Origin of the sequence: Halorubrum halophilum (genome assembly GCF_000739595.1) — an archaeon.
Classification (GTDB): Archaea; Halobacteriota; Halobacteria; order Halobacteriales; family Haloferacaceae; genus Halorubrum; species Halorubrum halophilum.
This window is the reverse complement of the sequence record NZ_BBJP01000092.1, coordinates 1-54,306: the sequence shown is the minus strand read 5'-3', so window position 1 is coordinate 54,306 and position 54,306 is coordinate 1. Positions and strand designations below refer to the sequence as shown.

The 54,306-nt window shown below is 70.1% G+C and carries 56 protein-coding genes and 2 tRNA genes (1 of these 58 only partly in view); 29 read left to right on the top strand and 29 right to left on the bottom strand.

All coding sequences use genetic code 11. From position 1 onward, the window contains the following. The 3 genes from ACP96_RS17340 to ACP96_RS17330 form a co-directional block, all read right to left on the bottom strand. Window positions 1–84: the beginning of a DUF7547 family protein gene (locus ACP96_RS17340; protein WP_050034243.1), read on the bottom strand. 807 nt of this gene lie to the left of the window's left edge; only the first 84 of its 891 coding nucleotides appear in the window; its start codon is at window positions 82–84; the stop codon falls past the left edge of the window. A gap of 67 nt (window positions 85–151) precedes the next feature. Beyond that, window positions 152–1,423, bottom strand: coding sequence for a GNAT family N-acetyltransferase (locus ACP96_RS17335; RefSeq protein ID WP_050034242.1), 1,272 nt, complete (start codon window positions 1,421–1,423; stop codon window positions 152–154). A gap of 85 nt (window positions 1,424–1,508) precedes the next feature. After that, on the bottom strand, window positions 1,509–2,609 hold the full coding sequence (locus ACP96_RS17330) for an NADH:flavin oxidoreductase/NADH oxidase (RefSeq protein WP_050034244.1): 1,101 nt from the start codon (window positions 2,607–2,609) through the stop codon (window positions 1,509–1,511). A gap of 140 nt (window positions 2,610–2,749) precedes the next feature. On the opposite strand from ACP96_RS17330, the gene ACP96_RS19425 reads away from it, so the two are divergent. Further along, entirely contained in the window at window positions 2,750–2,911 is a 162-nt protein-coding gene (locus ACP96_RS19425; RefSeq protein WP_200895704.1) for a hypothetical protein, read from the top strand. 50 nt (window positions 2,912–2,961) lie between these two features. On the opposite strand, the gene ACP96_RS17325 is transcribed toward ACP96_RS19425, so the two are convergent. Then, window positions 2,962–3,423: a DUF7124 domain-containing protein gene (locus ACP96_RS17325; protein ID WP_050025583.1), complete on the bottom strand. Its 462-nt coding sequence runs from the start codon at window positions 3,421–3,423 to the stop codon at window positions 2,962–2,964. Between the two features lie 118 nt (window positions 3,424–3,541). Between ACP96_RS17325 and ACP96_RS17320 the strand changes: the two genes are divergently transcribed. Then, window positions 3,542–4,369: a BtpA/SgcQ family protein gene (locus ACP96_RS17320; RefSeq protein ID WP_050034241.1), complete on the top strand. Its 828-nt coding sequence runs from the start codon at window positions 3,542–3,544 to the stop codon at window positions 4,367–4,369. A 27-nt stretch (window positions 4,370–4,396) separates the two neighbouring features. Here the strand turns inward: ACP96_RS17320 and ACP96_RS17315 are convergent, their stop codons facing one another. Both ACP96_RS17315 and ACP96_RS17310 read right to left on the bottom strand, forming a co-directional pair. Next, window positions 4,397–5,434 carry a carbohydrate kinase family protein gene (locus ACP96_RS17315; protein WP_050034240.1) on the bottom strand — a complete coding sequence of 346 codons (1,038 nt, stop codon included), beginning with the start codon at window positions 5,432–5,434 and terminating at the stop codon, window positions 4,397–4,399. A gap of 30 nt (window positions 5,435–5,464) precedes the next feature. Continuing rightward, window positions 5,465–5,983: a nucleoside deaminase gene (locus ACP96_RS17310; protein WP_050034239.1), complete on the bottom strand. Its 519-nt coding sequence runs from the start codon at window positions 5,981–5,983 to the stop codon at window positions 5,465–5,467. Between the two features lie 82 nt (window positions 5,984–6,065). Between ACP96_RS17310 and ACP96_RS17305 the strand changes: the two genes are divergently transcribed. The 3 genes from ACP96_RS17305 (at window position 6,066) to ACP96_RS17295 (ending at window position 10,331) form a co-directional block, all read left to right on the top strand. Beyond that, window positions 6,066–6,968 carry a CehA/McbA family metallohydrolase gene (locus ACP96_RS17305; protein ID WP_050034238.1) on the top strand — a complete coding sequence of 301 codons (903 nt, stop codon included), beginning with the start codon at window positions 6,066–6,068 and terminating at the stop codon, window positions 6,966–6,968. Between the two features lie 73 nt (window positions 6,969–7,041). Next, window positions 7,042–8,373: a molybdopterin molybdotransferase MoeA gene (locus ACP96_RS17300; RefSeq protein WP_050034237.1), complete on the top strand. Its 1,332-nt coding sequence runs from the start codon at window positions 7,042–7,044 to the stop codon at window positions 8,371–8,373. Next, window positions 8,370–10,331 (top strand): molybdopterin biosynthesis protein, encoded by a 1,962-nt coding sequence (locus ACP96_RS17295; protein WP_050034236.1) that lies wholly within the window; start codon window positions 8,370–8,372, stop codon window positions 10,329–10,331. The genes ACP96_RS17300 and ACP96_RS17295 overlap by 4 nt, the downstream gene beginning before the upstream one ends. On the opposite strand, the gene ACP96_RS17290 is transcribed toward ACP96_RS17295, so the two are convergent. The 3 genes from ACP96_RS17290 to ACP96_RS17280 all read right to left on the bottom strand — a co-directional run bounded on the left by ACP96_RS17290 (window position 10,301) and on the right by ACP96_RS17280 (window position 13,681). After that, window positions 10,301–10,762, bottom strand: coding sequence for a PaaI family thioesterase (locus ACP96_RS17290; protein WP_050034235.1), 462 nt, complete (start codon window positions 10,760–10,762; stop codon window positions 10,301–10,303). The genes ACP96_RS17295 and ACP96_RS17290 overlap by 31 nt on opposite strands. Window positions 10,763–11,026: 264 nt before the next feature. After that, window positions 11,027–11,914 (bottom strand): hypothetical protein, encoded by an 888-nt coding sequence (locus ACP96_RS17285; RefSeq protein ID WP_050026371.1) that lies wholly within the window; start codon window positions 11,912–11,914, stop codon window positions 11,027–11,029. A gap of 87 nt (window positions 11,915–12,001) precedes the next feature. Beyond that, window positions 12,002–13,681, bottom strand: coding sequence for a sensor histidine kinase (locus ACP96_RS17280; RefSeq protein ID WP_050034234.1), 1,680 nt, complete (start codon window positions 13,679–13,681; stop codon window positions 12,002–12,004). 128 nt (window positions 13,682–13,809) lie between these two features. Between ACP96_RS17280 and ACP96_RS17275 the strand changes: the two genes are divergently transcribed. The 6 genes from ACP96_RS17275 (at window position 13,810) to hemA (ending at window position 18,688) form a co-directional block, all read left to right on the top strand. Continuing rightward, window positions 13,810–14,523, top strand: a complete 714-nt coding sequence (locus ACP96_RS17275; RefSeq protein ID WP_050034233.1) for a lipoate--protein ligase family protein — start codon at window positions 13,810–13,812, stop codon at window positions 14,521–14,523. 94 nt (window positions 14,524–14,617) lie between these two features. Further along, window positions 14,618–15,022 carry a 30S ribosomal protein S6e gene (locus ACP96_RS17270; RefSeq protein WP_050026374.1) on the top strand — a complete coding sequence of 135 codons (405 nt, stop codon included), beginning with the start codon at window positions 14,618–14,620 and terminating at the stop codon, window positions 15,020–15,022. Window positions 15,023–15,033: 11 nt separating this feature from the next. Further along, on the top strand, window positions 15,034–15,501 hold the full coding sequence (locus ACP96_RS17265) for a DUF7112 family protein (protein ID WP_050034232.1): 468 nt from the start codon (window positions 15,034–15,036) through the stop codon (window positions 15,499–15,501). 87 nt (window positions 15,502–15,588) lie between these two features. Further along, complete coding sequence (gene ahbB, locus ACP96_RS17260; protein ID WP_050034231.1) at window positions 15,589–16,674, top strand: siroheme decarboxylase subunit beta; 1,086 nt, start codon at window positions 15,589–15,591, stop codon at window positions 16,672–16,674. After that, window positions 16,671–17,348, top strand: coding sequence for a precorrin-2 dehydrogenase/sirohydrochlorin ferrochelatase family protein (locus ACP96_RS17255; RefSeq protein ID WP_050034230.1), 678 nt, complete (start codon window positions 16,671–16,673; stop codon window positions 17,346–17,348). Before ahbB ends, ACP96_RS17255 begins: the two co-directional genes overlap by 4 nt. Next, the gene (gene hemA / locus ACP96_RS17250; protein ID WP_050034229.1) at window positions 17,345–18,688 is read left to right on the top strand and encodes a glutamyl-tRNA reductase; all 1,344 of its coding nucleotides are present in this window, start codon (window positions 17,345–17,347) and stop codon (window positions 18,686–18,688) included. The genes ACP96_RS17255 and hemA overlap by 4 nt, the downstream gene beginning before the upstream one ends. A gap of 54 nt (window positions 18,689–18,742) precedes the next feature. Here the strand turns inward: hemA and ACP96_RS17245 are convergent, their stop codons facing one another. Both ACP96_RS17245 and ACP96_RS17240 read right to left on the bottom strand, forming a co-directional pair. Beyond that, window positions 18,743–20,227, bottom strand: coding sequence for a sodium:solute symporter family protein (locus ACP96_RS17245; protein ID WP_050034228.1), 1,485 nt, complete (start codon window positions 20,225–20,227; stop codon window positions 18,743–18,745). Then, window positions 20,224–20,478 (bottom strand): DUF3311 domain-containing protein, encoded by a 255-nt coding sequence (locus ACP96_RS17240; protein ID WP_050026380.1) that lies wholly within the window; start codon window positions 20,476–20,478, stop codon window positions 20,224–20,226. Before ACP96_RS17240 ends, ACP96_RS17245 begins: the two co-directional genes overlap by 4 nt. Before the next feature lie 176 nt (window positions 20,479–20,654). Between ACP96_RS17240 and dnaG the strand changes: the two genes are divergently transcribed. Both dnaG and ACP96_RS17230 read left to right on the top strand, forming a co-directional pair. Next, window positions 20,655–22,199, top strand: a complete 1,545-nt coding sequence (gene dnaG / locus ACP96_RS17235) for a DNA primase DnaG (protein ID WP_050034227.1) — start codon at window positions 20,655–20,657, stop codon at window positions 22,197–22,199. An 802-nt stretch (window positions 22,200–23,001) separates the two neighbouring features. Next, the gene (locus tag ACP96_RS17230) at window positions 23,002–23,292 is read left to right on the top strand and encodes an amphi-Trp domain-containing protein (RefSeq protein WP_050027142.1); all 291 of its coding nucleotides are present in this window, start codon (window positions 23,002–23,004) and stop codon (window positions 23,290–23,292) included. Between the two features lie 17 nt (window positions 23,293–23,309). On the opposite strand, the gene ACP96_RS17225 is transcribed toward ACP96_RS17230, so the two are convergent. After that, window positions 23,310–23,870: a response regulator gene (locus tag ACP96_RS17225; protein ID WP_050027141.1), complete on the bottom strand. Its 561-nt coding sequence runs from the start codon at window positions 23,868–23,870 to the stop codon at window positions 23,310–23,312. A gap of 250 nt (window positions 23,871–24,120) precedes the next feature. Here ACP96_RS17225 and pan2 point away from each other — a divergent pair, with 250 nt between their 5' ends. The 4 genes from pan2 (at window position 24,121) to ACP96_RS17205 (ending at window position 28,086) form a co-directional block, all read left to right on the top strand. Beyond that, on the top strand, window positions 24,121–25,344 hold the full coding sequence (pan2, locus tag ACP96_RS17220; protein WP_050027139.1) for a proteasome-activating nucleotidase Pan2: 1,224 nt from the start codon (window positions 24,121–24,123) through the stop codon (window positions 25,342–25,344). A gap of 456 nt (window positions 25,345–25,800) precedes the next feature. Beyond that, window positions 25,801–26,358, top strand: a complete 558-nt coding sequence (locus tag ACP96_RS17215) for a pyruvoyl-dependent arginine decarboxylase (RefSeq protein WP_050034226.1) — start codon at window positions 25,801–25,803, stop codon at window positions 26,356–26,358. Between the two features lie 97 nt (window positions 26,359–26,455). Continuing rightward, complete coding sequence (locus ACP96_RS17210; RefSeq protein ID WP_050026648.1) at window positions 26,456–27,613, top strand: cobalamin-independent methionine synthase II family protein; 1,158 nt, start codon at window positions 26,456–26,458, stop codon at window positions 27,611–27,613. A 95-nt stretch (window positions 27,614–27,708) separates the two neighbouring features. Continuing rightward, complete coding sequence (locus ACP96_RS17205; protein WP_004046874.1) at window positions 27,709–28,086, top strand: DUF5811 family protein; 378 nt, start codon at window positions 27,709–27,711, stop codon at window positions 28,084–28,086. A 9-nt stretch (window positions 28,087–28,095) separates the two neighbouring features. On the opposite strand, the gene ACP96_RS17200 is transcribed toward ACP96_RS17205, so the two are convergent. The 3 genes from ACP96_RS17200 to ACP96_RS17190 form a co-directional block, all read right to left on the bottom strand. Further along, window positions 28,096–29,007, bottom strand: a complete 912-nt coding sequence (locus tag ACP96_RS17200; RefSeq protein ID WP_050034225.1) for a succinylglutamate desuccinylase/aspartoacylase domain-containing protein — start codon at window positions 29,005–29,007, stop codon at window positions 28,096–28,098. Between the two features lie 55 nt (window positions 29,008–29,062). Next, complete coding sequence (locus ACP96_RS17195) at window positions 29,063–30,676, bottom strand: lipopolysaccharide biosynthesis protein (protein ID WP_050034224.1); 1,614 nt, start codon at window positions 30,674–30,676, stop codon at window positions 29,063–29,065. 63 nt (window positions 30,677–30,739) lie between these two features. Next, window positions 30,740–31,759, bottom strand: a complete 1,020-nt coding sequence (locus ACP96_RS17190) for an aldo/keto reductase (protein ID WP_050026653.1) — start codon at window positions 31,757–31,759, stop codon at window positions 30,740–30,742. 145 nt (window positions 31,760–31,904) lie between these two features. Here ACP96_RS17190 and ACP96_RS17185 point away from each other — a divergent pair, with 145 nt between their 5' ends. After that, complete coding sequence (locus ACP96_RS17185; protein WP_004046870.1) at window positions 31,905–32,234, top strand: transcription factor S; 330 nt, start codon at window positions 31,905–31,907, stop codon at window positions 32,232–32,234. Window positions 32,235–32,834: 600 nt separating this feature from the next. Here the strand turns inward: ACP96_RS17185 and ACP96_RS17180 are convergent. Both ACP96_RS17180 and ACP96_RS17175 read right to left on the bottom strand, forming a co-directional pair. After that, window positions 32,835–33,485, bottom strand: coding sequence for an alpha/beta hydrolase (locus tag ACP96_RS17180; protein ID WP_050034223.1), 651 nt, complete (start codon window positions 33,483–33,485; stop codon window positions 32,835–32,837). Window positions 33,486–33,509: 24 nt separating this feature from the next. Then, complete coding sequence (locus ACP96_RS17175; protein ID WP_050034222.1) at window positions 33,510–33,908, bottom strand: DUF5778 family protein; 399 nt, start codon at window positions 33,906–33,908, stop codon at window positions 33,510–33,512. A gap of 153 nt (window positions 33,909–34,061) precedes the next feature. Between ACP96_RS17175 and ACP96_RS17170 the strand changes: the two genes are divergently transcribed. Both ACP96_RS17170 and ACP96_RS17165 read left to right on the top strand, forming a co-directional pair. After that, complete coding sequence (locus tag ACP96_RS17170) at window positions 34,062–34,490, top strand: universal stress protein (RefSeq protein ID WP_050034221.1); 429 nt, start codon at window positions 34,062–34,064, stop codon at window positions 34,488–34,490. A gap of 129 nt (window positions 34,491–34,619) precedes the next feature. Continuing rightward, window positions 34,620–36,800: a heavy metal translocating P-type ATPase gene (locus ACP96_RS17165; protein WP_050034220.1), complete on the top strand. Its 2,181-nt coding sequence runs from the start codon at window positions 34,620–34,622 to the stop codon at window positions 36,798–36,800. Between the two features lies 1 nt (window position 36,801). On the opposite strand, the gene ACP96_RS17160 is transcribed toward ACP96_RS17165, so the two are convergent. The 4 genes from ACP96_RS17160 to ACP96_RS17145 form a co-directional block, all read right to left on the bottom strand. Then, window positions 36,802–37,755 carry an A/G-specific adenine glycosylase gene (locus ACP96_RS17160; RefSeq protein WP_050034219.1) on the bottom strand — a complete coding sequence of 318 codons (954 nt, stop codon included), beginning with the start codon at window positions 37,753–37,755 and terminating at the stop codon, window positions 36,802–36,804. A 52-nt stretch (window positions 37,756–37,807) separates the two neighbouring features. After that, window positions 37,808–38,464: a DUF7384 family protein gene (locus ACP96_RS17155; RefSeq protein ID WP_050034218.1), complete on the bottom strand. Its 657-nt coding sequence runs from the start codon at window positions 38,462–38,464 to the stop codon at window positions 37,808–37,810. 94 nt (window positions 38,465–38,558) lie between these two features. Next, window positions 38,559–38,630: transfer RNA gene (locus ACP96_RS17150), tRNA-Thr, on the bottom strand. Window positions 38,631–38,724: 94 nt separating this feature from the next. Continuing rightward, a complete protein-coding gene (locus tag ACP96_RS17145; protein WP_050034217.1) occupies window positions 38,725–39,390 on the bottom strand; it encodes a DUF7114 family protein in 666 nt (221 codons plus the stop codon). Between the two features lie 59 nt (window positions 39,391–39,449). On the opposite strand from ACP96_RS17145, the gene ACP96_RS17140 reads away from it, so the two are divergent. The 5 genes from ACP96_RS17140 to ACP96_RS19420 all read left to right on the top strand — a co-directional run bounded on the left by ACP96_RS17140 (window position 39,450) and on the right by ACP96_RS19420 (window position 42,887). After that, the gene (locus ACP96_RS17140; RefSeq protein WP_050034216.1) at window positions 39,450–40,148 is read left to right on the top strand and encodes an enoyl-CoA hydratase/isomerase family protein; all 699 of its coding nucleotides are present in this window, start codon (window positions 39,450–39,452) and stop codon (window positions 40,146–40,148) included. Window positions 40,149–40,259: 111 nt separating this feature from the next. After that, window positions 40,260–40,330, top strand: a tRNA-Gly gene (locus tag ACP96_RS17135). A 601-nt stretch (window positions 40,331–40,931) separates the two neighbouring features. Further along, window positions 40,932–41,960 (top strand): thymidylate synthase, encoded by a 1,029-nt coding sequence (thyA, locus tag ACP96_RS17130; protein ID WP_050034215.1) that lies wholly within the window; start codon window positions 40,932–40,934, stop codon window positions 41,958–41,960. Between the two features lie 8 nt (window positions 41,961–41,968). After that, window positions 41,969–42,529, top strand: coding sequence for a dihydrofolate reductase (locus tag ACP96_RS17125; protein WP_050034214.1), 561 nt, complete (start codon window positions 41,969–41,971; stop codon window positions 42,527–42,529). A gap of 181 nt (window positions 42,530–42,710) precedes the next feature. Then, window positions 42,711–42,887, top strand: coding sequence for a DUF7501 family protein (locus ACP96_RS19420; protein ID WP_200895743.1), 177 nt, complete (start codon window positions 42,711–42,713; stop codon window positions 42,885–42,887). A 67-nt stretch (window positions 42,888–42,954) separates the two neighbouring features. Here the strand turns inward: ACP96_RS19420 and ACP96_RS17120 are convergent, their stop codons facing one another. From ACP96_RS17120 to ACP96_RS17110, 3 genes are read right to left on the bottom strand one after another with little or no spacing between them, the layout of a single operon-like run. After that, on the bottom strand, window positions 42,955–44,154 hold the full coding sequence (locus ACP96_RS17120) for an ABC transporter permease (RefSeq protein WP_050034213.1): 1,200 nt from the start codon (window positions 44,152–44,154) through the stop codon (window positions 42,955–42,957). Then, complete coding sequence (locus ACP96_RS17115) at window positions 44,151–44,894, bottom strand: ABC transporter ATP-binding protein (RefSeq protein WP_050034212.1); 744 nt, start codon at window positions 44,892–44,894, stop codon at window positions 44,151–44,153. The genes ACP96_RS17120 and ACP96_RS17115 overlap by 4 nt, the downstream gene beginning before the upstream one ends. Then, window positions 44,887–46,323 (bottom strand): hypothetical protein, encoded by a 1,437-nt coding sequence (locus tag ACP96_RS17110; RefSeq protein WP_050034211.1) that lies wholly within the window; start codon window positions 46,321–46,323, stop codon window positions 44,887–44,889. Before ACP96_RS17110 ends, ACP96_RS17115 begins: the two co-directional genes overlap by 8 nt. 178 nt (window positions 46,324–46,501) lie before the next feature. On the opposite strand from ACP96_RS17110, the gene ACP96_RS17105 reads away from it, so the two are divergent. Together ACP96_RS17105 and ACP96_RS17100 are read left to right on the top strand one after the other, a co-directional pair. Then, the gene (locus ACP96_RS17105) at window positions 46,502–47,302 is read left to right on the top strand and encodes an archaeal proteasome endopeptidase complex subunit alpha (RefSeq protein ID WP_050034210.1); all 801 of its coding nucleotides are present in this window, start codon (window positions 46,502–46,504) and stop codon (window positions 47,300–47,302) included. Between the two features lie 76 nt (window positions 47,303–47,378). Continuing rightward, window positions 47,379–48,260: an MOSC domain-containing protein gene (locus ACP96_RS17100; RefSeq protein ID WP_050034209.1), complete on the top strand. Its 882-nt coding sequence runs from the start codon at window positions 47,379–47,381 to the stop codon at window positions 48,258–48,260. A gap of 27 nt (window positions 48,261–48,287) precedes the next feature. On the opposite strand, the gene ACP96_RS17095 is transcribed toward ACP96_RS17100, so the two are convergent. After that, on the bottom strand, window positions 48,288–49,166 hold the full coding sequence (locus tag ACP96_RS17095; RefSeq protein ID WP_050034208.1) for a hypothetical protein: 879 nt from the start codon (window positions 49,164–49,166) through the stop codon (window positions 48,288–48,290). Window positions 49,167–49,252: 86 nt separating this feature from the next. Then, window positions 49,253–50,122 carry a CheF family chemotaxis protein gene (locus tag ACP96_RS17090; RefSeq protein ID WP_050034207.1) on the bottom strand — a complete coding sequence of 290 codons (870 nt, stop codon included), beginning with the start codon at window positions 50,120–50,122 and terminating at the stop codon, window positions 49,253–49,255. Between the two features lie 170 nt (window positions 50,123–50,292). Here ACP96_RS17090 and fer point away from each other — a divergent pair, with 170 nt between their 5' ends. Continuing rightward, window positions 50,293–50,682 carry a ferredoxin Fer gene (gene fer, locus ACP96_RS17085; protein WP_050026923.1) on the top strand — a complete coding sequence of 130 codons (390 nt, stop codon included), beginning with the start codon at window positions 50,293–50,295 and terminating at the stop codon, window positions 50,680–50,682. 127 nt (window positions 50,683–50,809) lie between these two features. Here the strand turns inward: fer and ACP96_RS17080 are convergent, their stop codons facing one another. Then, window positions 50,810–51,460 (bottom strand): HVO_0476 family zinc finger protein, encoded by a 651-nt coding sequence (locus ACP96_RS17080; RefSeq protein WP_050026921.1) that lies wholly within the window; start codon window positions 51,458–51,460, stop codon window positions 50,810–50,812. A gap of 144 nt (window positions 51,461–51,604) precedes the next feature. Here ACP96_RS17080 and prs point away from each other — a divergent pair, with 144 nt between their 5' ends. Further along, window positions 51,605–52,459 (top strand): ribose-phosphate diphosphokinase, encoded by an 855-nt coding sequence (gene prs / locus ACP96_RS17075; protein WP_050034206.1) that lies wholly within the window; start codon window positions 51,605–51,607, stop codon window positions 52,457–52,459. A 576-nt stretch (window positions 52,460–53,035) separates the two neighbouring features. On the opposite strand, the gene ACP96_RS17070 is transcribed toward prs, so the two are convergent. Continuing rightward, window positions 53,036–53,593 carry a sugar O-acetyltransferase gene (locus ACP96_RS17070; protein WP_050026917.1) on the bottom strand — a complete coding sequence of 186 codons (558 nt, stop codon included), beginning with the start codon at window positions 53,591–53,593 and terminating at the stop codon, window positions 53,036–53,038. A gap of 15 nt (window positions 53,594–53,608) precedes the next feature. Further along, window positions 53,609–54,007 (bottom strand): hypothetical protein, encoded by a 399-nt coding sequence (locus ACP96_RS17065; protein ID WP_050034205.1) that lies wholly within the window; start codon window positions 54,005–54,007, stop codon window positions 53,609–53,611. Between the last annotated feature and the right edge of the window lie 299 nt (window positions 54,008–54,306).

The window sequence follows — 54,306 nt, the reverse complement described above, 5'->3', positions numbered from 1 at the left end:
GCGGCGGAGCTCGCTCAGCACGGCTTCGAGCTCGTCGAGCCGCTCCTCGAGGTCGTCGTCGCGTCTGTCGTCGCGGGAACTCATACCGCGACGTAGGCGGTCCGCGGATAAAAAGCCCGGCCGGCGCGGGGCGTTTCACGGAGCGAGCGCCTCAGAACCCCTCGCGCAGGTGCGTCGTCCGCGGCGGGAACAGCGCGCGGAGGTCGTCGGCGGTCGCGGAATCGACCACGAGCCCGTCGCCCCGGGCCACCTCGTCGACCGATCTGTACCCGACGTACAGCTGCGAGAGGGCGCCGACGTCGACCGCGGCGTCCGCGGCGTCCGCGGCGTCGGGGGCCTGATCGTCTCCCTCGCGGCCGTTCGCCGGTTCGACCGCCACCGATCCGTCCGCGACGACGACGCGGAACGTCCCGTCGTTCCAGTCGACGAGGGGGTCGGCGACCGACAGCGAGAACGCGGCCTCGACCGCGGGGTCGGGATCGAGCGCTTCGAGGGCGGCAGCGACGTCGACGAGCCGGACCATCGGCCCGGTGCGGACCTCGCAGTCGACGGCGCGGGGGTCGTCGACGAGGTTGAGCAGGGGCGCGTCCGGCGGGGCGCGGATCCGGACCTCGGCGACCTGCGAGTCGTGGTTGCGGAAGAAGCGAAGGAGCTGGAACCACGCCTCGTCGTCCGCGACGGCGACGTCGGAGACGCGCAGAACCGGATCGTCCGCGTCGGCTACGTCGTCCGTGTCGTCGTCGAAGCTGTACGCACAGACCGCCCGGAGCTCGCCGTCGCGCTCCCAGCCGTAGACGAACGGATCGGTCTTCCAGCCCTGCAGGGCGCGCTCGCGCCACCACTCCTCGGTCCAGTCCATCGTCAGGTCGTAGCGCTCCGCCATCGCCGCGATCACCGGTTTCACGGCCGTGTAGTCGTCCTCGTCGAGCCGGCGGAAGGTCCCGGCCTCGTCGCCCGCGGTCGCGATCAGGTCGTCGACGAACCCGAGCCGGTCCGGCGGCGCGGTGAGACGGCGGTAACGGCTCGCGGTCGCCCAGCCGTAGGCGGCGTAGAATGGGTACTCGAAGGGCCACAGCGTGGAGACGAAGACGCCGCGGTCCCGGTACTCCGCCAGCGACTCCCGGAGCATGCGCCCGACGTTCCCCTGTCGGCGGTGCTCCGGGGGGGACGCGACCGCGGAGAGCCCGGCGACCTCGCGGTCGTCGCCGCGGATCCGCAGCGAGAAGTAGTGGTGCGCGCAGACAGCGACCGGATCGCCATCGTCGCCGTCGTCGCCGTCGTCGAACAGCCCTCGCGTCTCGGCGATGGTGTCGTGATCGTCCGCCTCCTCGGGGTCGTACGGGCCCTCGGCGGGGGCGAACGCGTATCGCATGAACGCGTCGAACTCGTCGCCGCGCTCGTCGGGAAACGATCGGTACTCCATATCCCGTCGGCTCGCGGGAGCGGAATAAGTCTTCCCGGAGCGTGCGGGAGATTCACGTCTCCAGCGGGGACGCGGGCGACCCGTCTCAGTCGAACCGACCACGCCGGTACTGCACCGGCCACTCGGCGTCCGCGCCGAGTTCGTGGGCGGCCTCGAGCGGCCAGTACGGATGCCGAAGCATCTCGCGGCCGAGCGCGACGAGGTCGGCCCGCCCGTTCCGGACGAGGGCGTCGGCGTGGGTCGGCTCCGTAATTCCACCGACCGCGGCGACCGGAACGTCGGTCCCCTCGCGGATCGCCTCGGCGTATGGCACCTGATAGCCCGGCCCGGTGCCGGGAAGCTGCTGGTCCGGGTGGATCCCGCCGCCGGAGACGTCGATCAGGTCGGCGCCGGCCTCGGCGAGGAGGGGAGCCAGCCGCACCGAGTCGTCAACGTCCCACGAGTCGCGGTCGGGGAGCCAGTCGGTCGCGGAGATGCGAACAAAGACGGGCTTGTCGTCGGGCCAGACCTCGCGAACGGCCTCGACGACCTCGCGGACGAGGCGGGTGCGGTTCTCGAAGCTCCCGCCGTACTCGTCGTCGCGGTCGTTGGTGACCGGCGAGAGGAACTGGTGGAGCAGGTAGCCGTGGGCCGCGTGAACCTCCGCGACCTCGAACCCAATATCGCGCGAGCGCTCCGCGGCGGCCGCGAACGCGTCGACCACCTCGTCGATACCCTCGCCGTCCAGCCGGCGAGTCGACGCCAACTCGTCCTCGTCGGCGCCCGGGTCCGGGTACGGCGCGTCGGTCGCGGAGACCGTTTCCCAGCCCTGCTCGCGGTCCTCTGGGATCGGGTCTCCGCCCTCGGCCGGAGGAGCGTGCGAGCCCTTCCGGCCGGCGTGAGCGAGCTGGATCCCGGGCGTCGCGCCCTGCGATCTGACGAAGTCGACGATCGGTTCGATCGCCTCAGCGTGCTCGTCGGACCAGATACCCAAGCAGTCCGGCGTGATGCGGCCGCGCGGCTCGACGCCGGTCGCCTCGGTCATCACGACTCCGGCCCCGCCGGCGGCGCGGGAACCGAGGTGGACCCGGTGCCAGTCGTTCGCGAACCCGTCGTCCGCGGAGTACTGACACATCGGCGACAACATCACACGGTTGCGGAACTCGGTGTCGCGCAGCGTAAACGGAGTGAAAAGCGAATCCGGCATCATCTCGATCTACGACTGCCACGGGCTAATGGGATCCGATCCCCCGCCCGTCTCGCCGCAGCCGAAACGCCCCCGGTCGGTTTTCCGACGGTTTAGGCCGACCGAAAACTATAACCCCCCGCACCCCCGACGCATCGGTAATGACCGCTGGAGACCGGATCGAACGCGAGGTCGAAGAGTCGTCGGACGCACGCCCGACGGTCGCGGCGAGCCGCTGCTCGCCCGACCGCACCGTTTTCACCGAAGAGGGGAACACGGACGCGTGGATCGCGACCGATCTGACGGTCGAACTGGAGCAATAGCGGGCCGCCCTTCTCCCTCGTTCTCTGCCGCCATCTCCATACAGCCCCGCTTAGCCCAACCGCTCTCGCACCGTCCGCCACAGCCGATCGACGAGCCCCGACCCGCCGCCCGACTCTCTCGACGCGCGCTCCGGCTCCGAGAGCTCCCATCCCGCCTTCTCCGCCGCCTCGTCGATCGGCACGTACTCGAAGCCGACGTGGATCGCGACGCGCCGGTTCGCGGCCGACGTGCCGACGAACGCCGCCCGCGGGGCGTCGCTCTGTTCGTGGATGTCGCCGAGCGTCCCCCACTTGTCCCAGTTCCGGAGGGCGTAGTCGTTCTCGACGCCCGCCTCGCGGACGAACCGCTCGACCGCCTCCGCGTCGTTGGCGACGACGCCGACGTAGCGGCTCCACTCTCGCGCGTCCGCGACCGCCGCCTGCGGGTCCGCGAGCCGCCGGGCGGCGCCCAGCGAGAGGACGAGCGTCACCTCGCCGGTTCGATCGCCGGAATCGTCGACGTCGATACCCATCTCTCGTCGGTACTTCGGCCCCGATCCGGTAAACCGTGGGGGTATGAAAGGTTGGAGGTGGAGACGGCGGGACTCCGTGTGGTGAGACTTATCCGCGGAGGCGTCGTCCGGCCGGTAGATGGAGTTCGAGGCCACCTTCGGCACCGACGCGCCCGTGATCGGCATGGTACACCTCCCGCCCCTCCCCGGGGCGCCGAAGGCGCCGGACGACGGCGCGGCCGCGATGCGGAACGCGCTCGACCGCGCCGCCGCCGACGCCCGCGCGCTCGACCGGGGCGGCGTCGACGGGATCATGGTTGAAAACTTCGGGGACGCGCCCTTCTACCCGGACGACGCGCCCAAACACGTCGTCGCGAGCGTCACCCGAGCGGCGACCGAAATCGGGTCTGCGACCGATCTCCCGCTCGGGATCAACGTCCTCCGCAACGACGCGGAAGCAGCCCTGTCGGTCGCCGCCGCGGTCGGCGCCGACTACGTCCGGGTGAACGTCCACACCGGCGCGCGAGTCACCGATCAGGGCGTCGTGCAGGGGAAGGCCCACGAGACGCTCCGACTGCGCGACCGCCTCGGCGTCGACGCGGGCGTGTTCGCCGACACCGACGTGAAACACTCCGCGCCGCTCTCCGCGGAGGGGTACACCGCGGAGTCGTTCGCCGACACCGCCGAGCGAGGGCTCGCCGACGCCGTGATCGCCTCGGGACGCGGCACGGGCGAGGCGATGGACTCGGAGGCGCTCGACGAGGTCGTCGCCGACCGCGACGCCCACGGCCTCGACACGCCAGTCCTCGTCGGCAGCGGCGTCCGGGCCGACACGGTCGGCGACGTGCTCTCGGTCGCCGACGGCGCGATCGTCGGCACCGCGCTCAAGGAGGGCGGCGAGACGACCGCGCCGGTCGACCCGGAGCGTGTCGCCGAACTCGTCGCGCGGGCCGACGAGGTGCGGTAAAGAGTCGGTGACTGCGGCTCGGCGGACTCAGTTCCCCCGCTCCGCGAGAAACGCCTCCGCCTCGTCTCGGGTCGGAAGCCCGGTCTGTGCAAATCGGGACGTGCAGTTGATCGCGGCGACCGCGGCCGCGAACCGGACCCCGTCGGCGACGCCGACGCGCTCGCGGCGTGAGCCGTCGCCGCCGTCTCTCCCGGCGAGCAACCGGTCGATCAGCCCCGCGACGAACGAGTCCCCGGCGCCGGTCGCGTCGACCACGTCGACCTCGAACGCGTCGAACCCGGTGACCGCGCCGTCGGCGACAACGGTCATCCCGTCGGCGCCGTGGGTGAGGACCGCCCTGGGCCAGTCGTCGCCGGTCAGTGGGGATCGACCCCCGCCGCCGTCTTCCCGCGCGCGCTGTGCGGCTGCGACCCGATTAATCGCCGCGTCCGGCCCGCCGAAGTAGGCCGCGGCCGCCACGTCGTCGGCGACGAACAGGTCCGCGGCGTGGAGCAGTCGGTGGACCGTCTCCGGCTCGGTCCCCCGACCGACGAGCTCCTCGACCGAGCCGGAGAGGTCGAACGCGAGCGCGGGCGGGTCAGCGGCCGACGCGATCACGTCGAGCACCGCCCGCGAGACCGCGTCGGGCGCGTACCCGGTGAGGAAGACGGTGTCCGTCGCGGCGAGCGCCTCGCAGTCCGCCTCGTCCAGCCGGAGGCGGCGGAAGCTCTCGCCCGCGGTGACGATGGCGCGCTCGCCCGCGGGGTCGCTGAGGATCACCGACCGGGTCGAGGGGTCGTCGCCGACCGAGACGCGCGAGGCGTCGACGCCGGTGTCCGCGAGATACCCGCGCGCCCGCTCGCCGTACTCGTCGTCGCCGACGCGGCTCACGAGCCCCACGTCGCGCCCGAGCCGGTCGAGCGCGACGCAGACGTTGGCGCCGACGCCGCCGAACGCGGTCGTCACCTCGCTCGCGAACGCGCCGCCGTCCGGCTCCGGGAGGTTGCTGACGGCGTACCACTCGTCTATCGCCGCGGCGCCGACCGCGAGGATCGGGGGCGGGTCGGTCGTGGGCGCCCCGGTCATGGGCGCCGCGACCCCCCTCGCCGGCTCACGCTACGAGTCACCGTACACCGACTCGTGGAGCTCCATCGCGGCCGCCTCGGCGATCGGTCCCTCGACCGCCGTGTCGCCGTCGGCCCGCCGGATCACCTCGGCGCAGGGGATCGTCACCACGTCGCCGGTGAGTTCGTCGAGCGTCTCGCCCGCGACGCCGAAGACGACCCGCCCGATCCCGGCGTAGTGGATTCCGGTCGCGCACATCGGGCACGGCTCAGTGCTGGCGTACATCGTGCACCGCGCGCGCTCGTCGGCGTCGAGCTCGCGGCCGGCCCACCGCGCGAGCGTCAGCTCCGGGTGGGCCGCCAAGTCGTCCTCGGTCAACGTCTCGTTGTGGCCCTCGCCGACGATTTCGCCGTCGAGGACGAGTAGCGCCCCGTACGGGGTGTTCCCCATCTCGACGGCCTCCTCCGCGAGCTCGATCGCGCGGTCGACGTACTCGCGGTCGGTCGAGTCGAATCCGTCGCTGTCGATCTCGTCGCCGTCGATCTCGTCGCCGTCTGCCGGATCGCTCATACTCCCGTGTTCGCCCGCGGATACCTAACCCTTCGTCTGACGCGGCGCGCGCGTTTATATACCTCCCGGCGTTAGCTCGGCCGTGTCCCGCGTCACCGTCAGTATCGATCCCCACGTCCACTCGGACGACAGCTACGACGGCCACGAGCCGGTGGAGCTCATCTTGGAACACGCCGCGGAGATCGGGCTCGACGCGGTGGTGATCACCGACCACGACGTGATCGGCGAGTCGAAGCGCGCGGCGGAGATCGCCGACGAGTACGGGCTGATCGGGATCCCCGGCGTGGAGGTGTCGACCGCGCACGGCCACCTGCTCGCGGTCGGCGTCGAACGCATGCCGCCGCGCCGGCGCCCCTACGACGAGACCGTCGCGTGGATCCACGAACACGGAGGCGTCGCGATCGTCCCCCACCCCTTCCAGCGGTCGCGCCACGGCGTCCGCGAGCGGAACATCCCCGTGCCGAACCGAGAGGATGGGGCGGGAGAAAGCGACGCGAGCGCCGAGCGCGTCGGCGTTGAGGCGAACGGCGGAGTCGCCGATGTCCCCGAGGTCGACGCAGTCGAGGTGTTCAACGCGTGGCTGTTCACCGGCTACCGGAACCGACGCGCGCGGCGGTTCGCGGCCGAGCACGGCTATCCGGGGATCGCCGCGAGCGACGCGCACCACTTGGAGTACGTCGGACGCGCGTTCACCGAGGTCGAGATCGAGGGGCGCGAGTCCGTCGACGCGGTCACGGCCGACGACGTGCTCGACGCGATCCGGAACGGGACGACGCGGGTGGATGGCCGCCGCGCGCCGATCCGGATGGCGGCGAAACACTACGTCGGCGCGGCCGGGCGCAAGTCAGGGTACTACGCGCGGACCGGCGCGGTGCGGAGCGTAACCGCCGCGCGTCGCGGGATCGCGGAAGTGGTCTCGACCGCCCGAGTTGCAGTCTCGCAGGGCGCACATCGCGCCGCGCGCGTCCTCTCGTGGGTGACCTGACGATCCCGGCGGGCGACGTTCCGATCCGCTCGCCGGAGACGGATTTTTGGCCGCGGGCGCGAAACGACAGGCTATGAGCCACGACAGACGCGAGGCCGGGTTTAAACGACGGACCCGCGTCGCGGACGCGCTGGCGACGCTGCTCGACGCGGCCGACCCCCACGGCCGGACCGAGTCGGCGCCGCTCGCCGACGCGGACGGGCGGGTCGTCGCCGAGCCGATCGACGCGCCGGCGCCGGTCCCGAGCTACGACCGCGCGGCGATGGACGGGTACGCGGTCCGCGCCGAGGACACCTTCGGCGCGTCCGACCGGTCGCCGGCCGTGCTCCGAGCGGTCGGGGCCGAGGCCGGCTCGATCGCGCCGGGCGAGGCCGCGCGCGTCCACACGGGGAGCGCGGTCCCCGAGGGCGCCGACGCGGTCGTGATGATCGAGCGGGTGGAAACGGTCGGCGGCGGGGACGGGGGCGCCGACGAGATCGAGGCGTTCGACGCGGTCGCCGAGAGCGAGAACGTCGGCGAGGCGGGCGAGGACGTGGCGGACGGCCAGCGACTCTTCGAGGCCGGGCACGTCCTCCGCCCCTCCGACCTCGGCCTCCTGAAGTCGGTCGGACTCGACGCGGTCGCCGTCTACGAGCGCCCGACCGTCGCCGTGATCCCGACCGGCGAGGAGCTGGTCCAGTCCGACCCCGGCCCCGGCGAGGTGATCGAAACGAACGGGCTGACGATCTCGCGGCTGGTCGAGCGGTGGGGCGGAGAGGCCCGCTATCGCGACGTGGTCACCGACGACGAGGACGCGCTCGCGGCCGCGATCGAGAGCGACCTCGACGCCGACGTAGTCGTCACCACCGGCGGATCTTCGGTGGGCGAGCGCGACCTGCTCCCGGAGGTCGTCGACTCGCTCGGCGAGGTGCTCGTCCACGGCGTCGCCCTGAAACCCGGTCACCCGGTCTGTCTTGGCGAGGCAGAGGGGACCCCGATCGTCTCGCTGCCCGGCTACCCGGTCGCCTGCATCGTCAACGCCGCGCAGTTCCTCCGGCCGGTCCAGAAGCGCGCGGGGGGAACGACCGCGGACCCGTTCCCGACGCGGCGCGCGAGGCTCTCCCGGAAGGTGCCGAGCGAGCCCGGAACGCGGACGTTCGCGCGAGTCTCGCTCTCGGAGAGCGAGAGCGAGAGCGGGGACGGGGATGCTGAGGACGGCGGGAACGACGATGGCGGCAGGAACGCCGAGGGCGACGGGAACGGAGCTGACTCGACCCTCCCCGCCGCCACGCCGACCCGCGCCAGCGGCTCCGGAATCCTGTCGAGCGTCGCGCTTGCGGACGGCTGGGTCGTCGTCCCCGAGCCGCGGGAGGGGATCGACGCGGGCGAGGTCGTCGACGTGGAGCTGTGGGAGGCGAGCCCATGAGCGAGCGCAAGGAGTTCCGCGACCTCGCGACGCCCGAGGCCGCACGCGAGGCGATCGACTCGCTCGACCTCTCGCCGGCGCCGGAGACGGTTCCGCTGGAAGACGCCCGCGGCCGGGTCCTCGCGGAGCGGATTGACGCCGCGATCGACGTGCCGGGGTTCGACCGCGCCTCGATGGACGGGTACGCGGTCCGCGCCCGCGACACGTTCGGGGCCGACGAGGCAGACCCGGCCGAACTCGACCTCGTGGGGGCGGTCCACGCCGGCGCAGCGCCCGAGGTTACCGTCGAGCCCGGGACCTGCGCCGAGATCTCCACCGGGGCCGTGATGCCGGACGGCGCCGACGCCGTGGTGATGGTCGAGCGGACGGACGAGGTCGGCGGGGATCCGGATAAGGATGGATCCGAACCCGACCAAATCGCGGTCCGGACCGCGATCGCGCCCGGCGATCACGTGATGAGCGCGGGCGCAGACATCGCCGCGGGCGCCCGCGCGCTCGGTCCCGGAACGCGGCTGACGCCCCGCGAGATCGGGCTGCTCTCCGCGCTCGGCGTCGACGAGGTCCCGGTCGCGGGGAAACCGCGGGTCGGGATCGTCTCGACCGGCGACGAGCTTGTTCGCCCGGGGGAGGATCTCGACCCCTCGCGCGGCGAGATCTACGACGTGAACTCGACGACGATCGCGGCCGGCGTCGAGGAGGCGGGGGGAGAGCCCGTCCTCTACCCGCACGCAGGCGACGACTACGAGGAGATGGAGCGACTGCTCCGGCGCGCGGCCGACGAGTGCGACCTCGTGCTCTCGTCGGGGTCGACCTCGGCGAGCGCCGTCGACGTGATCTACCGCGTGATCGAGGAACGTGGCGACCTCCTGCTCCACGGCGTGGCGGTCAAGCCCGGCAAGCCGATGCTGGTCGGACGGCTCGACCGGCGCGAAGACGTGGACGCGCCGGGGCCCTCGGCGTATATCGGCCTGCCCGGCTACCCCGTCTCCGCGCTCACGATCTTCCGGACGTTCGTCGCGCCCGCGATCCGCGAGGCGGCCGGCCAGCCGGAGCCCGCGACGGCGACCGTTGAGGGCCGGATGGCCGTCGGCGAGCGCTACGGCGAGGGCCGCATGCGGCTGATGCCGGTCGGCCTCCTCGACCTGATCGACGGCAATCTCCCTCTCGTCTACCCAGTCGACAAGGGGTCGGGTGCGACGACGAGCCTCGTTGAGGCCGACGGCGTCGTCGCGGTCGACCCGGACACGGAGTACCTCGATCAGGACGAACGCGTGTCGGTCCGGCTGTTCTCGCCCGACGTGCGCCCGCCGACCCTGCTCGGCGTCGGCGAGGACGACCCGGCGCTCAACCGGCTGCTCGACCGCCTCGAAAATCCGCGGTACCTCCCGGTCGGCTCCCGCGAGGGGCTCCGCCGGCTCCGCGACGGCGTGCCCGACGTGGCAGTCGTCGCGGGCCCGACCGACCGCGATGTCGACGCCGTCGACCTCGGCGGGTGGACCCGCGAGTGGGGACTGGTCGTCCCCGAGGGCAACCCCGACGGCGTGACGGGGATCGCCGACCTCGTCGACGGCGACGTTCGGTTCGTCAACCGGCCGACCGACTCGGGGATCCGCCGGAGCTTCGACGGCGCGCTCGACGAGCTCGCGGCCGACCGCGACGCGTCGCGCGCCAATCTCGCTGACCGGATCGACGGCTACGAGCTGACGGTCCGGGCGTTCGAGAGCCCAGTTAGGAAGGTGCTCGCGGGCGACGCCGACGCCGGCCTCGGACTCCGCGAGACGGCTGAGCGGCTCAGTTGCGAGTTCGTCTCGCTGGGAGAGCAGGCGGTCGCCGTCCGCGCCGCGCCCGATCGGGTCGAGCGGGACGCGGTCGCGGAACTGGCGGACGCGCTCGACGATCCCACCGACCTCCTCGCCGGCCTGGCGGGTTACTCGCGAAAGAGTCGGAACGATCCCTGACCGACGACGACCTCGGCGGCGTTCCCGTTCGTCGAACTGGTGACGCTCATATCGCTGACGCCGATCGAGCCGCCGGACCTGACGATCGTCGCCTCCGCTCGGAGGTCGCCCGTCGCCGGCCGGAGGTAGTTCGCGTTGAGGTTCACCGTCGCGACTCCGCCCGAGAGCGGCTCTTCGAAGGCGGTGCGCTGGGCGATCCCGCCCGCGGTGTCGACGAGCGTCGCGGCCACGCCCCCGTGGATGGTGCCGCCGTCGCTGTTCGTCAGCTTGTCGTCGAACGGGATCGAGAGGACGACCCGACCGCGCTCGACGACGTCGACCGACGTGTTCAGCCACGAGAGGTAGCCGTGCTCCTCCTCGATCCGCCGCTCGACGAGCTCGACGGCCTCCGCCGGCAGCGGCTCCATCGCCTCGACCTCGCTCCGGTCCATATCCCACCCGTCGGCGTCCCTCCGCTTGTAGTCCCCGGAACTCGCGACAACGGCGGCGAGGTTGGGGCGGTGCGGTCGGAGAGAGGACCTCAGTCGAACCCCCACCAGACGCCTTATCCGCGATCCCGCGTCATCCGCCCCGTGACCTGACGCGTCACCCCGCGGCGGCCGAGGCTGGAGCCCGGCGCACCGCCGCGGCCGATCGTTCGCGCCGGCTGTTCGCCACCCTGCCGTCGTTCTCGCCAGCCACGGATGTCTCCGAACTCACCCGACACCGAGCCGGATCGGATCGTCGCTCAGGGCGAGGGCGAGCGACACGGTCTCTCCGAGTTCGAACCGTCTGTCCGGACAGACGAGCTTCGTCCCGAACCCGCCGTCTCTGGCCGCGAACAGCGACAGCCCCACCGCGCGCTGGCCGTTCGCAAGCACGTCGACCGGCTCCCACGCGACGCCGCGTCCGCGCGCGACTCCGACGCGGGTCCCCCACAGCGACACCGCCGTCCCGTCCGCGAGCGCGTCGAACGCGCCGCCGCCCGCGTAGTGCGCCAGCCCGCCGTCCAGAGGGATCCCCTCGTCGCTCGCGAGCGCCGCGAACCGCCGGCCGGGGTCCGGACGGGTCGGCGCGTCGAGGACGACGTGTGTCGGACCGCGCTCAACGACCGCGCCGGTTCCGTCCCACCGGACTGGTTCGACGGGCACATCGACGTCGACCGGGAGCGACCCGCTCGCTCGGAGCGCGTTCGCGTCCGGCGGTCTGAACCCGAGGTGGACGTGGTCGTCGACCCACCGCCCGAAGAAGCCGGACCGCGTCAGCGGACCGAGTGAGTCCCCGACCGCGACGCGGTCGCCCGGAGACACCTCCGGGATCACGTGGAGAATTCGCGCGAGCGTTCCGGGCGCCGCGCCCGCGCGCTGACACCACTCGTTGTCGAGTTCGACGACGATCAGGTGGTCCTCGTCGGCGGCGTACGACCGGTCCGGACAGCCGACGGTCCGCGTCTCTCGGACGACGCCGGCGACCGGCGAGATCCCCGTCTCGCCGTCTGGGTAGAGGTCTATCGCGCAGCCGTCGTCGTGCGCGGGGTACGGAGAGTTGAACCGCGAGAACTTCCGGAAGCGGTCGAGCACCGACGCCGGGGGTGTGACGGCCATCGACCCGTCACGACGGACTCGACGGGGAAGTGTGCGTCGGAGCCGGCCACCCCGGGAGGTCCGCGAAACGACGGTCCACGCACCGGATCAGTCGTCCGCGGGCTCGATCCCCGAGATCACGAAGCGCGCGCCGCCGGACGCCGACTCCTCGACGGAGAGCGCCCACCCGTGCGCCTCGGCGATGTCGCCGACGATGGCGAGCCCGAGTCCGGTCCCGCCATCGAGGGAAACGCCGCGTTCGGTCACCTCCGAGCGCTGGTCCGGGGGTACGCCGGGACCGTCGTCGTCGACCGTGAGGGTGATACCGTCCTCTCGGTGCTCGATCTCGACTCGTACTGCCACGTCGTCGCCGACGTGTTCGATCGCGTTGCGGAACAGGTTCGAGAGGAGCTGTTCGAGCCGGTCGCCGTCGGCGAGTGCTGGCACGTCTGGCCCGTCGACCGACAGCGTCGCGTCCGCGGTCTCGAGCCGCGACCAGACCCGCCTCGCGGTCCCGTCGAGCGAGACGCGGTCGACCTCGTCGACCGACTTCCCGGCGGTCGCCAGCGACAGCAGCCCCTCGATCAGGTCGTCCATCCGCTCGTGGGCGTTCGCGGCGCGGTCGAGGGCATCGTCGTTGTCACCGGTACCGCTACGAGCGAGCTCTACCGCTGCGGTCGCGGCCGCGAGCGGGTTCCGGAGGTCGTGAGAGACGACGCCGGCGAAGTCCTCGAGCCGTTCGTTCTGTCGCTCCAGCTCGGCCTCGCGGCGCTCCAGTTCGGTCTGTCGATGCTCGCGTTCGGTCACGTCCCGGAGCAGGAACACGTGTCCGCGGTCGGTCCCGCGGGGGTCAGTGATCGGATCCTCTTGGATGTCGAACTGGCGACCCCCGATCGATATCGGGTGTTCCACGCCGACCTCCAAGAGCGGGAACACCTCCGACAGCGACGATTCGACCGCGTCCGGTGGAAGGAGCTCTTCCGCCGCCGGATTGAGGTCCCGTATCTCTCCGTCGGATCCGGCGACGATCACGGGGTCCTGCATCACCTCGACGGCCGTGTCGCGCGCGACGACCGCGGCGTCGAGCGTCCCGAGCCAGAAGACGGTCCCGTACAGGAAGGCCCCGTGGACCACGAGCCCCGTCGGGAACCACGCGAGGTGCGCGTAGCTCCCCACGTCGATGACCGTGACGATCCCGCCCAGAAACGGGAACAGCGTGCCGAGTAGTATCACGAACGTCTGGAGCCGGTAGCGATTCCCCGTCCGGCGGTACAGGTCGACGACGACGAGGGCGCCGGCGATACACAGCCCGTAGGCGTACAGCACGAACGCGGCGTCCGCGATCCCGAGTCCGAACGAGAGCAGCGTGAACGGGCCCTCGACGACGGCCGCCAGCGAGCGGCGTGAGAGCCCGTGCGTTCCGCTCGACCAAGCGGCCAGCACCCAGACGAACGCCGGGGCCGCGAGCGCGACGGTCCGGTTCTCCGTGCGCCACCGGTCGTGGCCCGAGAACGCCAACACGAACGCCATCCAGATTCCGGGGACCGCGGCGACGAGGGGCGTCGAGAGGTTGAGCGCGACGACCATCGCCAGCTCGCTGGCGATGGCGACTCTGACGGCGTACAGCAGCGAGATACCGCCGCCACAGAGCAGATAGAGCGCGACCTCGGTGCCGCCGGGCTCTTCCCGGTCGGTCCACGCGACGTACCCGAGCCCGAGCCCGATGACCCCGGCGAGCAGGCATGCTGCCAGGTACGCCTGCACCGGCAGCGCGCCGAGATCGGTCATCGTTACCTGACACAGTCAGAGGGCCGGCAAAACATTTGTGTCACGCGGTCACGGCTCCTCGCAAAAGCGGACGACACGCGTCTGCCGTGCGTCGCAAACGGCTTGTCTGACCGACCCCTCTCGCCGGTATGCGCGTGCTCAGAGGTCGCGGCCACAGCCCCGAAGCGGACCGAGAGCACACGGCGGCGCTGCTCGCGAGCGCCGGCGACGGGACGCCTGGACTCCGAGTGTGGACGCCGCACCGACAGGTCGCCTTCGGCCGCCGTGACGCCCGCGAGCCGGGCTTCGAGCGAGCGAAGCGGGTTGCCACCGATCGGGGATTCACTCCGATCGAGCGCGACGTGGGGGGTCGGGCTGTCGCGTACCCGGGCGACACGGTCGCGTTCGCGCACGCGATTCCGCTCGGTGACGACCGAGACCGCGGGTTGATCGCGGAGCGGTACGAGCGTGCGACCGAGACGGTTATCGAGGCGTTGCGGCGCCTCGGTGCCGACGTGTCGCGTGGCGAACCGCCGGAGTCGTTCTGTCCCGGCGACCACTCGGTCCGCGTCGCGGGCGGCGGCAAGGTCGCGGGAATCGCCCAGCGGGTCCGAGGTGACGCCGCGCTCGTGGCCGGCTGTCTGGTCGTCACGCGGGGGGACGCGCGCGATATCGCGGATGTAACGGCGGGGGTGTACGGCGCGATCGACGTTCCGTTCGACCCGGAGACGGTCGGGAGCGTCGCGGATGCGGGCGGCCCGGATCGGCCGAAACCCGTCGCTCGGACACTCGAAGAGGCGTTCGTCGACGATCCGTGGGGGGACGGCGACCCGCAGATCGACCGGATCGACCGCGACGACTGAGCGGCGAGCGTCGTCTGCGACGCAGTCCGCCTGCGGATCTCGGTCGGATCGCGCTTTCGACGTGCTTTTTATTCGCGGGAGTCTCAGTTCGCTCATGGCCGAATTCAAAGTCGTCATCGCCGACCCCGACACCGGCGAGACGTTCCAGCGAGAGGTCGACGGACAGGACGCCAACCGGTTCCTCGGTCGCGAGATCGGTGACGAACTCGGCGGCGACGCCGTCGGACTCTCCGAGCACACGGTCGATATCACCGGCGGCTCCGACGAGACCGGCCGCCCGATGCGCGAGGACGTCTCGGGCACCCGCCTGAAGGAGCTCCTCCTTGAGGACGGCGTCGGCTTCAAGCCATCCCGCGAGGGCGAGCGCAAGCGCATCACCGTTCGCGGCCGCGAGATCGACAACGACGTGGCCCAGATCAACGTCTCGGTCGTCGACGGCGACGACGTCGCCGCCGCGCTCGGCGAGGGCGACGCCGACGCTGACGCCGACGAGGAGTAACCGCCTTCTCGATGCCCCGCGTCCCCTCCGACGACGAGGGCGTCGCATCGATCCGGGTCTCGCTCGCCCGTAGCGGCGGCACTCGCCGGCCCTGCGTCCGGATCCCGAACGGCGACGAGCTCGACGGGCGCGTCGAGTCCGGGAGCTGCGAGTCGCTTGCGCTCGCCGCGGGCGATATCGTCCGCGTCGCCGTCGACCGAGAGGAGTACCACGCGCCGGTGCGGAGCGACGGCGAGGGGCGGCTCGTCCGCGGCGCGTTCGACAACCGACGGCTCGCGCGCGAGCCTGGCGAAGGGGCGAACCGCCTCGCCGAGTGGCTCGACGAGAACGACCGCGAACCGGGTGACGTCATCGTCCTCGACGTCGTCGTTCCCGGCGAGCAGTACGGCCTCCGGATCCCCGGCGAGCGGACGGTGTACGACGCGACGCGCGGTCCTCGGTCGTCGCTGTCGAATATCGCCAGCGACCTCGACGGCTGAGTCGGGACGGACCGTCCCGACGCCCACCGTCCTCACGGTGACGCGCAGGCCGGATCGCTTATTCTCGCGCGGATCCGATCCAAACGTATGCAAGAGGTCGACGCGGATCTGACGGCGCTCGACCGCGGGATCATCAACGCCTTCCAAGGCGGATTCCCGGTGACAGAGCGCCCCTTCGAACCGGCCGCGGCCGCGCTCCGCGAGCACGGGATCGAGGTGACCGGCCCGGAGTTGTGCGAACGCGTCCGCGATCTCGACGAAGAGGGAATCCTCTCCCGGTTCGGGGCGCTCGTCAACGCCGAGGAGATCGGCGGGGCGGCGTCGCTCGTCGCGATGCACGCGCCCGAGGACCGGTACGACGAGATCGCGGAGACCGTCAACGAGTTCACCGCGGTCGCGCACAACTACGAGCGCGAGCACCCGCACCTCAACATGTGGTTCGTGGTGAGCGTCGCGGACCACCCGGACCCGGACAAGGACGGCGGCGACCGGGTCGACGAGGTGCTCGCGGAGATCGAGGCCGCGACCGGGCAGGAGACGTACAACCTCCCGAAGGTCCGGGAGTTCCACGTCGGCGCGAAGTTCCTCGTCGACGGCCCGGTCCCGGACGGCGACGTTGATTTGTCGGATCTCGGGCCGGCCGTCTCGCCGAGCGACCGATCGACGCTCACCCCCGACGAGCGCGACCTCGTCGTCGAGATTCAGGGCGGACTCCCAGTCAGCGAGACGCCGTACGCCGACGTGGCGGCCGCGATCGGCGCCGACACCGAGTGGGTGATCGAGACGGTAAAGCGGTTCGAGGCGGAGGGGAAGGTGCGCCGCGTGGGCGTCATCCCGAACCACTACGCGCTCGGGTACACCGAGAACGGGATGACCGTCTGGGACGTGCCCGAGGACGCGCTCGACGAAGTCGGGCCGGCTGTCGCGGGGCTCGACTTCGTCACCCACTGCTACCAGCGCCCGCGCCACGCGGGCGTCTGGGAGTACAACTTCTTCGCGATGACGCACGGGCGGACGGAGGCCGAAAGCGAGCGCCGGATCGCGGAGGTGAAGGAGCTGATGGACGAGTACTGGGAGGTCGGCGAGAGCGACTGGGACACGCTGTTCTCGACCCGAATCCTGAAGAAGACGGGGATCCGCATCGCCGACCGCGCCGACAGCAACACCGCGTGATCCCGCTGTACCACGACTTCACCGGCGAGACGGTGCTGGTGTTCGGCGGCGGCGCCGTCGGATCGCGGAAGGCGTCCCGGTTCGCGAACGAGGCGCGGGTCGTCGTCGTGAGCCCCGCGTTCGACGATCGGTTGGTCAATCTCGCCGAGGCGGATTCCGAGTCGGTTGAACTGGTCCGCGCCGCGCCGGACGCCGAGGCCGTCCGCGGCTGGATCGACCGCGTCGACCCCGCGCTCGTCGTCGCCGCCACGGACGACGCGGCGGTCAACGCGGCGGCCGAGGCGGCGGCGCTCGACGCCGACGCGCTCGTCAACCGGACCGACGTGTCGGCGGCGGACCGGTCGGGAGGCCGGGGAGCGCGGAGCGTCGTCGTCCCGGCGACGGTCGAGGACGACCCGATCAGGGTAGCGCTCTCGACCGGGGGGACGAGCCCGGCGCTCGCGAAGGCGCTCCGCGAGCGGATCGAGGCGGAGATCGACGGCGCCGGCGCGATGGCGGAACTGTCCGGAGAGCTTCGGGCAGAGCTCAAAGGCCGGGAGATCGCTCCCGAGAAACGCCGGGAAGCGATCCGTCGAGTCGTGCGATCCGAGGGGGTTTGGAAGGGTTTACAAAAGGGGGATTCCTACGGTCGGCAAGAGGCGGATTCCGTGATCGAGGAGGTACTCACCAGATGAAGGAGACGGGCGCTATCACTGGCGTGAGCGTCGCCCACTCCCGCGCGACGGTCGACGAGATCGAGGCCGCGGGCGGCGACGGCGTCCGCGCCACCGTCTCGGACCTGCTCGCGCGCGACGGGGTCGAGGAGGCGTTCGCGCTCCAGACGTGCAACCGCTCGGAGGCGTACGTCGTCACCGACCGGACCGTCGACGGCGCGGTCGCGCTGGAGTCGTTCGCGCCCGAGGTCCGCGGCGGCGCAGTCCGCCGGCTCGACCACGAGGAGAGCTTGGAACACCTGATGCGGGTCGCCTCCGGGCTCGAGTCGCTCGTCCTCGGTGAGGACCAGATCATCGGCCAGCTCCGCGAGGCGTACGAGGAGTCGAAGTCCGCGGGCGGCATCGGCCCGGTGCTGAAAGACGGAGTGACGAAGGCGCTCCACGTCGGCGAGCGCGCGCGCAACGAGACGTCGATCAACGAGGGAGTCGTCTCGCTCGGCTCGGCCGCCGTGCGGCTGGCCGCCGGCGAGATCGATCTCACCGACGGCTCCGCTGTCGTGGTCGGCGCCGGGGAGATGGGGACGCTCGCGGCCCGGACGCTCGACGACACCCCGGTCTCGGAGATCGTCGTGGCGAACCGGACGGTGCCGAACGCGGCGTTCGTCGCCGAGGAGGTCGACACCCCCGCCGAGGCGGTGTCGCTCGCCGACCTCTCGACCGTGGTCGCAGACGCCGACCTCGTGATCGCGGCGACCGGCAGCCCGGACCCGGTGATTCGGCCGAAACACGCGGCGGGCGCCGACCGACTCGTCTGCATCGACATCGCGCAGCCGCGCGACGTGGACCCCGCGCTCGCCGACCGCGACGGGGTCACGCTGTACGACATCGACGCGCTGGAGGACGTGACCCGCAAGACCCGCGAGAGCCGCGAGACGGAGGCGCGGGAGGTCGAGGCGATCATCGACGACGAGCTCGACCGCATCCTGGAGGCGTACAAGCGCAAGCGCGCCGACGACGCCATCTCGGCGATGTACGCGGGCGCCGACCGCGTGAAGGCCCGCGAGGTCGACCGCGCGGTCTCGAAGCTCGAGGCGCAGGGTGACCTGACCGACGAACAGCGCGAGACCGTCGAGGACCTGGCGGACGCGTTGGTCGGCCAGCTGCTCGCCGCCCCGACCCGGTCGCTGCGCGACGCGGCCGGCGAGGACGACTGGGAGACGATCCGGACCGCGCTCCAACTGTTCGATCCCGAGTTCGACACGCTCCCGGACGGGCCGGGCGGGAGCAACGCCGGACGCGACGCGGCCCCGGGTAACGCCGAGTCTACCCCCGACTCGGTCACGGAAGAGCTCGACGACTGAGCCCCTCTGAGGAGGTTTTTAAACGCGCCGCGAGCGACCGCGACAGCGGTCGGCTCAGTCCCCGGCGACCGCGAACCGCGAGGCGTCGCCCTCGGCGGTCGGCGCGGTGACGAGCGAGACGCCGACCGTGAGGACCGCGGAGAGGACCATCAGCCCGAGCGCCACGTCCCAGCCGCCGGCGACGGTGCGGGGCAGCGTCGGCACGGTGCCGACGACCGCGGACAGCACCACCGCGAGGTACGCGACCTGCGGGACGAGCACCCCGGCGATCATCCCGGTCCGCGTCGTCCGGTCCCAGTAGAGCGCGCAGATCACCGGGAGCGCCAGCAGCGCGAACCCGGAGAAGGCGGTGTCCCCGACCTCGATCAGCGTCCCGGGCCGGAAGAGGCTCGCGACGAACGCGAGGAGGGCGAAGACGGCGACGCCGATCCGGGCGATCCACGCCTCGCGGCGCTCCGAGGCGTCGGCGTTGATCACGGGCCGGTACACGTCGCGGGTGAAGTACGACGATCCGGACAGAAGCATCGAGTCCGAGGAAGACATCATCGCGGCCATCGCGCCCGCGATCACGAGCGCCGCGAACCACGCCGGCGTGTACTCGTTCAAGACGACGGGGAGCACGTTGGCGCCCTCCGGCACCTCGACCGGCATCCCGACCGCCCACGCGCCGAGCATGAACGCGGGGAGGAAGAGAAGGAGGACGAGGACGGGCCACAGCACGAACGACCGTTTGAGCGTCTCGCCAGACTTCGCGACGAAGAAGCGCTGGTTGATCTGCGGGAACATCGTCACGCCGAACGCGATGGTGATCGCGGTGGAGACGATGAACCCGACCGAGTAGGTCCCGCCGCCGAAGTTCCCGAAGTCGGGTCGGGCGTCGAGCATGGCGCCGGTGGCGGCGCCGACGCCGCCGACCGCCGAGACCACCCACACGGCGGCGATCCAGACGATGGAGAGCATGAACAGCCCCTGTACCGTGTCGGTCCACGCGACGCCGCGCATCCCGGCGAGGACGACGTAGAGGATCATGAAGGCGGTGACCAGCGCCGCGCCGCCCCAGTAGGGGACGGCGCCGCCGGTGAGCCCCACCAGCGCCTCGCCCGCGCCCATCTGCTGGAGCATGACGTACGGGAACAGCCAGAGGAGGCTCACACCCGCGACGAGCGCGCGGAGCCCGGTAGAGCCGAAGCGGTCGCCGAGCATCTCTCCCAGCGTAACGTACCCGTGCCGGTCCCCGATCAGCCACTGCTTGTAGCCGATGGCGTACCACAGCACCGCGAACAGCACGCCGTCGAGCGTCCCCATCACGATCAGCCACTCCGGCCCGGCGGCGAACGCGAGGTTCGGGCCGCCGAAGAAGGTGAACGCCGAGAGCAGGGTGGCGAACGTGGTGAACAGTAGCACGACCGTTCCGATCGAGCGGTTCGCGAGGTAGTAGTCCTCGGCGGTCGCCTCGGAGACGTGGTAGGCGACGAGGCCGACCGCGAGCGCGAACAGGAGGTAGCCGACGACGACCCCGAGCGACAGGCCGAGCGTCACTGTCGGTCACCTCCGAGCGGCGATTCGGATTTCGACCCCGGTTGGCGACCCATCCCGCGCTCCCACGCGCCGCTCCGGACGAACAGCGAGAACAGGACGGTACACAGCCCGAGCCACGCCACGTGCCACCAGATCCACACCGGCAGCCCGGCGACGACTCGATCGACTCCCCACAGCGGCCACGGCACCGCGAAGGCGACGAGGACCGCGAACGTCGGTATCCACACGAGATCTCTCCGAGATCGACTCATGTGGAACAGCGTTAGGATTCACCGGATAAATATTGTTGGTCTAATTCAGTATTTAGTATCGAAGAGATTTTTTCTTCACCAGACGTCGACGCAGGCACGTGCGATAACTATTTTCGCCGACGGACACAACGACCCACGGGCGGCCGGCTCCGCCCGATCATCACCATTCACCCATCATGAAAGACACCGAAAAATACCTCATCCACGCCACCATCGCGGCCGACGGCGTCGTCGAGCGGAGCGACGTCGTCGGCGCGGTGTTCGGCCAGACGGAGGGGCTCCTCGGCGACGAGCTGGACCTGCGGGACCTCCAAGAGTCCTCGCGGGTCGGGCGGATCGACGTCGCCGTCGAGTCCGAGAACGGCCAGTCGTTCGGCGAGGTCACGGTCGCGTCGAGCCTCGACAAGGTCGAGACCGCGATCCTCGCCGCCGCGCTGGAGACGATCGACCGTATCGGCCCCTGCCACGCCTCGGTGGAGGTGACGAGCATCGAGGACGTGCGGGCGGCGAAGCGCCGCGAGGTCGTCGAGCGCGCCAAGGAACTCGTCGCCGGCGGCTTCGAGGAGACGAGCCTCAGGAGCGACGACATCCTCGATGAGGTCCGCGAGGCCGCCCGCGTCGAGGGGATCGTCGACTACGAGGGGCTCCCCGCCGGCCCCCGCGTCGGCGACTCCGACGCCGTCATCGTCGTCGAGGGGCGCGCGGACGTGCTGACCCTGCTCGAGTGCGGCATCAAGAACGCAGTCGCCGTCGAGGGGACGAACGTCCCCGACGCGGTCGCCGACCTCACCGCCGACCGCACCGTCACCGCGTTCCTCGACGGCGACCGCGGCGGCGAGCTCATCCTCCGCGAGCTCGCGCAGGTGGGCGACGTGGACTACGTCGCCTTCGCCCCGCCCGGCCAGTCGGTCGAAGACCTCGACCGCAACGCCGTCTTCGAGGCGCTCCGCGGGAAGGTGCCGTACAGCAGCCTCGCCGACGAGCCGAACCTCCGCGAGGCCGCCGCGGACGATTCGGGGGACGCTCCGCTCGAAGGAGAGGGAACCGGCCTCCCCGGCGGTGCGTCCGAGCCCGCTGACGAGAACGACGCCGAAAACGGTACCGAGGTCAGCCGGTCGAGTGACGGCGACTCCGGCGTCGTCGCCGACGGGGCTCGCGGTGCGATGGAGGGCGGGCTCGTGGAGGCGGTCGAGGACCCACCGAGACCCGCGGCGACCGGCGAGGAGGAGACCGACGAGGGGCGCGAGGGGAACGACGGCGACGCGCCCGACGCCGACGAGATCAGCGACGGCGACGACACCACGGACGACGCGTCGGATTCGGGATCCGACGATTCCGACACGGTCGATCCCGATCCCGAGGCCGACGACGCGGAGACGGCGGATTCGGTGACCGACGACACTCCCCTCGACGACGAGCCGCGATCGATCGAGGAACACGTGCAGGAGATCGTCGACGCCGGCAGCGACCGCGCCCGGCTCCTCGGCGACGACCGCGGCGTCCTCGCGGAGGTCGATGCGGTCGACGCCTTCGACGCGGTCGAGAGCGCAGAGACGGCCCCGCACACGGTCGTCGTCGACGGGCTGATCGACCAGCGCCTGCTCGACGTCGCCGCGCAGCGCGGGGTCAGCGAGCTCCTCGGCCGGGAGGTCGGCGAGTTCGTCAAACGGCCCGTGGGAACGCGCGTGCTCACAGTCGGCGACCTCCGCGCCGGGAGCTAACGACGGCGCGAGGCGTCTCGGACTCGAACGCGCTTCTCCGCGGACCGCTTCGTCGAAATCCCACTCAACAGACAGGAGGCGGCATGAAACAGCTGTTCGTTGGTGGCCGTGTCTCGATAGATAGCGGGAGTAAGTGTTGCAGATCGGTGATGACGATTCAGTATTTATATAGCCATAAGCGACCGCAACGATCGCTTATAAATCAATGAGGCGGTCGGCGCGCGCCTGTGAGCGCCCGAAGGGCGCGAACAGCGCCGCGCGAGGGAGTCGCTGGCGGCGACAGCCGCCAGCGACGAGGCTGGGGAGGCGTGAGGTGCGGTGCGATTGTGGGCGGGTGGGACTCAAAGGGGCAGCCGACGAGGCGGGCGCAGGCGTTCACGAGAGCGGAACTCTCGTGAGCCAATCAGAACGCAAAGCGTTCTGATGACGACGTAAGCACCGCAACGAGGGAGCGCTAGCGAGCGAGTGAGGAGCGCAGCGAGCGTGCGCCCGCCTCGTCGGCTGGGGCTTTAGAGGTGTTCACCGCCGATTTACCATCAATCACTTATAAACAGCCGACAGCAACACCACTCGATCACTTATAAACAACCACTCTACCGTATCGATATACCCACTCCCGTAGTCGATCGAGAGACGGCCCCCTCCGTCTAACTGTTCGGGACCGAAGTCCGCTTAAAAAACGAGCGGTCAACAGAGCCAGCCAGTTCGAACGACCTCCGCGCCGACGCGCATTTCGCCGTCGGAGACGGTCTCGTTCCGTTTCGCAGGTCGTTTTATATGTTTACTGCGCGTACACCCACCCATGCCTGAAGAAGTCCTCTTCGAGTCGGAGAGCCGTCGAACCCGCGCTGAGATCGCCGCGTACCTCAGGACCGTCGCCGACTCGCTGGAGTCCGGCAGCGCGCTCACCCTGAAGCAGGGCGAGCGGTCGGTAACGATGGACCCGCCGGCGCGGCCGGCGTTCGAGGTGAAAGCCGAACGCGAGGGGCCCGCCGACGGCCCGGGCGAGCTCAGCGTCGAGTTCGAGTTGGAGTGGGACGAGGAGAGCGAGGGCGTCGACGACGGCGAGAACGCGGAGTTAGAGATCGAGTAAGGAGTTACCAGAGCCCGCTACGGAACGTTCCCGGGGACCTCGACGAACGCGTCGCGGGCGGAGAGGTGATCGAGGGTGTCGTCGACCCGATCCCGCACCGCTTCCATCTGGTCGATGAGCTCCTCGTACTCCCCGGTGTTCGTCGTGTCGGCGGCCTCCAGCGCGGCCTTCTTCGACGCCAGCGCGAAGAACTCCTGGCTGTGTTCGTCGAACTTCGCGCGGTGGAGCAGCACCTCCACGAGCGAGAGCAGGTCCTCCTTCGTGACGGGCTTCGTCTTGTAGTCGTCGAACGGCATCTCGACGATATCGACGTCGGGCTCGACCGCGGTCAGCATCGCGATCCGCGCGTCGTACCCCGCTCCGCGGATCGCCTCTAGCACCTCGTGGCCCGACATGTCGGGCATCCGGCGGTCGAGAAGGACTACGTCGACGGAATCGTCCATCAGCGAGAGGGCCTCCTCGCCGCCGGTGGCGATCCGCACCTCGTAGGCCGCGTCGAGGTACACCCGGTACAGCTCGGCGAGGTCGGTCTCGTCGTCGACCGCGAGGACCGTGGGCTGCGACTCGGCGCCGCTCATGATCGGAGGACTGCGGCCCGCTGATCGCCCGCTGAGACCCACAGACCGGCGCGGCTGACCGCTGTTCGTGCGCTCATAACTCGGGCTACGCACGCGACCGGTTAAAACGTTGACCTGTGAATATCAGAGTCGATATCTGGGTGCGTCCGAGGTATCACGCGGTCGACACGGGCCGAACGTTACGATCGGACCGGGAGACCGCCGTGACCCAAAGGCACATTTACGCGCGCTTCCTAACCGGGAACAACGAATGTCTCATAGCCCCTCACTGCCCGACCGTCCCCGTCTGGAGCTCGATCCGGAGATGAGCGAGACGGAGCGGCTCGAGGCGATCCGCCAGCACTACCGGCGGATACGACAAGTGAACGATGAGCTCGAAGACCGGCTCGACGACGCGCAGGACCGACGCGGCGAGCTGAAGACCGACGTCGACGAGCTGAAACGCGAGAACGAGGTCCTGAAGACCTCCTCGCTGTACATCGCCTCCGTCGAGGAGATCACCGAGGACGGCGTCGTCATCAAGCAGCACGGCAACAACCAGGAGGTGCTGACGCAGACGTCCACGACGCTCGAGTCCGACCTCCGGCCGGGCGACCGCGTCGCGATCAACGACTCCTTCGCGGTCCAGCAGGTGCTCGACGACGAGACCGACTCCCGGGCGCAGGCGATGGAGGTCACCGAGTCGCCCGACGTGGAGTACGCCGACATCGGCGGTATCGACGACCAGATCCGCGAGGTCCGCGAAGCGGTCGAGGACCCCCTCGAGAACCCCGAGCAGTTCGAGGCGGTCGGCGTCGAGCCGCCGAGCGGCGTCCTCCTGCACGGCCCGCCGGGCACCGGGAAGACGATGCTCGCGAAGGCGGTCGCCAACGAGTCCGACGCCACCTTCATCAAGATGGCCGGCTCCGAGCTCGTCCGGAAGTTCATCGGCGAGGGCTCCCGGCTCGTCCGGGACCTGTTCGAACTCGCCGCCGAGCGCGAGCCCGCCGTCATCTTCATCGACGAGATCGACGCCGTCGCCGCCAAGCGGACGGACTCGAAGACCTCGGGCGACGCCGAGGTCCAGCGGACGATGATGCAGCTGCTCTCCGAGATGGACGGCTTCGACGACCGCGGCGAGGTCCGGATCATGGCCGCCACCAACCGCTTCGACATGCTCGACGAAGCGATCTTGCGCCCCGGTCGATTCGACCGCCTCATCGAGGTCCCCGAGCCGAACGCCGAGGGTCGCGCGCGCATCTTGGAGATCCACACGCAGGACATGAACGTCGCCGAGGGGACGGACGTGAGCGAGGTCGCCGCGGATCTGGATGGATACAGCGGCGCCGACATCGCCTCGCTGGCGACCGAAGCCGGGATGTTCGCGATCCGCGACGGCCGCACCGAGGTCACGCAGGCGGACTTCGAGGCGGCCCGCGAGAAGCTGCAGGACGCCGAGCAGACCGAAGAGAAGGTCATCAACTACCAGTACTAGGCGTACTGGGCGGGAGTCGTTTTCGAGTGCTGTGGGACTTCTGACCGTGGATCAGCGGCGATCTTGTTTGAATCCTCAGTCGATCGTTTATAAATGGTTGCTGACGGATCAACTGCGAACACCGCCAAAGCCCCAGCCGGGAGAACGGCGCACGCTCGCTGCGCGCTTCAGTCGCTCACTTCGTTCGCTCCTTCCAGTGCTTGCGTCGCCTGCGCCGTTCTCCCGGCTCCCCTTTGAGTCCCGCCCCGCACCGCAAACCGCAGCCTCACACCTCCCCAGCCTCGCGGTTCGCGCTCTTCGAGCGCTCACCGCGTCCCTCGCGGGCTCCTCGCGGTCGCCGATGGCGACCGCTCGGCGGCGCGCCACCGCAGCCGTTTATAAACACCCGTGTCGGCAGCCAGTCGAGATGCGATCGCTTCGTAACCCCTTACCTCCCGCGCCGTCAACGCTCCGGCAATGAACACCATCCACGTCGCCGGCGGCGTCGGCGTCGCCGACACGGCGATGGCCTCCTACGACGCCGCGCTCGCGGACGCGAACCTCCACAACTACAACCTCGTCGCGGTCTCCTCGGTCGTCCCCGCGGAGGCGACCGTCGAGTCGGTCCCGGAGGCACCGGACCTGGGCCCCGCCGGCAACCGCCTCACGGTCGTCGAGGCGCGGCGGACGGTCGGGCCGGGCGACGCGGTCGACTTCCGCGAGGGCGGCCGCGCCGGCGCCGAGGACGCCGACTCGAAGCGAGCGCCGCGCCGCCATCCCGACGTGACCGCCGGCCTCGGCTGGGCCACCGGTCCGGGCCCCGGCCTCTTCTACGAGGTGACCGGCGAGGACCCCGACGACGTACGCGATCGGATCGAGGCGGGGCTCGACGCGGGCGGCGACCTCCGCGACTGGGACCTGCCGGACCGCGAGGTCCGGATCGAGTCGGCGGCCGCGGCGCCCGACCGGTTCACGACCGCGGTCGTGGTCGCCGCGTACGGCGAGTCGGAGCCGGTCTTCTCGCCGTCGGCGTAGGCGCCGGCCTCCCCTCCTCTTTCCCTCCCCTCCCGCTCTCCGGTCCTTGCAGGTTCCGCGAACTTTAGGCGGCACGAGGCGGGACACACCAGCATACATGACGGCGAACGACGACCGAATCCGGACGACGCACATCGGCAGTCTTCCCCGGCCTCCCGAGCTACTCGACCTCCTCACGCGGCGCCAGGACGGCGAGCCCGTCGACGACGCGGAGTGGGAGGAGACCGTCAGGGACGCCACGCGCGACGTGGTCGCGCGGCAGGCGGACGCGGGTCTCGACGTCGCCAACAACGGCGAGCAGTCGCGGGTCTCGTTCAACTGGTACGTCGCGGACCGGCTCAGCGGTATCGAGGGGACGCGCGAGCAGGGGCTGTGGGCGGACCTCCAGGAGTTCCCCGACTACGCCGAGGAGACGTTCAAGACGGACGTGATCGACCTCTCCGAGCACCCCGTCGTGACCGGTCCGGTCGAGTACACCGGCCGCGACGAGGCCGAGGCCGAGCTGGCGGCGTTCCGCGACGCGCTCGACGCGACGGACGCCGACTTCGAGGAGGCGTTCGTCACGGCGGCGTCGCCGAGCGTCGTCACCGCGACCCACGTCGACGACCACTACGGCGACTACGAGGAGTATCTCTTCGCCGTCGCCGACGCGATGGCCGAGGAGTACGAGATCGTCGCCGACGCGGGGTACACGCTCCAGATCGACGCGCCAGAACTGCTCACGGTCGGCCACACCGCGGCGTACGCGGACGAGCCGCTGGAGGAGGTCAAGGGGGCCACGCGGCTCCACGTGCAGGCCCTCAACGAGGCGCTCTCCGGGATCCCTGAGGAACAGGTCCGGCTCCACACCTGCTGGGGGAGCTACGAGGGACCGCACCACCTCGACACGGATCTCGCCGACATGCTCCCGGAGATCTACGAGGCCGATATCTCCGGGCTCAGCGTCGAGCAGGCGAACCCGCGCCACCAGCACGAGTACCGCGCGTTCGACGAACATCCGGTCCCCGACGGCTGGACGCTGATCCCGGGCGTCGTCGACGTGAAGACGAACATCATCGACCACCCCGAGACGATCGCGGACCGGCTGGAGCGCGTCGCCGACGCGGTCGCCGACGGGACGCCGCTCGTCGCCGCGCCTGACTGCGGGTTCGGCACGCAGGCCGGCATCGGCATGGTCGACCCCGAGATCGCGTGGGCGAAACTGGAGGCGCTCGACGAGGGCGCCGCGATCGCGACCGAGCGGATCTACGGCTGAGGGAGCCGGGACGGAGAGGCCGTCGGCCGGACGCCGATCGGATCGCCCCCGCCGACGCCTTTTTGAGTGGGCTCCGCGTATCGGAGGTGTCTTCGATGAACGGCAACAACCCGTACGCCGGGGCACCGGGTGTGACGAACGCGGGCGAGCCCGCGGCCGTCGACCTCTCTCCGGACCAAGAACGGCGCCTCCGGCGCGCGGTCGCCGGAATCGTCTCGCGAACCGAGTCGTATCTCCCGGACAGCTACGCGGTCGGCTCCGAGCTGTCGGTCGGCGCGAACGGGCCGCAGGCGACCGTCGCCGTCAACCCGCCCGCGGGCCACCCGGTCTCGGCCGGGTTCACGCCTGACCCCGACGAGCTGGAGGCCGGTATCGCGGACGCCGACACCGACGAGGTCGCCCGCGGGTTGGCCGCCAGCGCCGCGATGCAGGTGATGGACGCGGTGGGCGACGTGACGCCGACCGCGAAGTGAACGCTCGGATTACTCCGTCTCCGCCTCTTCGGCCGTTTCGTCCGCTTTTCCGGCCGTTTCATCCGCTTCTCCGACCGCGCCCGCCGAGCTCTCCGTCTCCCCCGCAGACGCCGGCGGCTCCAGCGTCCCCATCACCCGGCCGTAGATCCCGAATATCTCCTCGTAGCCGTGTTCGCTCGCGAGGATCGGAACCACGCCCTCCTCCTCGACGCGGTGGGTGTACACGTCGTCCTCGGCGAACACCGCGCCCCGGGGAATCTCCTCGAAGTTCTCGAAGTGGACGTGAGGCTCGCCGCCTCCCTTCGGCACCTCCTCGTCGCCCGCGACGACCGTCGTCTCGGTGAACGTCGGGGGCTCGTCCGCGAGCGCGCCGTGCGCTCGGAGGAACGCCAGACACGCCTCGTAGCCGAACGTGACGGCCTCCTCGCTACCTTGTCGGCCGACCTCGATCGAGACGGTGTGCGGGATCCTGGAGTCCAGCGTCGTCCCGCGGAGCCCGCTCGCGTCGACGACGTAGTCGACGGGCATCGCCGTCACGGTCCGGCGGACCGACGGCGTGAGACCGCTGTGGATCGCGAAGGGCGGCGGCGCGCTGTGGGAGGTGTGGAGCGCGAGCACCGCGTCCATTCCCTCCAACTCGGCCGCGAGCCGCGGCGCGAGCGCACGCTCGTACTCGTCGCTGTCGGCGTCGCCCGGGAATGCGCGGTTCAGGTCGGTGTCCGTGTACCGCGTTTCCGCCGCCAGCGCCCGCTCGTTGGCGATGATCAGTCGAACGCTCCCGTCGCCGGACCCCTCTCCCTCCGCGTCGAGTTCGTCGGCGAGCCGCCTGACGATCCGCACGCCGGCGGGCTCGTCCCCGTGGATCCCGCCGACGATCGCGACGCGGGCCGAGCCCGCCGACCCGCGGTCGATCGTTTCCATACACCCACTACGCCTCGGTCCGGATAAAGTGTCGCCGATCCGGGTGAGAGCGTACTCACCGGCCGAGTCGCTCCGCGAGTGACGCACGGTACCGCGCCGCCAGCTCCCGCGCGACGAGCCGGTCGCGGGGGTCGACGCCGAGGACCCGAAGCGCGCCCCCGTAGGCCGCCAGCCCGCCTGCGGCCCCAACGACCACGGCGGCCGGTCCGGGGACGACCTCTCGGATCGCCCGCATCGCAGCGAGGGCCGCGACGCCGGCCGCGAGCGGGGTGAGGTAAGTGCGGTCGAACGGCCACAGCCCCTCGAATCGACGCAGCAGGACGACCTGAATCGCGTTTTGCACCGCGATCGCCAGCGAGGTGCCGAGCGCGGCGCCGACGAGCCCGTACCGAACGACGAACGCGTACGTCAGGGCGACGTTGAGGACGGCGAGCAGCCAGTCGAGCGCCATCCGGGCGTACTGGTGGTCGGTCATCATCAGCAGCCAGCCGGTCGCGCCCACCGCGCTGCCGACGAACACCCCGCCGAGGTAGACGACGAGCGGGACGTACCCGGCGACGTACGGCTCCCCGAACAGTCCGAGCAGCTCCCGGCCGTACACCACGAGCACCGCGAGGATCGGGATCACGGTCGTCACGATCTGGCGCGTCACCGACGCGTACACCGCGTTGAGCGTCTCTGTCCGACCGTCGGCGTACAGCTCGGAGGCGACCGGCGGGAGCAGTTGGTTGAACGAGAGCAGTGGGATCCACGCGATCGCGATCAACACGAGGACGACGTTGTACACTCCCGCAGCGGTCGCCGTCAGCAGCGCTCCGACGAGCAGTACGTCGACGCGGTTCTGGAACACCTTCCCGAGGCTGCTCATCGCGACCGGCGCCGCATGGTCGTAGAACCGCCCCGCCTCCCGACGAACGCCCCGAAGCGACGGGACGATCCCGGTCACCAGTGCGGCAAGCGGGGCGGCGACGACCGCGAGCAGCGCGGTCGCGACGACGATGCCGCCGGCGACGCCGACAACCGAGTAGCCGAGGGCCAGCGCCGCGAGCGCGCCGACGAGCCGGACGCCCGGGCGGAGGAGCTTGTTGAAGGCGATCTCGCCGCGCGCGGAGCCGACCGCGCGGAAAATCGCCGACGCGACCATCACGACCCCGAGCAGCCCGACGAGAAAGCCAAACGTCCGCATCGTCGCCGGAAACGCGGGGTCCGCGACGGTGAGCGCGTCAATCCGCGGCGCGGTCAGCCAGATCCCGGCGGCGATGGCGGCTCCGAACCCGAGCGTCGTGGCGTACGCGAGCCCGGCGACGACGCCCTGTCGGTCGGGGTCGTCCGCGTACTCGGGGAGGTAGCGCTGGAGCGCCGGGACGCTCCCGAACGTGACGAGCCGAGACAGGAGCTGGGCGATCCGCCACGCCAGCGCGTACACCCCGTAGGCGGCCGGGCCGAGCCCCCTCGCGAGGAAAAACTCGGCCGCGGCCGTGAGCGCGCGCTGTCCGGAGACGCCGCCGGCGGTGAGCACCGCTCCGCCCGCGATCGTCAGGAGCGCCTCGCGCTCGTCGTCGGGGACGCTATCTGCGGGGGTGGTGTCGGCAGGGGCGGCGTCGGCGGTGTCGGCGTCGCTCGCGGGATCGTCAGGAGCGTCGCGATCGGCTCCGGATCCGTCGTTCACGGTTCAAGTCGACGTGACCCGGCTCGGGAGAAAAGCGACTCGTTCTCCCGTCGGTCGGACCCGCTACCAGCGCTGGTGAACGTATTCGCGGACGAACTCGTCGTACACGTCCGCAACGGCCTCGTGGTCGGCTTCGCCGAGCGGCGCGAGGTCGCTGACGGCCGCGTTCGACCGGATGTGCTCCGGCGTCGTCGAGCCCGGAATGACCGTCGAGACGGCGTCGTGGTCGAGGATCCAGCGCAGCGAGAGCTGCGGGAGCGAGCAGTCGTCGCCGGTCGCGTCGGTCGGGTCGTCGGCGACGGCGTCGACCCGCTCGGCGAGCGCGTCGGCGGCGTCGAGGCCGACCTCGTAGGGGACGCCGGCGAACGTCTCGCCCACGTCGAACGCGTCGCCCTCGCGGTTGTAGTTGCGGTGGTCGTCCTCCGCGAACTCGGTGTCCCGCGAGAGCGCGCCGGTCAGCAGCCCGGAGGCGAGCGGGACTCGGCAGATCACGCCCACGTCGCAGGCGGCGGCCTCGTCGAGGAACAGCTCGGCGGGGCGCTGGCGGAAGGGGTTGAAGATGATCTGGACCGACTCGACGCCGGGGTACTCGATCGCCTTCAGCCCCTCCTCGACGCGCTCGACGCTGACGCCGTAGTTCGCGATCTTCCCCTCGTCGGCGAGCGTTTCGAGCGCGTCGAACGTCTCCGGCTGGTAGTAGGCGTCCGTCGGCGGGCAGTGAAGCTGGACCAAGTCCAGCGTCTCCACCCCGAGGTTCTCCCGCGACCGGTTCACGAACCGGCGGAGGTTCGCCTCATTGTACTCGTCGGCGACGTGGGGGTCGAGCCGGCGGCCGGCCTTCGTGGCGACCGTCACGTCGCCGCTCGCGATGTCGGCTTCGAGCACGTCCCCGAGGATCTGCTCGGAGCGCCCGTCGCCGTACACGTCCGCGGTGTCGAAGAAGTCGATCCCGGCGTCGCGGGCGGCCTCGACGGCCTCGACCGCCTCTGACTCGCTCACGTCGCCCCAGTCGCTCCCGATCTGCCACGAGCCGTAGCCGACCTCGCTGACCGCGCCGACGTTCCCGAGCGTTCGGTGGTTCATGTTCACGTCCTACTGATCGGGGCACCGGCAAGGGTGTTCCGGAGGCGGAATCGGGGGCGACGGGGGCGAGGGCAGGTGGCACGTGCGACCGCTCGCCGCCCGCAGTCACGGGAGCTAAACCGCTCGACGCCCTACCCCGACGCATATGCAGTTCTGTGACGACTGCGGCTCGATGATGGTCTCTCGCGACGGAGAGATGGTGTGTCAGAACGACGACTGCGGCGGCACCGCCGAGCGCGACGAGGGGCTCGCGGCCGAGTTCGAGTCGACGACCGAACAGACCGGCGACGAGGTGATCGAGACCGAGGAGGGCGCGAACTTCGAGGGAAAACCGACCGCCAACGACATCGTCTGCGACGAGTGCGGCCACGGCGAGGCGTGGTACACGATCAAACAGACCGGCGCCGCCGACGAGCCTCCGACGCGGTTCTTTAAATGCAAGGAGTGCGGGCACCGGTGGAGAGGGTATAACTGACCAGGGTCCTCGGATCCCGCTCAGAAGTGTTTTTGTCTGAAACGACGGTCGCTAAGCGATTATCTCTCGGTCGAGAGCGGGAGTAGGTGTTGCAGATCGGTGGCGGCGAGAGAGTATTTAAAAGGGTATGAGCGATGGCGACGATATCTTATAAAAGTCTACCGCGGTGGCGCGCACCGGTGAGCGGCCCGGAGGGCCGCGAACCGCCGGTGCGAGGGAGTCGGGCGTCCGGAGCAACGCGGAGGGCGCCCGACGAGGCTGGGGAGGCGTGAGGTATTGTGTGGTTGCGGTGCGGGGTGGGGTTCAAAGGGGCAGCCGCTGAGGGCGGCGCAGGCGACGTAAGCACCACAGCGAGCAACGCGAGCGAGGAGCGCAGCGAGCGTGCGCCGTCCTCAGCGGCTGGGGCTTTGAAAATGTTCACCGCAGACGCGCCGATCTCATATAAACGGCCGACAACGACGCCACTCGATCGCTTATAAACAACCGTTTCACCAATTTGCTATACCTACTCCCGCTATCACTCATCGCAATTCCCAGACGGACGGCAGACCGAAGCGGATCGAGTCGGCGCGAAGAATCCGATACACCCACAGACGCCGCTTATAAATCCTCAAGTAACCGCCCTCCGAGAAATCCCGCCACCGCCTCTCCCACGTCACCGGACCGCCCCACGAAGAAGTGGTCGGACTCGAACGACCGCGTCTCGATCCCGAGCTCTTTCGCCCGCTCCACCACGGGCTCCCAGTCGGCCGTCGAGTCACGGGTCGCGTACAGTATCTGCGTCGCCACGCCGAGATCGACGAGGTCGTCGAGGGCCGCGACCGCGTCGACGTCGGGGTTCAGCCGCGCGGTCGGGGCGAGGGCGCAGACCCCGGCGAGTCCGGGGCGAGATGCCGCCGTGACGAGCGCGACCGTGGCTCCGAACGAGAAGCCGAACAACCCGACGCGCTCGTAGCGGTCGGCGGCCCAGCCGACCGCGTTGTCGGCGTCGGTGCTCTCGCCGTACCCCTCGTCCCAGTCGCCGTAGTCGAACCGGAGGCAGTCGATCCCCCGATCGGTCAGGGCGTCGCTGACGGCGGTGAGGCGCTCGTCGCCGCGGTGGCCGCGCTGCTGGGGGTGTGGCGGGCAGGCGACGACGACGCTGTCGGCGCGGGAACCATCGCCGATGGCGTCGCCACCGCCGTCGCTCGCGGCGGTGTCGAGGGTGGCGCGCACGTCGCGGCCGCCGGGAACAAGGACGGTGTCGCTCACGGGTTCAACGAACGCGTCGCCGCGTCAGGGCACCTGCGTCACGCGATCGACGCCGTCGAGGTCGGCCAAGTCGTCCGCGAGCGCTTCCTGCTCGACGTTCGCCTCGTAGTAGAACACGAGGTCGAAGGTGCCGTCGCGGAGGAGCTGCTGGCACTCCCAGACGAACTCCTCGTCGTCGAGGGTGAGCCCTTGGAACTGGTTCGACGAGAAGTTCGTGTCGTCGTTGCCAGCCTCGATGTACGCCTCGCCCTTGCCGGCGTGGTCGGCGATGACCTCGTTGATCGCGACCGTGAGCTCGTGCATCTCCAGGTCCTCCTGCCCGCCGAGCGCGGTGTGGACGATACAGCCCGCGAGTTCGATGTCGCCCGGCTCCAGCAAGGCCTTCGTCCGCGTGTAGAGGTCGGCGTCGACGGTCTCGCTCATGGCCACTCATTCCCGCTCCCGTGATAAACGGGTAACGGTTCCTCGCTGAGTTCCCGCGCTACGGGACTTCCCCACGCCGGAAGGCGACGGGGTGGCTCGCGGACGCGTCTTCGCGGCAGTACACTCATTTCATCCCTCCACGTATCTGATCGTATGCCTGACAACGTCCTCGTCGCGTTCGATGGATCTCCGCTCTCCGAGCGCGCGCTCACGTACGCCGTCGAGAGCTTCCCGAACGCGACCGTCACCGCGATCTACGTCATCAATCCGATCGACTCGGTGTTCGACGTCGAAGCCGGCGGTCTCCCGGTCGCGGAGGACTGGTACGACAACGCCCGGGAACGGGCGACCGCCGTCCAGACGGCGGCCACGGACCTCACCGCAGATCACGAGGTCGACCTCGAGACCGTCACGGAAGTCGGCAAACCGGCGCGGGAGATCGTCGAATACGCTGCGGAACACGGCATCGATCAGATCGTCATGGGAAGCCACGGCCGGTCGGGAATCGACCGTGCGATTCTCGGAAGCGTCGCCGAGACGGTCACCCGCCGAGCGCGGATCCCGGTGACGATCGTCCGATGACTCGGGCGAACCGGAGAACGGAAGCGACACAACGACTGCGTCGCCAGGAGAACCCTTCGCACAGGCGATCGGGCGTCGACGCGTCGCCGTTCCCCACCTGTAACAGACGCACCGATTGGGAGGGACAGCGTGGCCGTTACTGAACCGCCCTCGCTATCGACGTGTACGGTCCGGATCGAGCGCCGAGGCGGTCGCGGCGAAGCCGGTGCACGAGCGCTCGAACGACGGCTCCGAAACACGCCCGGCGTCCGCGATGTCGAGGCCTCGTTCCGAACGGGGAGCGTCCGGGTCACCTACGACGAGAGCGTCACCTCGGAGGAAACGCTCAGAGAGGCGGTCCGCGATCGCGCGGTCACGCTCCGAGCGGACGCCGGGACTGCAACCGACGACGTGAGTACCCGCTCGGAACTCAGACGGGAGGCAGCGTTCGTCGGCCTGACTCTCGCCGGCATGACGACCGGCCTGGCGACGGAATGGCTCGGCGGGCCGGCACTCCTGTTGTGGACCGGCTACGGCGTCGCGTACGTCTTCGGCGGCTGGTACGGACTCTACGGCGCGATCGAGACGCTCCGTCACCGCGCCGTCGACATCGACCTGTTGATGATCGTCGCCGCCCTTGGTGCACTCTCGATTGGGGCCCCGTTCGAGGGCGCGATGCTTCTCTTCTTGTTCTCGCTGTCGAATACGCTCCAGCACTACGCCATCGGGCGCTCGCGTCGAGCGATCAGATCGCTCGTCGAGATGCGACCGGACGAGGCGCAGGTCCTGCGCGACGGCGAGGAAATCACCGTCCCCATCGACGACGTGGCCGTCGGAGACGTGTTCGTCGTCAGGCCAGGTGACCGGATTCCACTCGACGGCGTCGTCACGTCCGGTGAGGGGACGGTCGATCAGGCGTCGCTCACCGGCGAGTCGGTGCCCGTCCCGAAGGAACGCGGCGACGAGGTGTTCGGCGGGACGATCAACGAGAGCGGGAGCCTCGAAATCGAAGTCACGCGAGAGGCTCACGAGTCGGCGATCACCCGGCTCATCAACATGGTCGAACGCGCCCAGAGTGAGAAGGCCCCGACCCAGCGGCTCATCGACCGACTCGAACAACCGTACGTCCTGGGCGTGTTCGGACTCACGATCGCAGCGGTTGCGGTTCCCCTCGCGCTAGGGAGCGAGTTCACCAGCACGTTCTACCGCGCGATGACGCTGATGGTCGCCGCCTCGCCGTGTGCGGTCATCATCTCGACGCCGGCGGCGGTTCTATCGGCCATCGCCTCCGGCGGCAGACAGGGCGTCCTGTTCAAGGGCGGCGAACACGTCGAGACGGCCGCCGGCATCGACGCGGTCGCGTTCGACAAGACGGGAACGCTCACGCAGGGGGATACGCAGTTGACCGACGTGGCCGTCCGCGAGGGCGTCGATGACGGGACGCTGACCGACGGCGATCTGCTCTCACTCGCAGCCGCGGTGCAATCCCGGTCGGAGCACCACCTCGCTCGCGCGACCGTGACGGCGGCGGAAGAAGAGTCACTAGAAATTCCCGGCGCACGGCGGTTTCAGTCGGTCGCTGGAAAAGGCGTCCAAGCCGAGGTCGCAGACGGAACCGTCCACATCGGAAACCGGAGCTACTTCGAGACCGTGCTCGGAGACGCGCCGATCAACGGTCTCGAACCAGGGTTAGACCGGCTCCGAACGCTGGAAGCGGAGGGGAAAACGAGCGTCCTCGTCGCCCGAGAGCACGGTGGCGATCGCACCGTGTTGGGGTGGCTCGCGTTCACCGACACGGTTCGACCGGGCGCCGCCGAGATGGTCGAGGACCTCCGCTCGCTCGGGGTCGATCACATCGTGATGTTGACGGGCGACAACGAGCGCGTCGCACAGCGGATCGCCGACGAGGTCGGCATCGACGAAGTGCAGGCGGAACTGCTGCCGGAAGAGAAGGTTGCGACCATCGAGGAGTTGGTCGATCGGCACGAGAACGTGGCGATGGTCGGCGACGGCGTCAACGACGCGCCGGCACTCGCCACGGCGACCCTCGGCGTAGCGATGGGCGGGGCGGGGACCGACGTCGCGCTCGAAACCGCTGACGTGGTGCTGATGGGCGACGATCTCAGCAAGATTCCGTATGTCCTCGGACTGGGGCGGCGGACTCGTCGGACACTCACGGTCAATCTCGCCGTCGCCTTCGGCGCGATCGCACTCATGGTTGGCGCGATTCTCCTCCGAGGCATCCCGCTTCCGCTCGCAGTCGTCGGCCACGAGGGGTCGACGGTCCTCGTCTCGTTGAACGGGCTTCGGTTACTCGGCTATCGGGAGTGAGCTATCGGAGTCGAGCGACCGTCTGACCGCTCCGTTCCTCGACCGCCACGAGGCCGTCGTCCGCGAGGTCGTCGATCAGCCCGCGCAGCCACTCTCGGCCGTGCTCGCCGTCGGGCGCGTAGTCTACACGAATCCGATGACCAAGCGTGTCCAGGTCCATCTCGTCGTGCTCACCGAGGAGTCGAACCACACGCCCGCGGAACTGTCGCCGGCTCCCCTCGAAGCTCGGCTGCTCGGGCACGTCGGGCGCGGTGAAGTCGCCGGTCTCGTAGGCGTGACACCACCCGCGCCACGGGCAGCCGGCCTCGTCGCAGCGCGGGGTCGTCCCGCAGGCGACGCCGCCGAGCTCCATGATCGCGTTGTTCCAGACGCGGGACTCGCCGTCGGGCATCACGTGTGAGGCGACCCGTGCGAACGCCGCGTCGTCGTCCGGCACCGCGAAGGCGCGGTGGAGCACCCGCTTCACGTTGGTGTCGACGACGGCGTCGCCGTTGTTGAACGCGAACGACGCGACCGCGTTCGCGGTGTACGGGCCGACGCCCATCAGATCCTGCAGCTCCTCTGGGGTCTCGGGAAACGCCCCGTCGTAGTCGTTCTCGACCTGTCCGGCGGCCTCGTGGAGGTACTTCGCGCGGTTGTTGTAGCCGAGCGAGTGGTCAGACCAGAACGCGACCACGTCGCCGCGGTCGGCCTCTGCCAGCGCCGCGGTCGTCGGCCACTTCTCGACGAAGTCCTCCCACGCGGGGACGACTCGGTCGAGCTGGGTCTGCTGGCTCATCACCTCGCTGACGAGGACCTCGTAGGGGTCCTCGGTGCGCCGCCACGGGAACTCGCGGTGGTCCGCCTCGTACCAGTCGACGAGCGCCTCGCGGACCGCGTCGAGGTCGGCCGGCAGCTCGGGGGCGTCGCCGTCGTCGAGGGGGTCCGCCGCGGCGGCCGCGTCCGAGTCGGTCATTACCCCCGGTCGGGTCGGCGGCGGTTTATCGGTGCTGGTCCGCGTTGGAGTCTCAGTCTTCGCCGTTCTCGACCGGCGCCATCGAGCGCGGGTCGCGGTCCGGCCCCGGATACTCGCCGCCGACGGCCTCCGGGTACAGCCCCGCCGGCGAGAACACGGTCGCGAACGCCCGCGGCTCGCGGACGCTCACCGCCATCCGGTTCCGGAGTCCGGCCGCGGCCTGCGCCCCCGTGAGCGACGGGTCGAGGCTCACGACCTGCATCGCGCCGCCGCGGTACGCCGACGCCAGCGCCGGGTGGTCGCCCACGGGTTGTGCCACCGGCTCGCGCCACCCCTCGACCGTGTCGCGCCAGTCGGCCGCCAGCTCGTCGTCCGCGAGCGCGGCGATCACGGCCTCCGCGTCGTCGAGCAGCGGGTCGCTGGCGACGAGCGTCGTCCACGCGTGCGAGCGCAGCGCGTCGAGCGCCTCGCGGGCCGCCCCGCCGACGAGGAGGTCTGCCGCAAGGACGTCGGCGTCGGCGACGACGCGTGCAGGGCTCGGATCGCGGTCGACCGGAGGGAGATCGGCGCTCCCAGTGGCGTCGCTCTCGGCGGTATCCGAGTCGCCCCCCGAGTCAGACCGACGCTCGACCAGCGCCGCGCTCACCGCCTCGGCGTCCGCGTCGTACTCGGCGGCTCGATCGAAGAGATCGGTGAAGGTCGCGGTCATACGTGCGATGTTGGCGGCGACGGGTATCGGGTTTGCGGCCGGCGGCGGAGAAGGTGTCAGGGTCGGCGCTATTCGGGCTGGAAAATGCGAGAAGAGCCTAGGCCGAGATTTGAACTCGGGGTCTCGTCCTTACCAAGGACGCGCTTTACCGCTAAGCTACCCAGGCGCAATGAGTCGTTGACCGGATTCGACTTTATGGGTTTCGATTCGGGGGCGACCCGTCACGCGGACACACACCGTCCCACCGCCGTCGGGCGACCTCACCGATCGGTCGCGCTCACGGCGCGGTCGGAGATGTCGGCGATGCGGTCGGCGGTCGCGTCCGGGAGCGCGCGGCCCGGCGGCGGAAACTCGCCGTCGTAGTCGGCCGCCAGATCGCGGGCGTACGTCAGCAGCTCCTCGGGGGGATCGCCGCCGACGGCGGTGGTGCCGGCGACGACCGCGAGTTCGAGGGCGTCGATCTCCAGGTTCCGGTCGAGCGCGGTCGCCGCGGCGGGGTCGGTCCCCTCACGGTCGCGAACGGTCTGGTCGCGGCCGAACGCGCGCACGACCTCGACCGCGGCCGCGGCGGCGTCGGTGCACGCGAGCAGCGAGAATCCGCGCGAGACGAGCACATCGGCGGTGAGCACGTCCATGTCGGCGTCGATGTCCGTCCCCTGCGTGGCCGCGGTCACCCACGGCTCCTCGTGGGCCACCGACCGGGTGAGCCGGAGCCCCTCGTAGATGAGCTGCACGCCGGCCGCCCGGTCGACCACCGCCTCGGGGTCGACCTCAGGGTCGACCGCGCGAGCGGTGACCAGCGCCAGCACGCCGGGCGTTACGGCGGCGTTCGCGATCCGGTCTTCGAGGGCCTCACGCAGCTGAGCGGGCTCGACGTCGGCGAGCGCCTCAGACGCGGCGTCACGCGCTCGCGCGGCATCGTCCATTACGTAACGGTAGTCGATCGAGGGGCAAAGACCTTTGGAAACGACCGGGAGATCACGGTGTGATCCGCACCCGAGACGACGACGGCACGGTCCGCGTCGTGACGATCGACCGGCCGGCGCGCCGGAACGCGCTCCGACCCGATGACCTGACCGCGCTGCGCGCAGCCGTCGCCGACGCCGATGCACCCGTGACCTACCTCCGCGGCGCCGGCGACGCGTTCTGTGCCGGCGCCGACCTCGACGTGGTCGCCAGCCTCGACGACCCGGAGTCGTTCGCTCGCGCCGGCCAGCGCACGGCCGGGGCCATCGCAGACGCGGAGACGGTCGTCGTCTGCGGGATCGACGGCGCGGCCCGCGGCGGCGGGGTCGAACTCGCGCTCGCGGCGGACATCCGGGTCGCCACGCCCGCGGCGACGTTCGCGGAACCCGGCGTCGCGTTCGGGCTGTTCGGCGCGTGGGGCGGGACCGTCCGTCTGCCGCGAGTGATGGGTGAGGGCGACGCGCTCGACTTCGCGCTCTCCGGGCGCATGCTCGACGCCGACGAGGCGCTCCGGACCGGGCTCGTCTCTCGGGTCGTCGACGATCCGCGGTCGGTCGCTGACGCGGTCGCGACCGGGAAGCCCGACGCGCTCCGCGCGATCAAGCGCCGGGTGCGCGACCGCCGCGACGACGAGACGCAGGAGCGCGCGGAGGCGACATCGTTCGCCGACCTCGTGCGCGCCCACGCCGACGACATCGCGGCGACGCGCGGGGAGTGACTCCTCGCGAACCCGGTCGCCCGCCCCGAATCTGTCACCCTCGCCGGCCCGCAGTCAGTCGGATGTGACAGGTTTAAGTAATCCTCCGACTAATCGTCGAGTGCGAAGCACGCACCGGTAGTGTAGTGGTATCACGCAACCTTGCCATGGTTGCAACCCGAGTTCAAATCTCGGCCGGTGCATCTTCTCGCTACGCTCGAAGATACACCGGCCTGCCTCCCGTTCGCTTCGCTCACGGGAGTCTCGGCCGGTGCACCCTCTGGCTGTTTCAGTCATTAGCGCTGCTTTTCGATTCTCCCTTTCTCGGAGCTCTGACTGCTGACGTCTCTATCGACTATTTATAAACCGATCTGCGGTTGGCGCGCGCCTCCGAGCGCCCAACGGGCGCGAGGAGCGCCGCGCGAGGGAGTCGCTGGCGGCGACAGCCGCCAGCGACGAGGCTGGGGAGGCGTGAGGTGCGGTGCGGGGTGGGGCTCAAAGGGGCAGCCGCGAGGGCGGCGCAGACGACGTAAGCACCGCAGCGAGTGAGCGGAGCGAACGAGCGAGGAGCACAACGAGTGTGCGCCGTCCTCGCGGCTGGGGCTTTGAAGTTGTTTACCGCCGATCCAGTATCAGCCATTTATAAGCGAGCGACCGGACCAGCGAACACGTCTCCGATCGAACCACGGACGAACTCTTCCACACATCGATCCGAACTCCAGACCGTCACGGTTAGGTTCGCCCGTTCGGTTGTAACCGTAAACCCGTCTCGCCGGCGAGTATACCGGCGACCCCGATCCCACCATGCAACAGTACCTCGATCTCGTCGACGACACCCTGTCGACGGGCACGTACAAGCCGAACCGAACCGGCGTCGACACGATCGCGACGTTCAGCGGGCAGTACACCGTCGACCTCGCGGATGGGTTCCCCCTCCTCACGACCAAGAAAATGGACGGCTATCGCTGGAACTCGCTGATCCACGAGGTGCTCTGGTACCTCTCCGGCGAGGAGCACGTCCGGAACCTCCGCGAGGAGACGAAGATCTGGGACGCGTGGGCCGACGAGGAGGGCCGCCTCGACACCGCCTACGGCCGGTTCTGGCGTCGGTTCCCCGTGCCGGACGGCGTCGACGCGCTTCCGGGCGAGACCTGGCCCGAGAACGCGCACCGCTGGGTGAACGTCGAGGAAGGACCTGACGGCGCCGAGCGCCGGACGTTCGATCAGATCCAGTACGTACTCGACACCCTCGACGAGAACCCGCAGTCGCGCCGGATGGTCGTGAACGCGTGGCATCCCGCCAACGCCGCCGTCTCGACGCTGCCGCCGTGTCACTACACCTTCGTCGTGAACGTGCAGGACGGTCGACTCAACCTCCACCTCACGCAGCGCTCGGGCGACATCGCGCTCGGGGTGCCGTTCAACATCGCCGCGTACGCGCTGCTCGCGAACGCGCTCGCCCAGCGGACGGGGTTCGAGGTGGGCGAATTCGGCCACACCGTCGTCGACGCGCACGTCTACTGCGGGCGCGGCGAGCGCGGGAAGTGGTACGCGAACAACCTCCCGTACGTGCAGGACCGCCTCGCCAACGTCGAGAGCAAGGCCGACTACCTCGACGTGAAGAGCTGGGTCGAGCGGACCGCCCCGGACGAGACGAACGGTGAGGAGGGGTACGACCACGTCCCCGGCCTGCTCGAACAGCTCTCGCGGGAGCCGCGCGAGCGCCCCCGGATCGAGATCGCCGACGTGCCGCTCGACGAGCTCACCTACGAGGACGTCGAGGTCGTCGACTACGACTCCGCGGACGGCATCTCGTTCGCGGTCGCGGAGTGAACGCTGCGATGACAACGGACGTGGATTTGGTCCTCGTCGCCGCGGTCGCGGAGAACCGCGTCATCGGCGACCGCGGCGGCATGCCGTGGCACTACCCGGCCGATCTGGCCCACTTCAAGCGGCTCACGACCGGTCACCCCGTGATCGTCGGACGCGCGACCTACGAGAGCATCGTCGACCGGATCGGCGGCCCGCTCCCAGATCGCACCAGCGTCGTGTTGACGACCCGCGACCTCGACCTCCCCGAGGGCGCCGTCGTCGCGAACGACATCGAGGAGGCGGTCGATCTCGCGGCCGCGGACGCCGCCGACCGCGGCGTCGACGAGGTCTACGTGATCGGCGGTGCGACCGTCTACGAGGGGTTCCTCGACCGTGCCGACCGGCTGGTACTGACGGAGATCCCCGAGCGGCCCGACGGCGACACGCGCTTCCCGGACTGGGACCCCGGCGAGTGGACCGAGGTGGAACGCGAGGTCGCCGACACCGGCGAGGCCGACAGCGACGGCGAGGACGACACCGATAGCGACGACGGTCTCGCGTTCGTCACCTACGAACGGGTCGTCGACTGAACGCGGGCGTCCGATCTCTCGGCCGCACTCGCAGACGAGTGGTTTCTGAGACGGAATCGTACTCGGAGAGACCTCCGTCATTCACTCGATGATCTTGGAACGATCGAAACGAATTATGCACATACTCGCGATATGGTGATCGTAGCAACACTTTTGATTCTGGAACATGTTACTCGTTACCATGGCATCAGCAGAGACCGTGATCGAGCCCAAGCGGTGTCCGTTCTGCGGGACGGAGCTCGCGTCCCCCGGCGCGGGGTTCATGCGCCACGTCGAGAACGAGCCGGAGTGTCGCGACGCGTTCGAGACGTGGCGCGACCGCGTCACCGACGACATGCGGGGCGGCTGGGCGGGGTGAGTGGGCCGGGTAAGTGGGCTGGATGAGGAGGACGCCGCCGTGCGAGAGGGCCCGGTGCGACTCCGCCTCAGCTCCGAAGCGCCTCCACGGGGCGCTCGTTCGCCGCCTTCCACGCGGGGTACGCCCCGCTGACGATCCCGACGCCGACGCCGAACCCGAGCGCCAACAGGAGGTAGTAGCCGTTCGTCGGATCGAGCACGAGCGCGGCGTCGACCGCGGGCGTCGCGGCCACGAGCCCGGCGACGAGCAGCACGGTCAGCAGGGTCCCCGCCGCCGCGCCCGCCGCGCCGATGAGCCCGGCCTCCGCGAGCAGCACGCGCAACACGTCCCGGCGGGTCACGCCGACCGCGCGCATCACGCCGATCTCCTGTCGGCGCTCGACGGTGCTCATCAGCATGACGTTGAGGATCGAGACACCGGCGACCACGAGCGAGATGGCGCCGAGCCCGAGCAGGAACGTGCTCAGGAGATCGAAGAAGTCGTTGATCTCGTCGACGATCGCCGCCAGTTCGAACAGGTCGACGCGCTCCTCGCGGGCGTTCACGTCCTCGCGGATCGCGTCCGCGGCGGCTCGCGCCGTCTCACCCGACTCAGCGACGACCAGCGCCTGCGCGTAGCCGTCGGCGGCGAACGCCGACTCCGGGAGGAAGACGGCATCGTCGGGCGCAACCGGGCTGAACGTCTGGCTCTCGGCGAGCACGGCGACGACGCGGACCTGCGAGCCCGCGATCCCGACGGTGTCGCCCGCGCCCACGCTGAGGTCCTCAGCGATTCCCGACCCGACGATTGCGCCTTGCCTGTGGCGGTCCGGGAGCCTGCCCTCTGCGGCCTCGAACGCGAGCCCGGGCTCCTCGACGCCGTATATCGTCGCGAACGTCTGTCCGCTCGCGCCTTCGACGATCGCGTTGTCGGAGTACAGCGGGACGACGGCCGGGTCCCCGACCGCCGGGTCGTCGACGGCGCGTCGGATCGCCGCCACGTCGGCCGCCGATAGCGACTCCACGCCGGCGTCCGCGTTCGGCGACACGACCACCTGCGTGCCGATGTCGCCGATGGCGTCGTCGGCGCCGAGCGCGAGCACGTTCCCGAAGATCCCGAGCGCCGCGACCGCCAGCACGCCGATGCAGACGCCGAGCACCGCGAGGACCGTCCGGACGCGGTTCCGCCGGAGGTTCCGCGCGGCCATCGCGACCGCGGGGCGCCAGCCGCGGAGCCAGCCGGCGGCCCCACGGTCGCTCGCCGTCCCGCCGCTGCCGTCGTCGCTCATCGTTCCTCCGGCGCGAGCGCCGAGTCGGGAGCGCGGTCCGTCGAGGAACCCGCAACCGAGTCCGTTTCGCCCGCGGTCCCGCCCTCCAACACCCCGTCCGTGAGTTCGACGACGCGGTCCGCGAACTCCTCGACGAGCGGGTCGTGGGTGACGGCGACGACCGCGACCCCCTCCTCCTTCACGCGCTCGAACTCGGCGAGGATCGACTCGCCGGTCTCCGTGTCGAGGTTCCCCGTCGGCTCGTCCGCGAGCAGCACCGCCGGTTCGTTGATGAGGGATCTGGCGATGGCGACCCGCTGTTTCTGCCCGCCGGACAGCTCCGCGGGCTCGTGGTCGAGCCGGTCGCCGAGTCCAAATCGGTCGAGCAGGTCGGCGGCGCGGTCGCTCTCGTCGCCCGGATCGAACGCGGTCGGGAGCGCGACGTTCTCGACCGCGGTCAGCGTCGGGAGGAGATGAAAATCCTGGAAGACGAACCCGATCGACTCCTTGCGGGCCGCGGTGCGCTCCGCGACCGTGAGCTCTGTCACGTCGGTGCCATCGAGCAGTCGCGACCCCTCGGTGGGGTCGTCGAGGAGCCCGAGCACGTTGAGGAGCGTCGACTTCCCGGAGCCGCTCGGCCCGACGACCGCGACGAACTCCCCCGGCTCGACCGCGAAGTCGACGTCGTCGAGTGCCACCACCGGCTCGGCGCCCCCTCCCGGATACCGTTTGGTGGCGCCGCGGAGTTCGACGCTATACATCGCGGCGACGGATCACACTCCCGGCGACCGCGACGCCCGCGCCGCCGACGAGCCCGACGAGGCCGAGGGTCCCGAGCGTTCCGACGGCGCCGGAGCCGGAACCGCCTCCCGCGCCGTCGCTCGAATCGGGGAGCGCGACCGTCGCGGTCTCGGTGTACCGGACGCCGCGCTCGGTGTACGCGATCCGGATCGGGACGGAGTCGGCGACGGAGGCGTTCGCCGCGGTCCGCAGGTCGAAGGCGACGAAGTCGCCCGCGCCCACGCTGCCGACGAAGTACTCCCTCCCAGCGGGGGTCGGATCGACCCCCTCGGCGCCGGCGACCGAGACGACGACCCCCTCCAGTTCCCCGGTGCCCTCGTTGCCGAGGTTGGCGTCGACGACCACCTCGCCGTCGTCGGTCGTCCGAACGGTCGCGTCGGTGACGGTCGGGCTCCCCTCCCGCGGCGGGTACCGAACCGTCGACTCCGCCGTCCGGTTCGCGCCGGCGCCGACTGGCGCGTCGAGTTCGGACCGGAACGCCGCCGTGACCGTCACGTCCGAGCGCTCGTCGAGGGGGCCGAGGTCGACGACCACCTGTCGCTCCTCGCCGGGCGCGACGTCCTCCACGACGAAGGGGCCGACCTCAACGGTCGGCTCGGCCCCGCCGTCACCGTCGTCTCCGGCTTCGTCTCCACTGCCGTCACCGGCGTCGTCACCGCCACCGCTCGCGCCGACCGGCGCGCCGACGGCGGTCAGGCTCACGCGGTCGGCGGTCGACGTGCCCGTGTTGACGACCGTCACCGCGACCGGCGAGTCGGCCGACCGCACCGACTCCGCCTCGTCCTCCTCGGCGGCTTGGAGCCCGCCGCTCCCGCCGCCGAAGACGCCCTCGATGCCGCCGACGCTGATCCCGCCGGCACCCTCGCTCTCGTCGTCGCTCCGGAGGTCCGCCGGCGAGAGCGCTCGGGTACGCACGTCGAGCGCGACCTCGGCCGGCTGCACGTCGACGACCACGTCGCGGGTCACGGTGACCGTCCCGCCGTCGTCGTCGCCGCCAGTCGCCTCCTGTTCGGCGACGACTTCGACCGTAAGCCGGTGCTCGCCCGGCTCGTCGAATCGGGTCCACAGGACCACGTCCGTCGCGTCGCCCGCCGAGAGCGCGCCGACCGCGGTCGCCTCGTCGCGGAGATCGTCATCGTCCACATCGCCGGCGTCCCCGGCGTCAAAGAGGCGCACGCTCCTCACGTCGGCCGCCGCCGGGCTTCCGCCGGAGTTCGAGACGGTCACGTTCAGCGCCGTCCGCTCGCCGACCGCGGGCTCGCTCGAACTCGCGTCGACCGCGTCGATCGCGATCCGGGCGTCGGGCACCGCCGTGACCGCGCCGACGGCCCCCAGTAGCGCCAGCAGGGCCAGCAGCGCGGCCGTGGTTCTCGTGGGTGTCAATGTCACCCCTGTTAGGGGACGTGCCGGGATATATCCGTCGTAGGCAGAGACCGCCGACCGACGCGGACGTATAGGGGCCGGGTTCCCGGACCGCTTGTACCGGTTACGGATGCTTTTTCAACCGTCCGGCGTAAGAAGGGGTAATGAGACAGCGCGACACCGCGAGAGCGGGTGATCGACGATGATGGGCGGTAACGACCAGCAGGCGTACGACCGCGGCACGTCGCTGTTTTCGCCGGACGGCCGGATCTACCAAGTCGAGTACGCCCGCGAGGCGGTCTCGCGCGGCGCGCCGAGCGTCGGCGTCCGGACGGCCGACGGGGTCGTCTTCGTCGCGATGTCCCGCCCCTCCTCCACGCTGATGGAGGCCGAGAGCATCGAGAAGCTCCACAAGCTCGACGACCACCTCGGCACCGCGAGCGCCGGCCACGTCGCCGACGCCCGCCAGCTGATCGACCTCGCGCGCCGCCAGTCGCAGGGGAACCGCCTGCGCTACGGCGAGGCCGTCGGCGTCGAGACGCTGACGAAGTTCGTCACCGACCATATCCAGGAGAACACCCAGCGCGGCGGCACCCGGCCGTACGGCGCCGCGCTCCTCATCGGCGGCATCGACAACGGCGAGCCGCGCCTGTTCGCCGCCGACCCCTCCGGGACCCCCAACGAGTGGAAGGCGACCGTCATCGGTGGCGGCCGGCAGGACATTCAGGGGCACCTCGAAGACGAGTGGACCGAGGGGCTCTCGCTCGACGCGGGCGTCGAACTCGCCATCGCCGCGCTCGCCGCCCACGACGACGAGTTCGAGCCGGCCGACCTCGCCGTCGCCACGGTCACCGAGGCCGACGGCTACCGGACCGTCCCCGTCGAGGAGGTCGACGAGGCGTTCGAGGCCGCCGGGCTGACGACCGGCGATGATGAGGACGACGAAGCCGACGCGGACGCTGACGAAGCCGACGCAGACGCCGACGACACCGACGACGAGGAGTAACCCCTCGTTTCCCGCGCCCCGCCTTCTGCGCCCTCCCCTCCCGGATCCTTTTGTCGCCGCCTCCCGAACCGCGGGTATGGCACGCATCGCGGAGCTCGTCGCGTACCCGCTGAAGTCGAACGACGGCGCCGCGGTCGACCGCGCCGAGCTCGGCCCGAACGGCGCCCTCCGCGGCGACCGCACGTACGCGCTCGTCGAGGCCGGCGTCGACCCGCACGCGGCCTCGGTCGGCGGCGACGGCGGCTACGTCAACGGGAAGCGCGAATCGGCGGTCCACGGGCTGTCGGCGCGCTACGAGGTCGCCGGGCCGACCGATGCGACCCCGACCGCGGTGACCCTCTCGCGGCCGGCGCGTCCGGAGACGGGCGCAGACGCCGACGAGCGCACCTTCGCGCTCCCCGAGGACGGCGAGGCGCTGGCGGCGTGGGTCGGCGACTACCTCGGCTACGCGGTCGACCTCGTCCGGGAGCCGAACGGTGGGCTCCCGGACGACCGGGCGGCGCCGGGGCCGACGGTCGTCTCGCGGGCGACGCTGGAGACGGTCGCGTCGTGGTTCGACGAGATTGCTGACGCGACGGAGATGCGTCGGCGGCTCCGGCCGAACCTCGTGCTCGACGACTGCCCGGCGTTCTGGGAGGACCGGCTGTTCGCCGACCGGGGCGAGGCCGTGCGCGTCTCGATCGGCGAGACCGAGCTGTTCGGCGTCAACCCGTGCCAGCGCTGCGTGGTTCCCTCGCGGGATCCGGACACGGGCGAGCCGATCGACGGGTTCCGCGAGGCGTTCATCCGGAAGCGCCGCGAGACGCGACCGGCGTGGACCAAGAGCGATCGGTTCGACCACGACTTCCGGCTGATGGTCAACACGGTCGTCCCGGAGGACGAATGGGGCTCGACGCTCGCGGTCGACGACGCGGTCACGATCGAGGGCGTCGAGGCGGAGCCGGACGGCGGAGACTGAAGAAGAGCGGTCCGCCCCGACGGCCGATTACTGGCCGCCGTCGGTCATCGCGACCGGATCGCTGTCGGCGAGTTCGCCCTCGGCGACTTCGGCGTCCGCGCTTCCGGTCGACTCCGCCGCACCGTGGTCTTCGGTGGCCGGGTCCGCGGCGCCGAAGTGGGTCCAGAGGGTCGCGCCCGCGACCGCGTAGGCGACGAGGTCGTAGTGGACCGTCCCGCCGAAGCCGGTGAACGCGGCGGCGGTGCTGTACGCGAACAGCGCGGCGACGCTCCCGACGAACACGCTCTCGTTCGTCACTCGACCCGCGGCCGCCGCGGCGAGGGACCGCTTGATAAGCGGGCCGCAGGCGACGAGGAACGCGATCCCGGAGAGGGCGCCGAGGTTGACGAAGAAGTGGGTCGCCATCCGCGAGTCGAGGAGCGACTGCAGGTACGCGACCGTCATGGGGTCGTAGAACAGCCACTCGAGCCGGGTCGGGTACAGCACCGCGATGTACGGCGTCGCGACCATCAGCCCGAACAGCACGGCGACGGCGACGCGCGCCGACGCGAACTGCGAGGCCCGTCGGACCTCGAACGCCCGGTCCGCGGGGTCGACGACGAGCCCGCACGCCTCCAGCGTCTCCCGGAGGCCGTCGCGGGAGACCGCCGGGTCGTGGTGGACGCCGACGGTGCCGTTCCGGGCGGTCGCCGACGCGGCGCTCACGCCGTCGCGGTCGCGGAGCACGGCCTCCAACAGCTCCTCACGGCGCTTCGTATCGATCCCCTTCACGGAGAAGGTGTCGTGGACGTGCGGTTCGGGTACCCGCGCGACCCGCGGTCCCGAGCCGGGATCTGACGCGTCAATCCCCCGATCGCGGACCACGGCATCGAGCCGCGTCGACCGCCCGTGGTGGTCGTCTGGCATGTGAGTCACATGCACCTGTACCGGCATGAAACTTCCCCCGTTGGGGGCCGAGCCCGGGCTTAGCGGTCATCCGCGAAGAGAGCCGGTTAGGAGTTGACCGACTCCATGTAGGAGGTGACGATCATCTGTCCCTTCCGCGTGAGCGCGGCGCCGGAGTCGCCGTCGACGACGAGGTTCTCGTCGCGGAGCGTGTCCAGCACCATCTCCGTCTGGGTGACGTCGCCGGTGACCACGTCGGCGATGTTCGCCTCGCCGCCGGCGGAGTAGATCGACACGAGGATCTCCAGCTGTTCCTCCGTCGGATCGAACGCCTCGACGTCCTCCATCACCTCGTCGTACTCCAGCTTGATGTACCGCCCGAGCACGTTCAGGATTCGCTTGTCTGGAACGGTCGCGATCGAGGTCACGGTTTGCGTGTCCGGGACGTGGCGGAACACGAGCGCGGGGCGCTTCTCGCCGGCGATCGTGCGGTTGGTCCGCTCGTAGTCGATGACGCTGGAGAGCTCGACCGTGAACGGGTCGGGGCAGTCGGTGAAACCGATCGCGCCCCGGGAGAGGCTGATCGACGCGGTGTGGTCCGACGCGTCCGTGACGCGGCCGCCGAGCTTCGCGGGGTGGCGGACCGTGACTGTCACGCCGCGCAACAGTGCCTTGAACAGTACCCGGGTAAACCGTTCCATGTCGTCCGCCTTGCCCTCGACGAGGGCAGTGCACCTGTTCCCGTTCCGCTCGTAGGCGACGGTGACGCTGTCGCTGAAAAAGGACTGGAGGTCGCCGGGGACGGTGCCGACAACGATGTCGAACACCTTCGAGAGGGGGACGGTCGTCTTCGCGCCGTCGGTTGCGAGGACGAGCCGACGCTGGCTCAGGAGGACGCGGCCCGACACGGGTTCGTCGCTTCCGAGGCCGGAAGTGTGGACGCGACCGACGAAGTCGGCGACGACGGACTCTTCCATCGAACACTACTTGCGGCCCTCCGGTATTTACTGTTACTCCTGACGTATCAGTCGTGATAATATACCGACAGATGAGAAACGAACGTGTTCGGGCGTTCGTGGGTGGTCGATCGTCCGAGAAAAACGCGGAACAGCAAAGCCTAATGAGGTGGGCATCAAACCGCCGGGTGATGCCCACAGTAGAATACCTCAACTACGAAGTGCTCGACGACCACGGCTGGTCGATGGACGACGACGACCTGTTCGAGGAGGCGGCCGACGCCGACCTCGACGACGAGGATTACGGTACCCTCGACGTGAATCAGGGCGAATACATCCTCGAGTCCGCCGAGGCACAGGGCTACGACTGGCCCTTCTCGTGCCGCGCCGGCGCCTGCGCGAACTGCGCCTCCATCGTCAAGGAGGGCGACATCGAGATGGACATGCAGCAGATCCTCTCCGACGAGGAGGTCGAAGAGAAGAACGTCCGCCTGACCTGCATCGGTAGCCCGGCGACGGACGAGGTCAAGATCGTCTACAACGCGAAACACCTCGACTACCTGCAGAACCGCGTCATCTAACGCCGATCCGACCACGCCACGGTCGTACTCACAGACGGTGTTCGATGTGGGTCACCCCCATCGGTGCCACCGTTTTTTCGGAGAAACTGTCTCTACGAGCGACTTCTCGGTCCCGAGTCACTCCCGCTTACCAGGCCGACCACGCCGTCAGACTCTCGTCGCGGGCGTACACCCGCTTGCAGTCCTTGGCGTACGCGAAGTCGCCCTCGTGGTCCAGCTTCTCGTGCCGGTACTCGGGGGCGTCCTCGCGGATCTGAACCCCCTCGATCGTGAACTCCTCCTCGCCGAAGGTTGCGGTCTCGCCGACGGTGAACTCGTGGTCGCCGGGGACGTTCACGCGCAGCGATCGCGTCTGGTCGGCGTCGCCGTCCTTCGGGTGGAGCGTCACCGGGACGGTGACGTTGTCGACCGCGCGGGTCCACAGCGTCTCGACGGTCTCGATGTCGGCCTCCTCGACGCGCTGTTCGGGCCCGACCTCGATCCCCGTCACTCGGACCTGCATCAGCGCGTCGGGGGAGTCGACGACGAACTCCTCGCCCGTGGCGACGTAGGTGTCCGCGGGCACGTCCATCTCGGTGGAGAAGGACTCGCCGTCCTGCGAGACGACGACAGTCAGTCGGACGGTCTCCTCCTCGGGGATCTCGGCTTTGTGCGTGTGGTCGCACTCGGTACAGCGGACGGTCGCCTGCCCGCCGGGGCGTAACACTTCGTGGACGGTCTCCTCGCCCGGCGAACACGACGGGCAGGCGAGACCGACTCGGTCTCCTGTTTCGGTCATTACGGCGTCGTATCCGCCGCTCGCGTAAATATCCGCCCCTGTGGCTGCGGTGCGTCACACGGTCGCGTGGGGCTCGATCGGGGGCCTTTCTGTGAGTGAACGAGTAAGGAAACTGGTTTACCGGTGTCTGGGGTACGGACGCCCATGATCGTACCCGGATCCAGCTCACAGCTGCTGGCGGCCGCGCTCGCTGAGGAGACGGGTCGGCCGCTGGCGACCCCGACCTACGACCGGTTCCCTGACGGCGAGGGACTCGCGGCGGCTCCCGACTTCGCGGGCGACGAGGCGACGGTCGTCGCCGCGACCGACGCCGACGAGGCGTGGGTCGAACTGCTCCAGCTGCAGGACGCCGTCCGCGAGGCCGGCGCCGAGCGCGTGACGACGGTGATCCCCTACATGGGGTACGCCCGACAGGACGAGTCCTTCGGCGAGGGCCAGCCCGTCTCGGCGCGGGCGATGGCCCGCGCGGTCTCGACGGGGGCCGACCGCGTCGTGCTCGTCAACCCCCACGAGGCCGGCGTCGCCGACTTCTACGACGTGCCCACCGAGACCGTCGACGCCGCCGGCGTGCTCGCGGAGCCCCTCCCGGCCGCCCTCGACGACCCCCTGTTCCTCGCGCCCGACGAGGGCGCGGTCGGTATCGCGGAGACGGTCCGAGACGCGTACGGCGTGGGCGAGACCGACTACTTCGAGAAGCACCGCGACCGCGAGACGGGCGAGGTCGAGGTATCGCCCTCGGACGCCCCCGTTGGGGGCCGGGACGTGGTCGTCGTCGACGACATCGTCGCCACCGGGTCGACGATGAGCGAGTCGGTCGCCGTGCTGAACGACCGCGGCGCGGCGCGGGTGCTCGCGGCCTGCGTCCACCCCATGCTCGCGGCCAACGCCGTGACGAAGCTCCGCGGCGCCGGCGTCGACCGGATCGTCGGCAGCGACACGCTCGAACGCGGCTGCAGCGTCGTCAGCGTCGCGCCCGTTCTCGCCGACGCGCTGGACTGACTACGTTCGGTACGCAGTCTTTCTTGATCGACTTCGGGAGTAGGGATAGCGAATTGGTGAAACGGTTGTTTATAACCTATCGAGTGGTGTTGCCGTCGGCTGTTTATAAGGGTACGGCGGTGAACACGTCCAAAGCCCCAGCCGCTGCGGGCGGCGCACGCTCGCTGTGCTCCTCGCTCGCGTTGCTCGCTGCGGTGCTTACGTCGCCTGCGCCGCCCGCAGCGGCTGCCACTTTGAGTCCCACCCCGCCCGCACCGCAACCGCAACCGCAGCCTCACGCCTCCCCAGCCTCGTCGCTGGCGGCTCCCGCCGCCAGCGACTCCCTCGCACCGGCAGTTCGCGGCCGCCGATGGCGGCCGCTCACCGGGGCGCGCCACCGCACCGCATTTATAAGGAACTGCTGCTGACGTTCACGGTTATTTAAATACTCCATCACTGCCACCGATCTGCAATACTCACTCTCGTGGTCTATCGGCTACTCCGGGATTTCGTCGGAGAACGTAACGTGAGTGCCCCTCTACATCCGTGCGTCCATCGAGCCGATCCTGTCCGTTCTGAGGGATTCGCCGGAGCCGCCTACTCTATCTCCCGAATCACCCGCGCCGGGTTCCCGCCGACAACGACCCGGTCCGGCACGTCGCTCGTGACGACCGCGCCCGAGGCGATCACCGCGCCGTCGCCGACCGTCACGCCCGGGTTGAGCACGGCGCGGCCCCCGATCCAGACGTCGTCGCCGACGGTCACCGGCTCGGCTCGCTCGCGGCCCGTCGCGCGCTCCTCGGGGTCGATCGGGTGCGTCGGCGTGTAGACGTGAACGCCCGGTCCGAGCAGGCACCGGTCGCCGAACGAGATCGGGTTGGTGTCGAGGAACACGCAGCCGTAGTTCGCGAAGAAGCCGTCGCCGACCGCAATGTTGTACCCGTAGTCGCATCGAAACGGCGGCTTGACGACGGGGTCGTCGCCGACCGCGTCGAACAGCGACCGCAGGAGCGTCTCGCGGTGCTCCGACTCCGCCTCACTCGTCGCGTTGTACCGCCGGGCGAGATCGCGGGCGCGCTCCCGGTCGGCGACCAGTTCGGGCGCGCTCGGGTCGTAAAGCTTCCCGGCGAGCATCCGCTCCGTCTCGGTTGACATACCCATATTCCCGGCTTAAACCGCCGTCACCCACGCCCGGTAGTCGTCGTCGAGCCCGTACACCTCGCGGAAGGCGCGCTCGATAAACCCCGCCACGCGGTTCGCGTCGGACCGGGCGGTGACGACGGCGTTCGTCCCCTCGGCCTCCTCCGGGCTCACCAGCTCGTCGATCCGGAACTCCGGGAACTCGCCGAGTAGGGCCTTTAGCCGGTCTAGCTCGTCGTCGGTGCAGTCCAGAATGACTTCCGTGCCCGCGAGCTGGATCCACGGCGGCACCTCGCCGCCCTCGGTGGTGTCGCTGTCTGGGTCGACGTCGACGGTCATCACCTCGCTCGACCGGGCGCGGTGGGCGGTCGCCGCGTCCGCGAACAGCTTCAGCCGCTCTCCTTCGGTCGCGGCGTCGAATCTGGTCATGCTCGCACGTCCGCGCTGCCGGTTCTTAAAAAGCCGCACCGTGCGCTCGGTCCACCCCTCTCGCCCGCCGCGATTTATATAAGATCAAGGAGAATACCTGCGGCTTTAGCCGCAGGATGAATCCGACAGCTTGGAATCAAACCACGTTGGACTCCCTAGTTCGAGTTACTAATAGATACTTTGAAGTTTCAAGAATCGCTATATGTCGGTAAGGTCAGGTCGGAACGGAGCGGATTCCGAACGACCTTCGGAGGCGGCCTGTCCGCCCTCGCAACGAGGCAGTATTATATCAAACAATA

Excerpts from the sequence above, each read along its gene's own strand:
- ACP96_RS17335 (WP_050034242.1), bottom strand. The coding sequence starts at position 1,423 with ATGGAGTACCGATCGTTTCCCGACGAGCGCGGCGACGAGTTCGACGCG.
- ACP96_RS17330 (WP_050034244.1), bottom strand. The coding sequence starts at position 2,609 with ATGCCGGATTCGCTTTTCACTCCGTTTACGCTGCGCGACACCGAGTTC.
- ACP96_RS19425 (WP_200895704.1), top strand. The coding sequence starts at position 2,750 with ATGACCGCTGGAGACCGGATCGAACGCGAGGTCGAAGAGTCGTCGGAC.
- ACP96_RS17325 (WP_050025583.1), bottom strand. The coding sequence starts at position 3,423 with ATGGGTATCGACGTCGACGATTCCGGCGATCGAACCGGCGAGGTGACG.
- ACP96_RS17320 (WP_050034241.1), top strand. The coding sequence starts at position 3,542 with ATGGAGTTCGAGGCCACCTTCGGCACCGACGCGCCCGTGATCGGCATG.
- ACP96_RS17315 (WP_050034240.1), bottom strand. The coding sequence starts at position 5,434 with ATGACCGGGGCGCCCACGACCGACCCGCCCCCGATCCTCGCGGTCGGC.
- ACP96_RS17310 (WP_050034239.1), bottom strand. The coding sequence starts at position 5,983 with ATGAGCGATCCGGCAGACGGCGACGAGATCGACGGCGACGAGATCGAC.
- ACP96_RS17300 (WP_050034237.1), top strand. The coding sequence starts at position 7,042 with ATGAGCCACGACAGACGCGAGGCCGGGTTTAAACGACGGACCCGCGTC.
- ACP96_RS17295 (WP_050034236.1), top strand. The coding sequence starts at position 8,370 with ATGAGCGAGCGCAAGGAGTTCCGCGACCTCGCGACGCCCGAGGCCGCA.
- ACP96_RS17290 (WP_050034235.1), bottom strand. The coding sequence starts at position 10,762 with ATGGACCGGAGCGAGGTCGAGGCGATGGAGCCGCTGCCGGCGGAGGCC.
- ACP96_RS17285 (WP_050026371.1), bottom strand. The coding sequence starts at position 11,914 with ATGGCCGTCACACCCCCGGCGTCGGTGCTCGACCGCTTCCGGAAGTTC.
- ACP96_RS17280 (WP_050034234.1), bottom strand. The coding sequence starts at position 13,681 with ATGACCGATCTCGGCGCGCTGCCGGTGCAGGCGTACCTGGCAGCATGC.
- ACP96_RS17275 (WP_050034233.1), top strand. The coding sequence starts at position 13,810 with ATGCGCGTGCTCAGAGGTCGCGGCCACAGCCCCGAAGCGGACCGAGAG.
- ACP96_RS17270 (WP_050026374.1), top strand. The coding sequence starts at position 14,618 with ATGGCCGAATTCAAAGTCGTCATCGCCGACCCCGACACCGGCGAGACG.
- ACP96_RS17265 (WP_050034232.1), top strand. The coding sequence starts at position 15,034 with ATGCCCCGCGTCCCCTCCGACGACGAGGGCGTCGCATCGATCCGGGTC.
- ahbB (WP_050034231.1), top strand. The coding sequence starts at position 15,589 with ATGCAAGAGGTCGACGCGGATCTGACGGCGCTCGACCGCGGGATCATC.
- hemA (WP_050034229.1), top strand. The coding sequence starts at position 17,345 with ATGAAGGAGACGGGCGCTATCACTGGCGTGAGCGTCGCCCACTCCCGC.
- ACP96_RS17240 (WP_050026380.1), bottom strand. The coding sequence starts at position 20,478 with ATGAGTCGATCTCGGAGAGATCTCGTGTGGATACCGACGTTCGCGGTC.
- dnaG (WP_050034227.1), top strand. The coding sequence starts at position 20,655 with ATGAAAGACACCGAAAAATACCTCATCCACGCCACCATCGCGGCCGAC.
- ACP96_RS17230 (WP_050027142.1), top strand. The coding sequence starts at position 23,002 with ATGCCTGAAGAAGTCCTCTTCGAGTCGGAGAGCCGTCGAACCCGCGCT.
- ACP96_RS17225 (WP_050027141.1), bottom strand. The coding sequence starts at position 23,870 with ATGAGCGGCGCCGAGTCGCAGCCCACGGTCCTCGCGGTCGACGACGAG.
- pan2 (WP_050027139.1), top strand. The coding sequence starts at position 24,121 with ATGTCTCATAGCCCCTCACTGCCCGACCGTCCCCGTCTGGAGCTCGAT.
- ACP96_RS17215 (WP_050034226.1), top strand. The coding sequence starts at position 25,801 with ATGAACACCATCCACGTCGCCGGCGGCGTCGGCGTCGCCGACACGGCG.
- ACP96_RS17210 (WP_050026648.1), top strand. The coding sequence starts at position 26,456 with ATGACGGCGAACGACGACCGAATCCGGACGACGCACATCGGCAGTCTT.
- ACP96_RS17205 (WP_004046874.1), top strand. The coding sequence starts at position 27,709 with ATGAACGGCAACAACCCGTACGCCGGGGCACCGGGTGTGACGAACGCG.
- ACP96_RS17200 (WP_050034225.1), bottom strand. The coding sequence starts at position 29,007 with ATGGAAACGATCGACCGCGGGTCGGCGGGCTCGGCCCGCGTCGCGATC.
- ACP96_RS17190 (WP_050026653.1), bottom strand. The coding sequence starts at position 31,759 with ATGAACCACCGAACGCTCGGGAACGTCGGCGCGGTCAGCGAGGTCGGC.
- ACP96_RS17185 (WP_004046870.1), top strand. The coding sequence starts at position 31,905 with ATGCAGTTCTGTGACGACTGCGGCTCGATGATGGTCTCTCGCGACGGA.
- ACP96_RS17175 (WP_050034222.1), bottom strand. The coding sequence starts at position 33,908 with ATGAGCGAGACCGTCGACGCCGACCTCTACACGCGGACGAAGGCCTTG.
- ACP96_RS17170 (WP_050034221.1), top strand. The coding sequence starts at position 34,062 with ATGCCTGACAACGTCCTCGTCGCGTTCGATGGATCTCCGCTCTCCGAG.
- ACP96_RS17160 (WP_050034219.1), bottom strand. The coding sequence starts at position 37,755 with ATGACCGACTCGGACGCGGCCGCCGCGGCGGACCCCCTCGACGACGGC.
- ACP96_RS17155 (WP_050034218.1), bottom strand. The coding sequence starts at position 38,464 with ATGACCGCGACCTTCACCGATCTCTTCGATCGAGCCGCCGAGTACGAC.
- ACP96_RS17145 (WP_050034217.1), bottom strand. The coding sequence starts at position 39,390 with ATGGACGATGCCGCGCGAGCGCGTGACGCCGCGTCTGAGGCGCTCGCC.
- thyA (WP_050034215.1), top strand. The coding sequence starts at position 40,932 with ATGCAACAGTACCTCGATCTCGTCGACGACACCCTGTCGACGGGCACG.
- ACP96_RS17125 (WP_050034214.1), top strand. The coding sequence starts at position 41,969 with ATGACAACGGACGTGGATTTGGTCCTCGTCGCCGCGGTCGCGGAGAAC.
- ACP96_RS19420 (WP_200895743.1), top strand. The coding sequence starts at position 42,711 with ATGGCATCAGCAGAGACCGTGATCGAGCCCAAGCGGTGTCCGTTCTGC.
- ACP96_RS17120 (WP_050034213.1), bottom strand. The coding sequence starts at position 44,154 with ATGAGCGACGACGGCAGCGGCGGGACGGCGAGCGACCGTGGGGCCGCC.
- ACP96_RS17115 (WP_050034212.1), bottom strand. The coding sequence starts at position 44,894 with ATGTATAGCGTCGAACTCCGCGGCGCCACCAAACGGTATCCGGGAGGG.
- ACP96_RS17105 (WP_050034210.1), top strand. The coding sequence starts at position 46,502 with ATGGGCGGTAACGACCAGCAGGCGTACGACCGCGGCACGTCGCTGTTT.
- ACP96_RS17100 (WP_050034209.1), top strand. The coding sequence starts at position 47,379 with ATGGCACGCATCGCGGAGCTCGTCGCGTACCCGCTGAAGTCGAACGAC.
- ACP96_RS17095 (WP_050034208.1), bottom strand. The coding sequence starts at position 49,166 with ATGCCAGACGACCACCACGGGCGGTCGACGCGGCTCGATGCCGTGGTC.
- ACP96_RS17090 (WP_050034207.1), bottom strand. The coding sequence starts at position 50,122 with ATGGAAGAGTCCGTCGTCGCCGACTTCGTCGGTCGCGTCCACACTTCC.
- fer (WP_050026923.1), top strand. The coding sequence starts at position 50,293 with ATGCCCACAGTAGAATACCTCAACTACGAAGTGCTCGACGACCACGGC.
- ACP96_RS17080 (WP_050026921.1), bottom strand. The coding sequence starts at position 51,460 with ATGACCGAAACAGGAGACCGAGTCGGTCTCGCCTGCCCGTCGTGTTCG.
- prs (WP_050034206.1), top strand. The coding sequence starts at position 51,605 with ATGATCGTACCCGGATCCAGCTCACAGCTGCTGGCGGCCGCGCTCGCT.
- ACP96_RS17070 (WP_050026917.1), bottom strand. The coding sequence starts at position 53,593 with ATGTCAACCGAGACGGAGCGGATGCTCGCCGGGAAGCTTTACGACCCG.
- ACP96_RS17065 (WP_050034205.1), bottom strand. The coding sequence starts at position 54,007 with ATGACCAGATTCGACGCCGCGACCGAAGGAGAGCGGCTGAAGCTGTTC.